Below are 57671 nucleotides of genomic sequence, written 5' to 3' on the forward strand. Positions count from 1 at the left end.
AGATGCCGAATCATGCCATCCAATGGCGGATGATCCAGGATGCGCATGAAATGGGGGCCCACACCTATGATTTCCGCGGAATCAGTCATACGCTGGACGAGTCCAACCCCCTCTACGGTTTGCTCCGCTTCAAGTTGGGCTTTGGAGGGGAAGCCTGCCAATTGATCGGAGAATGGGACTATCCTCTTCAGCCCCTTCTGCAGTGGGCCTTTGACATGTATATGAAGAAGCGATAGAGGTGTTCAACTGTGAGTCTTACCTTATACTTGAACCGTCGGGCGTGGCTTTCTCACATGGAAGAAACTGAAAAGCGGTTCCCCGGGTTTATTCCCGTGATCAAGGGGAATGGATACGGCTTCGGCAACCGTTATCTGGCAGATGAGGTTCTTCAGGCCGGGAAAGAGGACATTGCGGTGGGTACGGTGGATGAGGCGCGTCAATTGGAGAAAACCCACTCCTTCCGGGAAATGATCGTCCTTACTCCCCTCTTGACCGAACTGAATGTGGCCGACTTGGTTCCGGGTCGTGTCTATACGGTGGGGAGCCGGGAACAGCTCCGCCACCTGGCTGCTTCCTTCGAACGCCTGCTGTCGGACGACAGGCGAGCCTGGACCCAAACAGGAGCCCCTTTCCGGTTGAACATTCTCATCAAATGCCGCTCTGCCATGAAACGCTACGGCTTCGATCTGCAGGAGGCCGGAAAGGTTTTGGACTGGATCCGGGAAGTGGAATCCGACCGGGTCCGGATCGAAGTCAAGGGATTGTCCATTCACTTTCCAAAGACGGGCATGGATTTTGCGGCGAAGGAACGGGAGATCGGGAATTGGCTGGAAGCGGCAAGAAAAGTCGGACTCCCCGCCGGGAGGATGTATGTGAGCCATCTTACACCGGATCAATTTCAAAACCTGACCCGGCAATGGCCCGAAGTGGAGTTTTCCATGCGTCTCGGCACCGACCTGTGGCTTTCCGACAAATCCTTCATTGAAACCAAGAGCACCGTATTGGACGTCAAAGAGGTGAAACGGGGGGAACGGTTCGGTTACAAGCAGCTCCGATCCTACCGAAACGGCTGGCTGGTGTGTGTCGCCGGGGGAACGGCCAACGGAGTGGGGCTGGAATCTCCCGCCTCGGCAAGGGGGTTGAAAGAGCGACTCAAACTGACGGTTTTTTGGATCTTTCACCTGTTTAACTTGCACCTCAGTCCTTTCACATACAAGGGAAAGCGTCTCTGGTTTGCCGAGCCTCCCCACATGCAGACCAGTGTGCTGTTCTTTCCCTCCGGTTCCCCCGTTCCGGAGGTGGGCGAAGAATTACCGGTCCAACTCCGGATGACGACGGCGACGTTTGATCGCCTGGTCACCGACCCGGAAGTGGAGGAGCTTTCGGGCCGCGAGGAACAAGAAGAAAAAGGTAAAGCGTTGAACGCCATTCCTTAAAACATCCGAAAACACCCCGCCGGCGCCCGTTTTGGCGTATCGGCGGGGTGTTTGTGTTTTGACTATCCCTCCCGGACAGCGGTCATACTAACACCCAGAATTGGCGGATACCCCTCGGTGCGAAATGAAAGACGGGGAGGAATGGCAGATATGAACTGGACAGTCTTGATCATGATGTTGCAGGTTTTCTTTTCGGTCGTCATCGGCCTGTATTTCTGGAACCTGCTGCGCAACCAACAATCCAACCGGTCGGCGGTGGACCGGGAGTCGCGGAAAGAGATGGACAAATTGCGGAAAATGCGCAGTGTGTCGCTGACAGAACCGCTTTCCGAAAAAACGAGGCCTTCCTCTTTTGGGGAGATCGTGGGTCAAAAAGAAGGATTGCGGTCACTGAAAGCGGCTCTGTGCGGGCCCAATCCGCAGCATGTATTGATTTATGGTCCGCCGGGAGTGGGGAAAACCGCCGCAGCTCGCGTCATCCTGGAGGAAGCCAAGAAAAATCCCCAATCTCCTTTTAACGCGAATTCCACGTTTGTGGAGGTCGACGCCACCACGGCCCGTTTTGACGAGCGAGGGATCGCCGATCCCCTGATCGGGTCCGTTCACGATCCCATCTATCAGGGAGCGGGGGCGATGGGAATGGCGGGAATTCCCCAACCCAAACCGGGGGCCGTCACCAAAGCGCACGGAGGTTTGTTGTTCATCGATGAGATCGGGGAACTGCATCCGATTCAGATGAACAAGCTGTTGAAGGTGCTGGAGGACCGAAAGGTTTACTTTGAAAGCGCCTATTACAGCTCCGAGGATACCAACACCCCCTCTCATATCCACGACATTTTCCAAAACGGCCTCCCGGCGGATTTCCGCATGGTCGGGGCAACCACTCGCACTCCGGAGGAAATTCCTCCCGCGATCCGCTCCCGTTGCATGGAGATTTATTTCCGGCCGCTCCTGTCAACGGAAGTGGAACGAATCACCCGTCAGGCGATCGATCGCATCGGCTTTGACTATGAAGAGAAAGCGGTGGAAGTGATCAAAAAATACGCCACCAACGGCCGGGAAGCGGTCAATATCGTACAGACCGCGGGCGGGATGGCCCTCACCGAAGGCCGCAAGGAGATCAAGGCTTCCGACGTGGAATGGGTGGTTCACAGCAGTCAGCTCTCTCCCCGACCGGACAAAAAAGTTCCCGATCAACCCCAACCGGGATTGGTCAACGGTTTGGCCGTCTATGGGCCCAATATCGGCGCTCTTCTGGAAATCGAAGTCACGGCGACCCCTGCTGCTGAAGGAGAAGAAGGGTCCATTCGGATCACCGGCATGGTGGATGAAGAGGAGCTGGGGGGACGGCAACGAACCCTCCGGAGAAAAAGCATGGCCCGCAGCTCCGTGGAAAATGTGCTCACGGTTCTCCGGCGAACGGATATCGACCCTTATGCCTGTCACTTGCACATCAACTTTCCCGGGGGGGTTCCCCTGGATGGGCCGTCAGCCGGAATTGCGATGGCGTCGGCCATCTACTCGGCTATCAAAGGGATCAAGGTGGACAACCGCCTGGCCATGACAGGAGAACTGAGCATTCACGGAAGGGTGAAGCCCGTCGGCGGGATCGTGGCCAAAGTGGAAGCGGCCATACAAGCCGGCGCCACGAGGGTCCTGATTCCCGAAGAAAATATGCAGACCATCTTCTCGGAGATGGAAGGGATTCGGGTCATTCCGGTCCGGCACATGGATGAGGTATTCAAGCTGTTCCCGCTGGAGGCCGCGGAGGAGCAGCAGGAAAGCGCAGTGACCGCTGCCACGGTGCTGGCGGCAACTCCCTCGCCTGTAACGTGAACCCCCTTCCGGCCGGCGGCACCCCGTCCGTTCCCGGGAGTCGCCGGTTTCCCCCTTGAAGCGTTGTGATTGAATGTTCGTTTCGAGAAAAGGGGGAAGCGTTTACCCAAAAATAGCGACTTTGCTGTCCTGCCCAAGACAGCAGCCGGAGCGGCTTTGGGTAAATGCTGCCGCTCACTTTTTCACAACGCTTCTTGTCCGGGGTCGGGCTGTCATGGACAAAAGAGAATGAATAAGATAAAATCGTACAAAGCTCGAGGTTACACGACACCGCTGGAGATGACATCGGAGGTGCATATATGGCTGTTAAAGAGGAGGGGCGCGTGCTGCCATTGCTTCCCCTTCGCGGCTTATTGGTTTATCCCAGTATGGTTTTGCACCTGGATGTTGGCCGCGAACGTTCCGTAAAGGCACTGGAACAAGCCATGGTGGATGATGATCTGATTGTCCTTGCGACACAGCACGAGATCCAACTCGAGGAGCCGACACCCGAGGATATTTACCGGATGGGTACCATCGCCCGGGTTCGGCAGATGCTCAAACTGCCCAACGGAACCATCCGGGTTCTGGTGGAAGGGCTTTCCCGCGCCAAGATTCTGGAGTATGAGGAAAACGAATCCTTTTACCAAGTGCGCGTCAGCGAGATCATACAGGAAGATGTGGACGACATCAACGTGGAAGCGTTGATGCGGTCGGTACTGGACTACTTCGAGCAATACCTTCGTCTCTCGAAAAAGGTGTCCCCCGAAACCTTGTCGGCGGTGGCGGACATCGACGAACCGGGACGCCTGGCGGATGTGATCGCGTCCCATCTTCCTTTGAAAATCGAAGACAAGCAAACAATCCTGGAAACCTTGGACGTCCGGGAACGTCTGGAAAAGCTGCTCTCCATCCTGAATGACGAAAGAGAAGTGCTGGAGTTGGAACGAAAGATCTCCCAGCGCGTCAAAAAACAGATGGAAAAAACGCAGAAGGAATATTATTTGCGGGAGCAGATGAAGGCAATCCAGCGGGAACTCGGTGAAAAAGAAGGCCGGATGGGCGAAGTGGAAGAACTCCGGGAGCAGCTGGAACAACTGGAAGCTCCCGACGAAGTCAAAGAAAAAGTGGAAAAAGAGCTTCAGCGACTGGAAAAAATACCCACAACTTCCGCCGAAGGGGGAGTCATCCGCACCTATGTGGAATGGTTGCTGGCCTTGCCATGGCAAAAAGAAACGGAAGACGATCTCGATCTGAAAAAAGCGGAAAAGATTTTGGATGAGGACCACTACGGGCTGGAAAAAGCCAAGGAACGTGTTCTGGAGTACCTGGCCGTCCAGCAAATGGTGAAAAAATTGAAGGGCCCCATCCTCTGTCTCGTGGGGCCGCCGGGGGTGGGGAAAACGTCTCTGGGCCGTTCCATCGCACGAGCCTTGGGCCGGAAATTTGTTCGCGTTTCCCTCGGCGGGGTTCGGGATGAAGCGGAAATCCGGGGTCACCGACGGACTTATGTGGGCGCCATGCCGGGACGGATCATCCAGGGGATTAAAAATGCCGGCACGTCCAATCCGGTGTTCCTTCTCGACGAGATCGACAAGATGACCATGGACTTTCGGGGGGACCCCGCCTCCGCTTTGCTGGAAGTGCTGGATCCGGAACAAAACCAGAATTTCAGCGATCACTACATCGAAATTCCCTACGATCTATCCAAGGTGATGTTCATCACGACCGCCAACACCCTTCACACCATTCCCCAGCCTCTTTTGGACCGGATGGAGACCCTCTATATCGCCGGCTACACCGAGATTGAAAAAGAGCAGATCGCCAAAGAGTATCTCATCCCCAAACAACTCGAAGAACACGGGTTGTCGAAGGATAAGTTTCAGATTCACTCCGATGCGGTACTCAAGGTGATCCGCCATTATACGCGGGAAGCCGGGGTCCGGAATTTGGAGCGGACCATCGGCAAGCTGGCCCGTAAAGCCGCCAGGCAACTGGTTTCCCAGGACAGGAAACGGGTGGTGGTCACGACGAAAAACCTGCCCAAGTTTCTGGGGCCTGAGAAGTTCCGTTACGGGAAAGTGGAAGAGACCGATCCGGTGGGGGCGGCCACCGGACTGGCCTGGACCGCGGGTGGCGGGGACACCCTGACCATTGAAGTTTCCGTTTTGCCCGGAAAAGGAAAGCTGACCCTTACCGGGAAACTGGGCGACGTGATGAAAGAGTCGGCCCAAGCGGCCTTCAGTTACATCCGTTCCCGGGCCGGGAAGTTGAACATCGATCCCGAATTCAATGAGAAAAACGATATTCACATCCACGTGCCGGAAGGTGCGATCCCGAAAGACGGCCCCTCTGCGGGGATCACCATGGCGACCGCCCTCGTGTCGGCGCTGACGGAGGTCCCGGTTTCCCGGTATGTGGGTATGACCGGGGAAATCACGCTTCGGGGGAGAGTACTCCCCATCGGGGGTCTGAAGGAAAAATCCCTGGCCGCCCACCGGGCGGGACTGACCCACATCCTGGTTCCCAAGGACAACAAAAAGGATCTGGAAGACATCCCGGAGAGCGTGCGCAAGGATCTGAAGATCACATGGGTAAGCCACATGGATGAAGTATTGAAGCTGGCACTGGTGAGGGATCCCGATGAAGGTCACAAAAGCTGAATGGGTGATCAGCGCCGTCAAACCGGCCCAATATCCTGCAGACGCCCTGCCGGAGATCGCTCTGGCCGGGCGTTCCAATGTGGGGAAATCTTCACTGATCAACCGTCTGATCAACCGGAAAAACCTGGCGCGCACCAGTTCCAAACCGGGAAAGACCCAGACGATCAACTTTTACCGGATCAATGATATCCTTTATTTCGCGGATATGCCCGGTTACGGTTTCGCGAAAGTTCCCAAGTCGGTCAAGGCCGCATGGGGACGGATGATCGAAGGCTATCTCCTTCATCGCCGGGAGCTGTGCGGAGTGATTCAGGTGATCGATCTGAGACATCCGCCCACCCGCGATGACCAAAACATGTATGCCTGGCTCAAGCATTACGGAATTCCGGCGATTGTGGCCGCCACCAAAGCCGACAAGATTTCCAAAGGGCAATGGCCGAAACACCTGAAGAGAATCCGGGAAGGGATCGGTCTGGTTCCGGAAGATCCCTTGATCCTTTTTTCCGCTCAAACCGGACAGGGAAAAGAGGAGCTTTGGAAAGGAATCCGACGACTGACCGGCAACCAAGATCGTTTACAGAAGGGGGGAACCATAAACAAAACGGAAGAATAGGTTACACACAACGGAACCGACAAACCAAAGAGAGCAACGGGTGAAAGGTTGAGAGAGGATGGAGAAGAAGATTCGTGTGGCCGTATTGTTCGGGGGCAAGTCGGGGGAACACGAAGTGTCCCTTTCCTCCGCGGCTTCTGTCATCCAGGCCATGGACCCCGAACAATACGATATTTTCCCTGTACTGATCAACCCGGAAGGGAAATGGGAACCGGGTCTCCGGGCGTTGCCCGCCCTGGAAGGAAAAATAGAACCCCGGCTGCTGGAAGAGCTGGAGCGGGGTGTCCAGGCCAAGGAATCCCTTCCCGCAACCACCAGTCTGCCGGTGTTGAAATGGGAAGAGATCGACGTGGTATTTCCCGTTCTGCACGGCACCTACGGGGAAGACGGGACGGTGCAGGGATTATTGGAAATGGCCGATATTCCCTATGTGGGAGCGGGCGTGCTGGCATCCAGTGTCGGCATGGACAAAGTGATGATGAAGAGAGTGTTCCTTCAGGAAGGACTTCCCCAGGGGGATTTTCAGCCCATCTTACGTTCGGGGATCGAGAAGGATCTCGATTCGGTGGTATCGGAGATTGAGGAGGGGTTTGACTATCCTTGTTTCGTCAAGCCCGCCAACCTTGGATCCAGTGTAGGCATCTCCAAGGTGAAGAACCGGGACGGATTGAAGCAAGCTCTCCGGTTGGCGGCCCTCTATGACCGGAAGGTGATCGTCGAAGAATTCGTGGACGGTCGGGAAGTGGAAGTGGCCGTTCTCGGAAACGATGAACCGGAAGCGTCGGTTCCCGGGGAAATTGTCTCTTCCAACGACTTCTACGATTACCGTGCCAAATACATTGACGGCAAGTCTGAGATGCGGATTCCGGCGGAACTTCCGGAAAAGCAGCTGGAGGAAATCCGAGAGTTGGCGCTCCGGGCATACCGGGCCATTGACTGCAGCGGTCTTGCCCGCGTGGACTTTTTCGTCCGGAACTCCGATGGCAAAGTGTTGATCAACGAGATCAACACCATGCCGGGTTTCACTCCCTACAGTATGTATGCCAACCTGTGGAAGCACTCCGGCATCTCCTACCCCCAATTGGTGGGCCGTCTGATCGACCTGGCCCTGGAGCGGTACCGGGAGAAGAAGAAATCGAAAACCAGCTTTGACGTGGAGTGACTTTTTGAAAAACCCCCGTGTTTTTCCGCGGGGGTTTTCCCATTGGCAGGAGTTTCTAACAAGCAGGCGGAAACAGAACACAGGGGGAGTTGTGTGAATGAAAGGAAAAGCAGCTTTGGTGACGGGGGGCGGGCAGGGGATCGGCCGCGGGACCGCCATTCGCTTGGCCCGTGAGGGCAAGCCGGTTGTCGCGGTGGACCCAAACAGAGGAACACTTGAAGAGACCCTCCGTATGATCCGTGAGGTTGGAGGCGAGGGGGCTTTTTTTGAGGAGGATGTCACCCGTATGGAAAAGGTTCGTTCCATGAAAGGACCCTTCGAAAGATCCCTGTTACTGTTTCGTCAGGACCAGCGGACCGTTTCTCAGGATGGCGACGGTGTGTTCATACTGGGCCGAGAGGCAGCCGTCCGCAGTACGGGCGGTCCATCCGTCGCGATCCAGTTTGAACTCGGAGGATCCGGCAGTCAGTATGGGTTCGATGGTAATAACCATTCCTTCCCGGAGAATTTTTCCGCTCTCCACCGGGCCGGAATGAGGAACAGAGGGAGGTTCGTGGATCCGTTGACCGATCCCGTGCCCGATGAACTGCCGGACCACCGAATATCCCCCGTTTTCCGCGGTTGTTTGAATGGCGTGAGAAATGTGACCGATGCGATTGCCCGGTTTCGCTTGCCGGATCCCGGCCAGAAGCGAAAGAAGAGCGGTCCGCATCAGACGGCGGGTTGAGGGGGGGATGCGGCCCACCCCGTAGCTCCAAGCGGAGTCGGCCAACCATCCGTCCTTATTGACGACGAAATCCACGGTGAGGAGATCTCCTTCTTTGAGTGGATGTTTTCCAGGCATTCCGTGGCAAATGACATCGTTGACGGAGGTGCAGGTGGCGTAGGGGTATCCCATGTATCCTTTCTGTTCCGCAGTCGCTCCGTGGCGGCTCAGATAATCCTCCACAAACCGGTCGATCTCCAAAGTGGTCACTCCGGGTCGGATCCCTTTTCCGATTTCTTGATGGCAGGCGGCCAGGATCTTCGCGGCTCGGTGCATGGCTTCGATCTGTTTCCGGTTTTTGATCAGGCTCATCGATCTTCATTCCTGTATGAGGGTCTCCCCTCCATTTTATGGGTTTTTTGAGGAAACGGAACTGAAAAAGATGTGGATCCATCCGGGAATACCGCAACCCTTCCCGTTTTTTGACCGTTCATGATTTCAGACAACCCGTGGCGGCAGCAAAAAAACCGCCCGAAGGCGGTTTCTCTGTATGGGACGACGATCACCTTCTGAAGGCCATCACCAGTCCCAGGATGATTAAGAGCCCGGGCCAGTAGGTGTTAAGGAACACCGCCGCCTGACCGAGACCGGGGATTTCGGACACCCCGGGCCAGGCAAAGACCCCCAGCAACAACAGAATCGCTCCGACCGTTCCCTGTCTTTGGTTTTTCCTGACCAGACCGCCGAAAATGAGAAAAGAGGCCCCGATGATGGCGGGAACCAGACTCCAGTGGGTGGGCCAGCCTTCCACCCGATTGATTCCCCAGGCATGAATACCGAGCCCCGTCATGATTCCTCCCCAAATCATCAGATGGGGATTCTTCGGCTTTGAAAACGAATAGACAATGATCAGGATTCCGGCCACGATCAGGAGGAATTCCCAGGAAGCCACCTGAGCCGCAACCGGATATCCCAGCTCCCTGAGGAGCAACAGGACGCCGACCAGTGCAATCAGGATTCCGAAGGTTTTTGAGCGCATGTGTTCCCCTCTCTTCGGTGATCAACGATTTTTCCGGGAAGTTCGGCCAGGACCATCCCGAGAAAGATCAAGACGCAACCCAACAGATTCCAACCGGTGAGGGTGACCCCCAGCCACCAGTAGTCCGTACATGCGGCAAAGACCGGTTCCATCGCGAAAATCAGAGCCACCCGGGTCGGGCTGGTGTAGCGTTGAAAATAGGTCTGACCCAAATAGGCCAGAACCGTGGCCAGAAAAGACGTGACCAAAACGGCCCCCCACAGGCCGGGGTTCAGCCACGGTTGGGAGCGGAGGATTTCATTCCAGGGCTCAAATACGATGGACAAGAGAAGGCTGGCGACTGCCACTCCCGTCACCTGAATGGTCACCAGAGGGAGGGCGTCGGCCCGCGGAGCGTATTTGGCGGTGTAGGCCACCTGAAGTCCGAATCCTGCGGCACACAAGATCGCCAGGAGATCCCCGCGATTGATCTGGGAAAAGTCGGCCAGAGCCAAGAGGTACAGGCCGATCACGGCGAGAACCACACCCGACCAAGCGTTGACTTTCGGCCGGATGCCCAGAAGGAAAAAACTGAGGACGGGGATCATGACGACCGACAGGCCGGTAAGAAAACCGGATTTGCCGGAAGTGGTGTATAACAGGCTGAACGTTTGCAATGCGTAGCCCATAAACAGCCACAGTCCGAGAAACGTTCCCGCCTTCAGATACCGGGATTCCAAGGCATCCCTGAGTTGACCCCGCCATCCCAGAACCAGCCACAGGGTGATGCACGCCAGACCGAAACGAATCGCGAGGAAGGCGAAGGGGGGGAGGGTGGCGATGGCCCCCTGTACCAAGACAAAGGTGGATCCCCACACAAAGGCAATGCAGAGGAGCGCCCCGTCCGCCCAGAACGGTTTTGGTTGCATCCGAAACCCCCTCTCCTTAAGTGAAATCAATCGAACTTATACTATCACAATTTGCGGAAGGAAGGTTCAAAAATTCCTCCCGAAGGTGTTGACGGACGACCTGCCGGCTGGGGGCGGGCGGAATTTTAAAAACTTTAATGCCGGAGCGAAGTCTTCGGGGAGAGAGGGGGGCCGTCTTCACAATCCTAGAAGCACCCGGTTTTCGTTGTGGGGAGAGGTCACTCATCATGGTAAAATTATGATAGGATAATATAAGAACATGACATGGTTTCATTCAAATCTTGGAACGATCCCTCTATGGGGAAGCTGTTGGAAACCATTCGATTGGAAAGGAGTGGGTCGTGGCGTTCCTCAGGATGTGGCGGGCCAACCCCGGCAAGGCGGCTCCCCCTTTCTGATGCACTCTTTACATAGTTGACATTGGATTTTAAACAGTAAAAAAGAATGGCGGTATGGATTGTGATGAAATGGCAGAATTGGTTGGAACGGACAAGCCGATGGTCTGTCGTCTTTTTCGCTTGGTTTCTGGCTTTTTACACTCTTTTGGAGAAGCCGGAGGCAGGTTGGAGTCTTCTTCATCTGTTGACCTTGTCCGCTCTCCTGATGTTCACCGAATTTTTTTCCTTCCCCGGTCATGAAGGGAGAGTGACAGTTCATTTCCCTTTTCTCTTCACGCTGAGTTCCATGTTTTCCCCCGGATTGGCCGGGGTGGTTTACACGGTGATCGTCCTGACAGTGACCTGGATCAAGAAACACTCTCTGTACCGTGCAGCCTTTCGGACCGGTTATACGATCATGGGGCTGTACGGGGGAGTCGTCTTCCTGACAACGGTGGGGGAACCTTGGATCAGCCAGGGGGGGATCTCCATGCCGTTTCTCGCATTGGCCGGTTGTGTTCTGGTCTACGAAGGAGTGAGCAAGGGGATTCGCGACGGGATCGAGTATCTCAGACCCCGCCCCCGACGGTCGAGGCTCTGGGTGGCCAACTGGCGGTTGGAAGCCGGTGCGGCGTTATTGTCTCTCGTGTATTGTCTCGCCTACTATGGGATGCTCCACGAAGGGCGTGAGACCGACCCCTTGGCGTTTCTCTTTTTCTATGCTCCCCTGGCGGCCTTTGCCGTCCTTTCCAATGTCATCGTCCGGCTGGCAAGAAAAGAACGCAAGCTGAAGCTGCTGTTTCTGTTGGCCACGGACATCAATAAAAACCTGGATCTGAGAAAAGTGATGGAAAAAACCATCCTTCCGTTGTCCAAGGTGATTCCCTACAGTCACGGGTATTTCTATCTGTTGCGGAATGGACGGTTGTATCCCGCTGTGACGGCGGGGGAAGCCGCCGATCACTTGCGGAGAGGCAAACTCCCCCTCAATCGGGGTATCAGCGGGTGGGTGGCTTCCCACGGCGTCCCCGTCATGATCCACAACGCCAAACTGGACCCCCGGTGTCATCAGGATCTGGAGGATATGGAAGAGGTCCGCTCGGTGTTGTCGGTTCCGTTGAAAATGGACGGGGAGGTTCTGGGTGTCATCACACTGTGGAAAACCGAGGAGCACGCATTTGAAGAGGTCGATCTCACCTTCCTTCAGGTACTGGCCAGCCAGACGGTGGTGGCCATCAAAAACGCCCGTTTGGTGGAAGAACGGGAACGACGGGGGGTGGCCGAGGAACGGAACCGCTTGGCCCGGGAGATCCATGATGGAATCGCCCAGTCCTTTGCCGGGGTTCTGATGAAAGTGGACTCATCCCTCAAAGTATTCGATTCACAGCCGGAGAAGGTCCGCGAATGGCTGGAGGAAAGCCGGACCAAACTTCGGGATGGTCTGAAGGAAGTACGCCATTCCATTACGGCTCTCAGGCCGTCCCCGGCGGCGAAGATCGGTCTGATCCCCGCTTTGCAAAGGCGGGTCGAAGCCTTTGAAAACGAAACGGACGCGGAAGGCATTTTTGAACTGAAGGGGGAGAAGCGCCCTCTGACCACGGATATGGAAGAGACGTTGTACATGGTCTGTCACGAAGCACTTTCCAATGCGGCCAAGCATGCACAGGCAAGCCTTGTGCGGGTGGTTCTCGATTACCGTACGGAGGAAGTGCGCTTGACGGTGGAGGACGACGGGGTGGGTTTTTCCCTGGCCAAAGCCGTTTACAAAGCCGAAGCCCAAAAACGTTACGGGATCGTGGGAATGAACGAACGTGCCCAGAAGTTGGGCGCCGCCCTGCAGTTTGACAGCGAGGAAGGAGAAGGGACCCGGGTGATCCTGACCATACCGATCGGAGATGAGGAGGAGGCGGCTGTCCATGCCCATTAACGTGTTATTGGTGGACGACCATGCGGTGTTGAGGGACGGGTTGTCCAACATTATCAGTCTGGAAGAGGACATGGAAGTCGTCGGGCAGGCGAACAACGGAGCGGAAGCTCTCATCATGATAGAAGAACTGGAGCCCGATGTGGTCCTGATGGATATCAACATGCCGGGAATGAGCGGAGTGGAGGCGATTCGCCGCGTCAGAATGAAAAATCAGAAGGTGGCGGTTTTGGTTCTGACGATGTTTGACCGGGACGAATACCTTTATGAGTCCATCCGGGCGGGGGCAACGGGGTATCTGTTGAAGGATGCTCCTTCCTCCGATGTGATCGAAGCGATCCGTTCCGCTTACAGGGGGGAATCCACCCTCCATCCGGTCATGGCGAGAAAACTGTTGGACAATATCAGCGGCGGCAAAAAAACGGACCGCGGAACCAGCGAGGATTCTCTGACACCGCGGGAACTGGATGTGCTCAATCTGATGGTGAAGGGCCTTTCCAACAAGGAGATCGCGGAACAGTTGTTTATCAGTGACAAGACGGTGAAAATCCATGTGAGCAACATCCTGAAGAAGCTCCGTGTGAAAAGCCGTTCCCAAGCCATCATCTATGCCATCCAACATGAATTGGTCCTGCTCGATTGACAGGTGTCCAGTCCGGACGACATCAAAAAACGGACGGGTTGCATTCCCGTCCGTTTATTTTTCTTCTATTCCAGCTGGCGGTGGCGAAGAAGCCGCTTTTCCAGGTGGAACACCAGCTGGTACATGACGGTGGCCAGGATGGCCACGATCAACAGGCTGAGGAGGACCAGCGTCAGGTTGAACACCTGGAATCCGTATATGATCAGGTGACCCAGTCCGTTTTTGGATACGAGGAACTCGCCGACGATGACCCCCACCCAGGCCAGGCCCACATTCACCTTGAGAGCGGCGATCATATCCGGGATGCAAGCAGGAAAGATAATCCGGCAAAAGAGTTGCCGTCGGTTGGCTCCCAGAGCGCGGGCCAGCTTCAGATAGTTGGGATCGACGCTTTGAAAACTGCTGTGAATCACCAAGGTGGTGATGATGACCGTAATGGCCACTCCCATTGCCAGAACCGAACCGAATCCGGCTCCGATGGTAACGATGAACAGTGGGCCCAGGGCGACTTTGGGCATGCTGTTGAGCACCACCAAATAAGGGTCCAGCACCCGGGACAGAAAAGGAAAGAGCCATATGAGAGTGGCGAGTCCGGTCCCGGCGGCAGTGCCCAGGACAAACCCGATCACGGTCTCCAGGACGGTGATGCCGATATCCTGAAACAAACCGCCGTCGGCGGCCATCCGGAGAAACAAATCCCATATCCGGCCCGGGCTGCTGAAGAGAAAGGGATCGATCCAGCCCTTTTCCGCTCCGATCTCCCATACGGCCACGAACAGAGCGAGGATCCCCAACCGGGTAACGTTCACCCATCCGTCGGTCAGGCGAAGCCGCCGCAGATAACGGGCGTGGGCATCCGATTTCGCCCCCCGGGTGAGCCACGTCTCCAACCATTTTTTCATCAGCGGTCCATCTCCTTCCACAGTTCGTTGAACAGCGGGCGGAAGGAGGGCTTTCCCCGGGCTTTCAGAGGCGTGGCCGAGCGAAGTTCCTCCGGCACTTCCAACGTCCGGCGGATTCGGCCCGGGCGGTTTCCCATGATCAGGATCCGGTCGGAGAGGGCCAAGGCTTCTTCCAGATCGTGCGTCACCAGGAGGGCGGTCACCTTGCTTTTTTTCAGCACGCCGGTCAGAAGTTCTTCGAGATACAATTTGTTCTGGTAATCGACGGCGGAAAAGGGTTCATCCAACAGCAGGATGTCGGGCTGAACTGCCAGCGTCCGGACCAGCGCCACCCTCTGCCGCATTCCCCCGGAGAGCTGGGAGGGAAACTGTTTCAGGGTGTGGGCCAATCCCAGCTCTCCCAGAAGGAAACGGGCATGGCTTTCGGTTTTTTCCGTTTTCAGACCCCGGAATTCCAGTCCGAGCGTAATGTTGTCTTTCACGGTCCGCCAATCCAGCAGGCAATCCTGTTGGAGCATGTAGCCGACCCGGTTGGAAGGGGCGAGCACGTCTTTGCCCATGATCCGGACCACGCCGGTGGTGGGGCGGATCAGACCCGCCGCAAGGGACAGCACCGTGCTCTTGCCGCAGCCGCTGGAACCGACCAAGCTGACAAATTCGCCGGAGTGGATGCGGAAGGAGATCGGTTCCAGCGCTTGCACTTCATCCTCTCTGCTTAAGTAAACCTTGGTGACGTTTTCCAGTTCGATGGCAAAAGAACCGTTCATAATCACCCCGCCTTCCGGTCACGAATCTATTGGGAACCCTTCATCACCTTTTCGGAGATGTCCGTGCGAATCACTTTCTTATAAGGAACTTGGCCGGGGAGTTCTCCCGCCTCATCCATAACCTGAATCATCAAATTGTATTCCTCCCGGTCGATGATCGGGTCGGAGGCCCATGTATTTTGGGATTTGTACCGGTCGATCACCGTCACCAGGATTTCTTGGTCCGTATCCTGGAAGGAAGGCTGGATCGCATCGGCGATTTCTTCGGAGGAGTGGTTCGCCACCCAGCGCTGGGCTTTATACAGAGCACGGGTGAAACGTTCTGCCAGTTCCGGGTTTTCTTTGAGATAATGATCTTTGGTCAGATAAACGGTGTACGGCAGATTGCCGCTGTCTTCCCCGAAGGAGGCGACAATATGTCCTTTGCCTTCCTGCTCCAGTTTGGAAGCGACCGGTTCAAACAATTGAACATAATCTCCGGTGCCGGAAGCAAAAGCGCTCCCCAGATTTTTGAAGTCGATATTTTGGATGATTTTGACGTCTTTGTGGGGTGTCAGACCGTTCTTCCGCTGAACGTGTTCACTCACCATTTGCGGCATGCCGCCTTTGCGCTGACCGAGGAGTTCTTTTCCTTTTAAATCTTTCCACTCAAAATCGTTGACGGGTTTTCTGGATACGAGGAAACTGCCATCTTTCTGCGTGAGCTGGGCAAATCCGATTACCGGATTTTGGGCTCCTCTGGCGGTGACGTAAACCCCGGTTTCCGCACCGACGAGTACGATATCGGCTTCACCTGACAGCAGGGCGGTCATCGTTTTGTCACCGCCGAAGCCGTTGGAAAGTCGGAGATCGATCCCTTCCTCTTTAAAAAACCCCTTGTGGATCGCCACATATTGCGGTGCATAGAAGATGGAATGGGTGACCTCCACCACACGTACGGTGTCCATTTCCGACCTGTCCCCGCCGCTCATGCCGCAGGCAGCGGTCAACCATGCGAGACTGATCACCAACAGCAGGCTCCACCCTTTTTTAACGAAACGCATACCGGTTCCCCCCCGAGAAAAATGGGCTGATGTATCGTATGCCCCGACTTCAAAATCTGTTCACAACCTCCTTTTTTCAAGAAAGAATAGCCTGTGCTATAATGGGGTATGAATACACAAGATCCATAGGGTGTTTCGGCGGGCCGCCTGCAGTGGCCCGCTCCTGTCGGATGTGACCGTCCGTCATCGGGCGGGTAGATCGGGGTGAGGACTATGCACATCATCGTTACAGGATTGAACCATAAAACGGCGCCGGTGGAACTGAGGGAACGCATGGCTTTCACCTCCGAGGGCTTGAGCCGGTCCCTTGAGCGGCTTTCCAACATGAAAAGCATTCTGGAATGCCTGATCGTGAGCACCTGCAACCGGATGGAACTGTACGTGGTCAGTGATCAGCCCCATACAGGACGCTATTATTCCAAGGCGTTCCTGGAAAGCGAGTTCGGAATTCCGAAGGAAGAGTTTGCAGACTGTCTGTATTCGAAAGAGGACTTTGAGGCGGTTCACCATTTGATGCGGGTGGTCTGCGGACTGGATTCCATGGTGGTGGGGGAGACCCAGATCCTCGGGCAGGTCAAGGATGCGTTTCTGGCGGCCCAGAAGCAAAAGGTGACCGGAACGGTTTTCAACCAACTTTTCAAGCAGGCCATCACCCTGGGAAAACGGGTTCATTCGGAAACGGAGATCGGGCAGCATGCGGTTTCCGTCAGTTATGCCGCGGTTGAGCTGGGCAAAAAAATGTTCAGCACCTTCTCCGGAAAAACCGTCCTTCTCCTCGGTGCCGGTGAGGCGGGAGAGTTGACCGCCAAACACCTTCGGGAGGCCGGGGCAGGCCGGGTGATCGTCCTGAACCGGACGGTGGAAAAGGCGGAAGAGGTGGCCAAGCGGTTTTACGGGGAGGCCCGTCCCCTGTCCCGGCTGGTGGAATCTCTTCGGGAGGCCGATATTGTGGTCAGTTCCACGGGGGCGTCCCGTGCCGTCATTGAAAAAAACGCCGTGAAGCAGGCGGTGGACAAACGCGTGACACCGCTGTTTCTGATTGATATTGCTGTTCCGAGGGATATTGATCCCGCCGTTCACGGTCTGAACAATGTATTTCTCTACGATATCGACGACCTTAACGGAATCGTGGAAGCCAACCTGGACCTTCGTCACCGGGAAGCGGAGAAAGCGGAAAAGATGATCGAAGAAGAGACGACCCGCTTTCGGGAATGGCTCAACACCCTGGGTGTCGTTCCCCTGATCACGGCCCTCCGGGAAAAAGCGCTCGGAATCCAACAAGAGACCATGAACAGCATTGAGCGGAAGCTGCCCGAGCTGACGGAGCGGGAAAAAAGGGTGTTGCGCAAACATACGAAAAGCATCGTCAACCAGATGCTTCGCGATCCCCTGACACGCATCAAGGAACTTGCCGCAACCAAAGAACGGGATGAGGCACTGGAAATGTTTGTCCACCTTTTTGCCTTGGAAGAACAGCTCCGGTTGATGGAGGAGGAAAAGGCCAAAGAAAAAAACCAGAAGGCTTCCGGGAGTCTCCGCTTTCAACCGGCTTCCTTGGCCGGCGAGGTTTCCATCCGTTCGTGAAAGAAGGGGGAGGCCGATGTGTTTGCCGAGAGCTGGTTTTATGATTTCATCATCTATGTCTACGCTCTGAGTCTGTTATTCGCTTTTTCCGACTTGATGCAACCCAGTCGGAGCTCGCGTCGGTTGGCGCTTTCCTTTTTGATGGCCGTTTGGTTTTTTCAAACGGTTTTTTTCGCATGGAGGACCACCGAGGAGTTTCCCAGGCTGGCGGGGTTGGACTCCCTTCTTTTTTATTCCTGGGTTTTGGTTACCGGGACGCTGGTCATCAATCGTCTGTACCGGATGGATTTTTTTGTCTTTGCGGCAAATCTGCTGGGCTTCGGTTTCTTGGCGTCCAATCTGTATCTTTCGCCGGAAGCAGCCTCGCCTCTGACGGAGCCGCTCCTTTCCGAATTGGTTTTTGTCCATGTCACCCTGGCATTTTTGGCCTACGCCTTTTTCTCTCTTTCCACCGTCTGTGCGGTTCTGTATCTTGTCGGAGATTACCTGTTGAAACGGAAACAATGGAACCGAACCTTGCGACGCCTGCCCAGCCTGGGGAGTCTTCAGCTTTTTTCCTACCGTCTCAACATGCTCGGCGTCCCCCTTTTGATGTTGGCGATGATTCTGGGGATCGTCTGGGCCTATGAAAAAGTGGGCGGGGATTTCTGGTATGATCCGAAAATTTTCGGCTCCTTCATCGTTTTGGCGGCTTATTCCGTCTACCTGTACCAACGGGTGGCCCGGGGGTGGAACGGCCGACGTCTCGCCTGGTGGGGTGTCATTTCCTTTTTCACGGTCATGGTGAACTATCTGATCTCCAACGCGGGACTCTCCTTTCACCAATGGTTGTGACCGGCCGTGTCGGGAGACGACTTGGGTGGATCGGACCGGCAGGAATCGGAGGCATTTTTTGGATGATCACTTTAGGGTCCGGCCGGATGGGAGCGGACCGATGGCTGAAGGAGGAGGTTCAATGCGAACCGTCATCGTCGGTACGAGACGGAGTGAGCTGGCCGTCACCCAAACCCAATGGGTGCTGAACCGGCTGAAAGGCAACATGCCGGAAGGATGGGAATGCAAGCAGGAAAAAATCATGACCCGGGGAGATCGCATCCTGAACGTCACGCTGTCCAAAGTGGGCGGAAAAGGGCTGTTTGTAAAGGAAATCGAACAGGCCCTTCTGGATGGCCGGATCGACCTCGCGGTGCACAGCATGAAAGATATGCCGGCGGACATGCCGAAAGGCTTGACCATGGGCGCGGTCACTCTCCGGGAAGATCCGCGGGATTGCCTGCTGTCACGGGAAGGGCTCACCCTGAAAGAGCTCCCGGAAAATGCCATCGTGGGAACCAGCAGCCTCCGCCGTCAAGCGCAAATTCTGGCTTTTCGGCCGGATCTCCGCGTCAAACCCGTTCGCGGAAATCTGAACACCCGCTACAAAAAATTGATGGATGGGCAATTTGATGCGATTGTGCTGGCTTATGCCGGGATCGAACGGATGGGTTGGCAAGAGAAAGTGACGGAAATTCTGCCTGAAGACGTGATGCTCCCGGCCGTGGGTCAAGGGGCGCTGGCGGTACAATGCCGGGCCGGGGATCAAGAGATGATGAATGTGTTGCAAGCGATCAATGACCCGGTCACGGAGCAGACCGTCACCGCGGAGCGGGCTTTCCTCCATGCCTATGACGGCGGTTGTCACCTGCCCATTGCGGGCTATGCCACCCTTGAAGGGGACAGGGTGCGGCTCAGAGGGCTGGTGGCCCATCCCTCCGGCCATCCCGTGATCCGGGGCGAAAGGGAAGGAAAAGATCCCGGGGAGACAGGCCGCCGTCTCGCAGAGGAGCTGAGAGACCGGGGGGCCAAAGAGTTGTTGGAGGAAGTGAGGGAAAGGACCGAACCATGACGGACCACAAAGCGAGAGCCTGCCCCGTGTATCTGGTGGGGGCCGGACCGGGTGATCCCGGGCTGATTTCACTCAAAGGGCGCGATGTTCTCCGGCAGGCGGACCGGGTGTTCTGTCATCCGCAGATCTCTCCTGCTCTGATGAGACATCTTAATCCCGGGGCCGAATGGATACCGGCGGAAGTCGGTTCCATGAGCACGGTGGAAGAAATGGTTCAGGCTGTGGTCGACGGAGAGCGGGTCGTCCGTCTGGTGCCAGGGGACGCTTTCCTGAGTTCCTCTGCGGTGGAGGAAGCCAAGCAGCTTGCGGCCAGGGGGGCGGGGGTTGAGCCGGTTCCGGGGGTGCCCCGTGAGTTGGCGGTCCCGGTGTATGCAGGGATTGCACCGGGACCGGAATGGACCGTTCGCCGTTACGGGGAAACGGAAGAGCCGGATTGGGAGGTGTTTGCTTCCTCTCCGGGAACGGGAATTCTTCACGTGGATCGCCGAAGGCTCACCGAAGCTGCCCGGCGGCTGATCGGTGCCGGCGTCCGCCGGGACATGACCGCCGCCTGGGTGGAAGCCGGCACCTGCGTGGAACAACGGGTTTGGACGGGGACCCTCGAACAGGTGCCAAAGGCGTCTCAAGGGGCGGAAGAGGGTTGGCTCATCCTCGGGGAAGCGGTCCAAAACCGGAGCTTCCTCGCCGGGTTTGAACATAAACCGTTGTTCGGGCGACGTGTGCTGATTACCCGTGCCCGGGGGCAGAGTGCATCGATGGTCCGGAAAGTGCGGGAGTTGGGCGGGGAAGCCGTCGAATTTCCGGCGATCGAGATCCGTCCACCCCGCAACCGGGCGCCTCTGGACGCGGCGTTGAAACAGCTGGACCGGTATGATTGGGTGGTGTTCACCAGCGTCAACGGGGTGAAGTACTTTTTCCGCCATCTGAAGCGCCTGAAACTGGATGTGCGTCGGATGCACAGGGCCCGGTTGGCGGCGATCGGCCCGAGAACGGCGGAAGAATTGGAAAAGAGGGGCCTCCGGGTCGAGGTGCAGCCGGAGGAATACCGGGCCGAAGCACTGGCCGAATCCCTCCGTTCCCTGGTGGCGCCGGGAGACCGGGTGTTGCTTCCCAGGGCCGACATCGCCCGGAAGCTTTTGGCCGTGGAATTGGAACGGATCGGGTGTGAAGTGACAGATGTGGATGCCTACGATACGGTTCCCGGGACCCGGGGTGTCCGGGAAGTGGTGGAGCTGTTAAAAAAAGGCGAGCTCCACATTCTGACCTTTACCAGTTCCTCCACCGTGCGAAATTTCGTGGAAGCGCTTCGCAGGGTGGAGGATCATTGGAAGCCCCTTCTCCGGCAAGTGCAGGTCGCCTGCATCGGTCCGATCACCGCTGACACGGCAAAGGAGTCGGGCCTTCGGGTGGATATCGTCGCCCGGGAATACACCATGGACGGATTGATCGAGGCATTGATCCGATTGCCCCGAATGGAGTCAGGAAGAGGACGCAAGGAGGATGGAACATGAAACGATTTGACCGCCACCGCCGTTTGAGACAATCCGGCGGGATCCGCCGGATGGTGCGGGAGAACCACGTCTCCCCGGTCGATTTCATCTATCCGGTGTTTGCCGTCGAGGGGTCCGGAATCCAGGAAGAAGTGCCCTCGATGCCCGGGGTGTTTCACTATTCCCTGGACCGCCTGAATGAAGAGGTGGATGAAGTCGTGGAGCTGGGAATCCAGTCTGTCATTTTGTTCGGAGTTCCCGAAAACAAGGATGCTTGCGGCAGCTCCGCCCATGCGGAAGACGGGATTGTGCAACGGGCGATCCGCCAGGTGAAAGACCGCCATCCCGGCCTGTACGTGATGGCGGACACTTGTCTTTGCCAGTACACGGATCACGGTCATTGCGGCGTGGTCGAAAACGGGGAGATTGTCAACGACGAATCCCTCCGTGTGTTGGCCCAAACGGCGGTCTCCCAGGCCCGTGCGGGAGCGGACATGATCGCTCCTTCCAATATGATGGACGGATTTGTCACCGCGATCCGGGAGCAACTGGACGATGCCGGGTTTGAACAGACACCGATTCTTTCTTACGCGGTGAAGTACGCCTCCGCCTTTTACGGTCCATTCCGGGATGCGGCCCATTCCTCCCCCCGGTTCGGCGATCGCCGGACCTACCAGATGGATCCGGCCAATGCCAGGGAAGCCTTGAGAGAAGCGGCTTCCGATGTGGAAGAAGGGGCGGACATGCTGATGGTGAAACCGGGGATGGCTTATATGGATATCATTCGCCGGGTTCGGGAGCGGTTTGACCTTCCCGTTGCCGCTTACAACGTCAGTGGGGAATACTCGATGGTGAAAGCGGCGGCACAAAGGGGATGGATCGATGAACGGGCGGTCGTTCTGGAGATGTTGACGGGACTCAAACGGGCCGGAGCCGATCTGATTCTGACCTATCATGCGAAAGATGCCGCGCGTTGGTTGATGGATACCCATTGAGTCCGGAACGGTTCGGCCGCGGATCAAACGCAAGGAGGAGAAGGGTGTGTCCGAAACCTATTCCCTTCGTCGATTGAGGGGGACTTTCAAGGAACGCTCCTTTGATATTCCCATCGAAGAGGCCTGGATCAAGCTGGAGATGCCGGGTCCGTACAACCTGAAGAGTTGGTCGGTCGGGTTGAAGGGGGTCGACGCGTCCGCAGCCGGGCTCCTCGACGATTGTTATTATTACGGCAACGGTCGCCTGATACTTGAAATGGAGACCCTGGGAGAAAAAAAGCTCCGCGGGGAGGCGGTCATCCGATCCTTGGCGGTCGGCCCCCGATCCCGGGTGGAGTTTTCGGGGTCGGGTTTCCTGAAAGGCTTTGAGTCCCTGTAACAGCGAATATAGAAGGAGTGATCGCATTGGCCCGCAGGTTTGAACGGTCGGCGGCCCATTTCGAAGAAGCGAAACAATACATTCCCGGGGGAGTCAACAGTCCCGTCCGGGCCTTTAAAAACGTGGACATGACTCCGGTTTTCATCGAACGGGGGGAAGGGTCCCGGGTTTTTGACGAAGACGGCAACGAATACATCGATTACATCTGTTCGTGGGGTCCCCTGATCCTCGGACATGCCCATCCCGCCGTGGTGGAGGCGGTCCGGGAGGCGGCTGTCAAGGGAACCAGTTTTGGCACCCCCACCCGGATCGAAACAAAGATGGCCCGTTTGGTGACGGAGGCCGTTCCTTCCGTGGAAGTGGTTCGCATGGTCAACTCCGGGACGGAAGCGACCATGAGTGCCCTCCGGCTGGCCCGGGCCTACACGAAACGAAACAAAATCCTGAAGTTTGAAGGCTGTTATCACGGCCACTCCGACAGCCTCTTGATCAAAGCCGGTTCCGGCGTGGCGACCCTCGGACTGCCCGACAGCCCCGGCGTCCCGGAAAACACCGGCCGGCACACCTTGACTGTTCCTTACAACGATTTGGACAGTACCCGGGTCGCTTTTCAGAAATTCGGCCACGACATCGCCGCCGTCATCGTGGAACCGGTGGCCGGCAACATGGGAGTGGTTCCGCCCGAACCCGGCTTTTTGGAAGGGCTTCGCCGGCTGACCCGTCATTACGGCTCCCTTCTGATTTTCGACGAGGTGATGACCGGTTTCCGTGTGGATTATCATGGCGCCCAGGGCCGGTACGGAGTGAAACCGGATTTGACCACCATGGGCAAGGTCATCGGAGGTGGCATGCCGGTTGGCGCTTACGGGGGCAGCCGGGAAATCATGGATCTGGTGGCTCCCACGGGCCCGGTTTATCAAGCCGGAACCCTTTCAGGCAATCCCATCGCCATGGCGGCAGGGTACGCCACCCTGACTGAACTGAAGAAACCGGGGACCTATGAGCAGCTGGAAGAGCGGGCCGCCCGGCTGGAAGAAGGGTTGTCACAAAACGCCGAGGAAGCGGGCATTCCGTACCATATCAACCGCGTCGGCTCCATGGTGTGCCTTTTCTTCACCGGAGAAAAAGTGATCCGTTACGAACAGGCGAAGACCGCGGATACCGCCATGTTTGCCCGGTATTTCCGGAGGATGATGGAGCAGGGGATTTCGATCCCCCCGTCCCAGTTTGAAGGAATGTTTGTCTCCACCGCCCACACAGAGGAAGACATCGAGCGTACGATTGAGGCGAACCGAAATGCGCTCAAACAACTTTAGACGAAAGACAAAGCCGTCCGGACCCCTCCGGCGGCTTTTTGTTTTACCCCGGAGGGACAGGGCACAAGTATATCCGCAAGGTTGCCGCATATAGTTACAGTACAGTCGTAAACCTGTGGACTTCCCGAGTACCCCGTTTCACAGGGAGGGAGTCACCGGTTTCTTCGGCGGTACGTCCTAAAGAGGGGGGATTTCTTTTGGCGGACAGCAATCACAGCCAGCTCCGGTTTGACATACTGGAAAAGGTTCGGTTGCATCCCCAACAGCCGGGGATTCGAAGCTTGCTGGATCTGGACCTGTACCCGGATGTCGAGATTGAAGACCAGGACACCCATCTGAAGATTCACGGATATCTCCGTCTGAACGGGGAATATCTGGGGGAACACAACTGGGACCCGGGATCGGGGGAAACGGGGGAAACGGGGGAAACGCGGGATTCGGAAGGGCCGCCGCATGCCGGAGCGTTCTCCGGAAAACGCGAAATCGCGTATGTCATACCGGTGGAGATCACGCTTCCGGCCGACCGGGTGGATATTGACCGGATTTCCGCGGAGATTCAATCCTTTGACTACAAGGTTTTGTCACCCTTTGAACTGCAGATTGAGGCCGTTTTGACGATTGACGGTCTGCGGGAGGAAAAACAGAAAGAAGAGGATCCGCCCATCGAAGTGGTCGACAAGCTCGCCGCCTTCTCCGTCCCCGGGTCCGGTCATATGACGGACGGGGATGAAAAGCCGGAGCCGGTCGAAAGCGACGGAAGTGATTCTCTACAAACGGCGGAAGATCTGGAGACCCGTCAGGACGAGTATCAGTTTGTCCATGTGGCCAGGAGCGATTTGGACGGGGACCGGAAAGCCCGCTCCGTCCCGGAGGAAGAAAATCCGCAGGACGAAGCGTCCGCCGCCGATGCGGAACCGCCCCGGGAGGAAGAACCGCCCCGGGAGGAAGAACCGGATGCGGCGAAGACGGAGGAGAAAACGGAGGAAGAACTCCACGCACCCCTGGAGAAAAAAACGGCGGAAACTTCGCCGGAACCGGAGAAGACACTGGGGAAAGAAGAGCCGGTAAGCGAAGAAAGGGAGAAACTTCACGAAGAAGCGGAGGAACAAGAAAAAACCGTGGCCTTTCATCCCCGGCGCCCGGTCCGGGACCGGGAGGAATTGAACTCATCCGACCGTATGTTAAGACAGCCTCACGACGGGGAGTTTGACTTCCAGAACCTGAATGAGGAAGGGGATCCCTTCGGCGTGGAACCATTCACCCATCCGGACGGATCAGAGGAACCCTCAAGCGCGGAAGGGAATGCGGGGGCGGACGACGATTCAGAGGGAGACTCGGAGGAGCAGACGACGGGTGGCGGCCTCGAGTGGACGAAATGGATGATCCGGGACGAGAAAGAGGAAGATTTTGTCAAGATGCGCATGGTGATCGTCCACCGCGAGGATTCCATCCAATCTCTGGCCGAGCGTTATGAAGTTCCGGCCAGCAAGATTTTGACCATGAACCATTTGGAATCCGACAGCCTGGAAGAGGGTCAAATCGTTTATATTCCCAGCCAAAACTGAGTTTGGCACCAACGGCCGCTGCCGGGCCTTCTCGGGCAGTGGCCCTTTTTTGAACCAAGAGGGAGGGACGGAATTTGAAACTGGAGCCCGAGCGGGATGGTCCCGTATTGTCGCGGGTGTTTGACGCGTATGGATGGTCTCCCCTTCAGGTCCGTTATATCCGGGGAGTCCTCCGCGTGGACACCGGAGACGGGGTGTATTCCCTGAAGAAATCGTCGGCCGAACCGGATCACTTGTCTTTTCTCCACGAAGTGTTCACGAAGTTGAGGGAATCGGGTTATGACCAGGTTCTCCCCCTGGAGAAAACGAAATCCGGCGACCCGTTTGTGAAAGAAGAAGGCGGCTGCTGGTACGCCCATCCCTGGTACGGGGAGGCGGCGGGAAGGGGGGATGAGGTCCCTCCGGAGAAACTGATCCGGGATCTGGCCCGTTTCCACAAACTGTGCGAACCGCTGACCGCGGGAAGGGGAAAGCCGGATTCCCCGGCGGTGACGGCCGGTCTGAGCCGGAAAAAGAAAGCACAGGAGCAGTTGAAACAGTGGCGGAATGCGGTTTCGGAACGGGAGTTTGCCTCTCCTTTTGAAAAAGCGTTTCTTTCCCATGGGGAAGATATTGAGAAAACGGCTTCCTTTGCCATTCAGGGACTGGAGAAGGTGGGTCGGTCAAACGGAGGGAAAGTTCCCCGAATCACGCTGATCCACGGTCATTTGCACCCTCAAAATCTGTTGGTGGGGAAGGAAGGGTGGCGCTGGATCGATTTCGACCATGCCGAAGCGGGAAGTCCCGTCGTCGACGTGGCGATGTTTTTACGGCGATTTGTGCCTTTTGACGGAGATGAAGTCGTCGACCCGTTTGCATTGCTGGAAGAGTATCAAACGGAAAATCCCCTGAAGGAGAAGGAACGGAAACTTTTGGCGTTGCACCTGGCTTATCCGGAACCGGTGATCCGGACGGTATCCGCCTACTACAACCACCCGACGGGAATGGAAGAATCCTCCGCTGTCCAACGACTGGAGGAAGAGCTGGATCGACTGCGTCTGTTTAAAGGTTGGGTCCGCACGGTGTGGAACACCGGGAAAACCAGCGGAAGGAAGAAGATGGCTTCCCGGGAGGCGGCCGCCGCTGTCCGGTCCCGTTCGAAGAAAAACTGAAAAGCCGAAGCAGATCCCGCGCCGGTTTTCCCCGGCGTGGTTTTTTGGGGTTGAAAGCCGGAGCGGCTGGCATCTTACCGTTTGCGTCGCCTTCTTTGCATCCGGGATTGGAGGCACCTGACAGGCAGGTACAGAGCAAGGGAGCAGCAAAGCCCCCAGAAATAGGGCATGAGTCTCACCTTCTTTGAGGTATGGGGAAAGAATGTTTACCTAATGCAAATATATTCCCCGGGATCTGTCTGGTTCGGGCTCCTTTCCCGGGAAAACCGGTGGCAGGGGAAGGAAGGACGTTTGATTTGCAAGGGAAGCGGGAAAAAACGGGCTGTCCGTTGAAAAATACACGGAAAAGGGTGGACAATCCAGCGGGAAAGACGCAAAATAAACGTTAGAAAACGGTGGACAAAGGGGGTTTTTGTCTTGGCCGTGGTGAAATCGACGGTACGCAGTATGTACCGCGGATTTCTGATCCTGTTCGCTCTCAGTTTCATGCTTCTCAGCACGGTGCTGTTGCTGGCTTTTCTCGCCAATCCGCAGTTGATGTGGGAAAGCGTGCAACAGGCTTTCGGTATGGGGAGATAAACGCCTGATTCTTACAGACCACAGAGTTGGAAACCACCCCCTCAACGGGAAAGGGTCGCGTTTTTGGCATTATTATACGATCGAAAGCAAATCGCCCGTCGGAATTTGGAAGGAAGGAGTGGTTCGCATGGATCCACTCCGTTTTTCTTGTAAAAAACGGCCTTTGATTTGACTCGTTCAGTCGAAGAGGGGTAGAATGTAGTAACAAGATGAACATCGGCGATGACGGGGAGAGTAGGCGGCATGAAACCTTCCAGAGAGAAGGCTCCAGGCTGCAAGGCCTTCAGGTGGAAACCGCTGAACGTCACCCCCGAGCCGCCTGCCTGAATCACGGTCAGTAAGGCAGGCCGTTCGCCCGCGTTACGGGTGACGAGCGCACCGGCGGTTTGTGCCGGTGAATAAAGGTGGTACCGCGGAACTCCTTCCGTCCTTTGGGATAAAGGAGTTTTTTTATTTTGGAAGAAACGAGGGGGTTCATATGGTGGAGCAACAATCCAACCTGCCCACCGCCTACGATCCGAAAGAGGCGGAAGGCAAATGGTACGATTACTGGTTGAAGGGAGGCTTTTTTCGGGCTGGAGACCAACCGGATAAGAAACCTTTCACCATCGTGATCCCGCCGCCCAACGTGACGGGAAACCTTCACATCGGCCATGCACTCAACATGACCTTACAGGATATTTTGATCCGGTCCAAACGAATGCAGGGGTACGATGCTCTGTGGTTACCGGGGATGGATCACGCCGGAATCGCCACCCAGGCCCGGGTGGAAGCGCGTCTTCGGGAAGAGGGCGTCAGCCGTCATGAGCTGGGGCGTGAAAAATTCCTGGAGAAGGTGTGGGACTGGAAAGAGCATTACGCGGGAATCATCCGCGACCAGTGGCGTAAGATGGGCCTGTCCCTGGATTATTCCCGGGAGCGTTTCACCATGGACGAAGGTCTGTCCCGTGCGGTCCGGGAAGTGTTTGTGCGACTGTACAAGAAAGGCCTCATCTACCGGGGCAAATACATCATTAACTGGGATCCCGCCACGCGGACAGCCCTTTCGGACATCGAGGTGATCCACAAAGAGGTTCAGGGTCATCTGTATCACATGAATTATCCCCTGAAAGACGGCAGCGGTCACATCCGCGTGGCGACGACCCGTCCGGAAACCATGCTCGGGGACACCGGCGTGGCCGTTCATCCCGATGACGAACGGTATCGGGATCTGGTCGGAAAAACCGTCATTCTGCCGGTGATCAACCGCGAGATTCCGATCGTGGCCGACCCTCATGTCGATCCCGAATTCGGAAGCGGAGCCGTGAAGATCACCCCGGCCCACGATCCCAACGACTTTGAAATCGGCTTGCGCCACGACCTCCCCCAGATTCTGGTGATGGATGAGACCGGCACCATGAATGAACAGGCCGGCCCGTATCAAGGACTGGACCGGTTTGAATGCCGCAAAAGGATTGTGGAGGATCTCCGGGAAGCGGGGGTGCTGACGGAAATCGAGGAGCATGTCCATTCCGTCGGACACAGCGAGCGTTCCGGCGCGGTGGTGGAGCCTTATCTTTCCACTCAGTGGTTTGTGCGGATGAAACCCCTCGCCGAACAGGCCATCCGGGATACCCGGTCCGGGGAAGGGGTTCGCTTTGTCCCGGAACGGTTCGAAAAAATTTATCTTCACTGGATCGAAAACATCCGGGACTGGTGCATTTCCCGTCAGCTGTGGTGGGGTCACCGCATCCCGGCCTGGTATTGCGGCGATTGTGGCGAAACCATCGTGGAGATGGAGGATCCCACCCGGTGCCCGAAATGTGGAAGCGAAAAGCTGGAGCAGGACGAGGATGTGCTGGACACTTGGTTCAGTTCCGGTCTATGGCCCTTCTCCACTCTGGGTTGGCCCGCGGATACGGAGGACCTGAAGCGCTACTACCCGACGGACGTGCTGGTCACCGGCTACGACATCATCTACTTCTGGGTGGCCCGGATGATCTTCACGGCTCTCGAATTCACCGGGGAGAAACCCTTCAAGGATGTCCTGATCACCGGTCTTGTACGGGATGCCGAAGGTCGCAAAATGTCCAAATCCTTGGGGAACGGCGTCGATCCGATGGACGTGATCGAAAAGTACGGGGCCGATGCGATGCGGTTCATGCTGTCGACCGGCTACACACCCGGAAACGATCAGCGTTTCCGCTGGGAGCGGGTGGAAGCGGCCCGCAACTTCGCCAACAAAATCTGGAACGCTTCCCGGTTTGCACTGATGCACCTGCAGAATGTGAAAGCGGAAGATCTCTCCCTTAAAGGCCCTCTCTCCACGGCAGACCGTTGGATTCTGCACCGTCTGAACGAGACGGTGGAACGGGTGAGTGAGAGTCTTGAGCGGTATGACTTGGGGGACGCGGGGCAGACCCTTTACCGTTTCATCTGGGATGAACTGTGCGATTGGTACATCGAATTCGCCAAACTTCCCCTCTACGGCGATGATGAATCAGCCAAGCGTTCCACCCGCTCGGTGCTGTCCCATGTACTGGACCACTCTCTCCGGCTGCTGCATCCCTTCATGCCCTTTATCACCGAAGAGATCTGGCAGCATCTTCCGGTGGAAGGAGACAGCATCACCGTGGCGGACTGGCCCCGGAAGCGGCCCGGCTTTGAAGCACCGGAAGCGGTCCGTGAGATGGAGATCTTGATTGAAACCATCCGTTCGGTCCGAAACATTCGTGCCGAAATGGACCTTTCGCCCAAAAAACAGGTGGATCTGTTGATTCGGGCCGAGGGGGAGACCCTTTCCGTATTCCGGAACAATGAAGCGGCGATCCGTCGGCTGTGCGGCGTCGGCCGCCTGCAGGCGGACCGTGCGGTCAGCCGGCCCCAACGTGCCATGACCGCCGTGGTCACCGGAGCGGAGATTTTCCTTCCCCTGGAAGGTCTGATCGATATTGATCAGACCCTCGCCAGACTGGAAGGAGAGAAGAAAAAGCTGGATAAAGAAGTGGAGCGGGTGGAGAAAAAATTGGCCAACGAAGGGTTCGTCAACAAGGCCCCCGCCCATGTCGTGGAAGAAGAGCGCGAGAAAGGAAGGGAATATCGGGAAAAACGGGAAAAGGTGCTTCAACGGTTGAAGGAATTGAAAGGGGAGTGACCGTCCCCTTTCGACCTTTTCCCCTGACAAGGATTTGAAGACAGGAAAGGACGAAACAAAAATGGCAGAGGGTTCGTTGTTCTCCACAGCGGAAGAGGTTTTTGACTGGATGGAAACGGGGTGTGCCCGGGGGATTCGTCCGGGACTGGAACGGATGGAATGGATCCTGGATCGCCTGGACCATCCGGAACGCAGACTGAAAACCATCCATATCGCCGGAACCAACGGGAAGGGGTCCACGGGGGCCATGGTGGCATCCGTGTTGCAAAAGGCGGGATATCCCACGGGGATGTTTACGTCTCCCTATCTTCTCGACTGGAACGAGCGGATCACCATGGACGGGGAACCCATTTTCGAAGAATCATTTGTGCGGTGGGCGGGCCGGTTGGCTCCTCTGGTGGATGAAATGGAGACGGAAGGTTACGGCCGGGTGACGCCTTTTGAATTTTGGACCCTGGTGGCCATCCTGTATTTCGCCAAGGAGGCGGTTCCCTGGTTCGTCGTATGGGAAACGGGGCTGGGTGGCCGCCTGGATTCCACCAATGTGGTCTATCCCTTGGTTTCGGTCATCACCAATGTGGGCCATGACCATACTCATATATTAGGGGAGCGTCTCTCCCAAATCGCGGCTGAGAAAGCGGGAATCCTTAAACCGGGAGTGCCGGCGGTGACCGGTTGTGAAGCGATTGAGGCGCTTACGGTCATCGAAGCCGGCGCCAAGGAGAAGAATTGCAAGCTCTACCGTATCGGCCATGAGTTTGATTCCAAACTCCTCTCTTCGGGAGAGGAGGGAATTTCCTTTGCCTTTAACGGTCCTTTTCGGCGCTTGGATCGGGTGAACCTTCCACTGCGGGGAGCCCATCAGATGAAAAACGGGGCGGTCGCTCTGATGACCCTGGAGGTCCTTCGCCAGTATTATGCCACCGTCCTCGATGAGGAAGAGATTCGGGAGGGGATGGAGGGTGTGATCTGGCCCGGACGTCTGGAACAGGTTTCAGGACGTCCGAAAATCGTTCTGGACGGAGCCCATAATGCGGAAGGGGCGAAGGCGCTGGCCTGTGCCCTTCAGGATCTCCGTTATGAGCGCCTTCATCTGTTGGTGGGGGTTTTGGAGGACAAGGATGCCGAATCGATTTTGGCTCCCCTTCTCCCTTTGGCGGATCGGGTGACGGTGACGGGCGTTTCCAATCCGAGGGGGCTGGATCCCCACCGCCTTCAGAAAAAGGCGGCCGGCCTCCAACCCGATCTTGAGATCGAATGCGTGCCCCGCGCGGAAGAAGCATTGGCGAAAGCCCGGAACGAAGCGGGGGATCACGATTGTATCCTGGTGACCGGTACTTTGTTCCTGGTTTCCGAAATCAGAAAGATTATAGAGTCGGAATAAGTTTTTGAGGGTGGGTGAGTGGGTTGAATCCGAAGGAACATGTTCACTTTATCGGAATCGGCGGCTACGGAATGAGCGCGATCGCCCGTGTTCTCCTGGAATCGGGGTACCGGGTGACGGGTTCCGACGTGGCAGAAAACAAATTGACGCAACGGTTGGCAGCCTTGGGGGCGGAAATCCATATCGGCCACCAGTCCGTTCTGGTCGAAGGAGCGGACCGCGTGGTTTATTCCTCCAGCATTCCCGATGACAATGTGGAGCTGGTGGCCGCCCGGGCAAAGGGAATTCCGGTCTTCCACCGCTCCCGGATGCTGGCTGACCTCTTGAATCACAAACAAGGGATCGCAGTGGCGGGTGCCCACGGCAAGACCACCACTTCCTCCATGATCGCCCAAACGATGGAGGAAAGCGGTGCGGATCCCACCTATGTCATCGGGGGGGAAGTGGTCAGCCTGGGCAGCAACGCCAAGGCGGGGAGCAGCCCTTTTGTCGTGGCGGAAGCGGACGAGAGCGACGGTACTTTCCTGGAGTACTTTCCCCATATCGCCGTGGTCACCAATGTGGAGCCGGACCACCTGGAAAATTATGACGGGAGCTTTGAGAAGCTGAAAGGCGCTTACCGTCAGTTCCTCAGCCAGGTCAAGAAAGACGGAGTGGCCGTCCTGGGGTGGGACGATCCCTATCTGCGGGAAATTGGCGAGGAAAGCGAAGCACGGGTGATCACGTATGCTCTCGAATCCGAAGCGGACTACACCGCCACGGACATCCGTCAGGTCCTGAACCGTACCCGGTTTACGGTCAATCATCACGGCACCCCCCTCGGAGAAGTGACGATTCATGTTCCGGGCCGCCATAACGTAGCCAATGCCCTGGCGGCGGTTGTCGTTTGTATGGAGGCGGGCCTTACCTTCGAACAGGTGGCGGAGGGCCTTTCCCGTTTCCGGGGGGCCAAGCGCCGGTTTCAGGTAATCGGGGAAGTGGAAGAGATTCTGGTGGTGGACGATTACGCCCATCACCCCACGGAGATCCGGACGACCGTGGAGGGGCTGAAAGCGATGAACCGCCGGATTCTGGCCGTTTTTCAACCCCAGCGCTATTCAAGAACTCATCTGCTGATGGAAGAGTTCAGCCGCGCCTTCGGGGGAGTGGATGAATTGATCCTTACCGATATTTATTCCCCGCCGGGAGAAGCTCCCATCGATGGGGTCACATCGGAACGACTCGCCCGGATGGTTCGGGAAAACAGCAACCCGAATACCGTCTACCGTGCCACCAAAGAGGATGTGGAAACATATCTCCTGGAAAGGGCATGCCCCGGAGATCTGGTTCTCACCATGGGAGCGGGAGACATCTGGCGCGTAGCACACAATCTGGTACCGGCTCTGAAAGCCCGGCAAAAAGAAAAAATGAAATAATGGATCTGTCCTGCGAACAAACGCCTCCCGCAGCCGGGGGTGTTTGTTTTTTCCATTGACATTTTTTTGACTTTCCACTAATCTGCTTAACCGTGGTGTCCACGGTGAAAGGTTCGGGGATGAATGAAGCATACTAATCCATGTATCAGGTTGGGTTGACACGACAGGTTTACTTTTATGGGGAACGGGAATGAAATTAATGCTGAAATCCAAGTCAAAGGTGGGTTAATGTGAAAAAGGTTTCCAAAGCGGTATTTGGAATATCTGTCCTAATCGCGATATTGTTTATCCTTTGGGGGTCGGTGATGCCGGAACAGGCGGCCACCGCCACCGGGAATGTACAGGCGCTGATTCAGGATAAGTTCGGTTGGTTCTATCTCTTATCGGCCACCGGTTTCTTGGTGTTTGTTCTTAGCCTGATTTTTACCCGCCTCGGGAATATCCGGCTGGGTAAAGACAACGAGGAACCCGAATACAGTTACATCACTTGGTTTGCCATGTTGTTCAGCGCCGGGATGGGGATCGGCCTCGTTTTCTGGGGCGTGGCCGAGCCCCTGAGCCACTTTTCCGCCCCTCCCACCGGGGATGCCGGCACACGGGAAGCCGCCAAAAACGCCATGCAATATTCCCTGTTCCACTGGGGTTTGCATCCTTGGGCCATTTACACGCTGATCGCGCTCGCTCTGGCCTACTTTAAATTCCGGAAGGAAGCCCCCGGGGTGATCAGTGCCACCTTCTACCCGCTGTTGGGAGATAAAGTCAAGGGACCGATCGGAAAAACGATTGACATTCTCGCGGTCTTCGCCACCATTTTCGGTGTGGCCACCTCTCTCGGCTTCGGGGCGGCCCAGATTTCCGGCGGGCTCTCCTTTCTGATGGAAGGGATCCAAAACAATTTCACGACGCAACTGATCATCATCATCGTGGTGACCGTTCTCTTCATGGCTTCAGCTTGGTCCGGACTGAACAAAGGAATTAAATATCTGAGTAACATCAATATCACCCTGGCGGTCGCCCTGATGTTTTTCCTCCTGTTTTCCGGGCCGACCAAATTTATCATGGATTTCTTCACCACCACATTGGGCAATTATGTGCAGGAACTGCCCCGTATGAGCCTCAATCTCAACCCCTTCGAAAGCTCCAAGCAAGCCGAGTGGACTCAAAGCTGGACCGTTTTCTACTGGGCTTGGTGGATCTCCTGGGCACCCTTTGTCGGAACTTTCATCGCCCGCGTTTCCCGCGGTCGCACCATCCGTGAATTCGTACTGGGCGTTCTGGCCGTTCCCACCATCTTCAGCGCTCTCTGGTTCTCGGTTCTGGGAGGTTCCGGTATTTACGCGGAGATGTTCGACAAGGCCGGAATCGTGGATGTGATAAACAACCAGGGTGCGGAAATCGCGCTCTTCAAACTGCTTGAGTCGGTTCCTCTCGGAACGGTTCTTTCCGTGATCGCCATCCTTCTGATCAGCACCTTCTTCATCACTTCCGCTGATTCGGCCACCTTCGTGCTGGGAATGCAGACGACCAACGGCAGCCTTAACCCGCCCCAGTCTGTCAAGCTGACCTGGGGGGTCATCCAGGCGGCCTCCGCGGCGGTGTTGCTCTGGGCCGGCGGTTTGCAAGGACTTCAGACCGCATCGATCATCGCCGCTTTCCCCTTTACCTTCGTCCTGATCGGGATGGCCGTCTCCCTGATGAAATCCCTGAGGGAAGAAAAGCCCATCACCAAAACGAAAGGGTTCGGTTCCGCAGAAACGAAATAAACGGGAAAGAAGACAACCGCCGACCGGAAGGTCGGCGGTTTTTCTTGTCAATCGCAATCCACGCCGCTATAATCATTTTAATTCTCCAAAAGGAGGGCAAGGGAATGGGAGTTCGCCGGCTGACCGAAGCGGACAGGGAACGGACGCTTTCGTTTCTGGAAAGAGAGAGCAGTCTCAACTTGTTTATCATCGGGGATATTTACAATTTTGGCTTCAAAACGGATTTTCAGGAGTTGTGGGGAGACTTTGACGGAACAGAGCGTCTAAGGGCGGTGCTGCTTCGGTACCACGGCAACTGGATCCCCTGCGCGGCGGGAGATTTCGATGTGGAAGGGTTCGCTTCGGTGATCCGGGAGGGAAAGAAGGTCGAAATGATCCACGGGATCGACCGGGTGATTGAACGCTTTCGAAAGGTATCGGGACTGCCGTTTCGGTGGGACCGCATGCGACACACCCATTTTGCCGAACTGACCGATCCAAAAAAACTGACCGAGCCTGCACAGAGCGGAACTCTCTCCATCCGGCGAATGGAATTGCCGGATGTTTCCGCCCTGGTTGCGTTATCCCGTGCGATCGGGGAATTTACCCGGCCGTACCGGGAGGAAGAATTGAGACAATGGCTCCAATCCGGAGACTCCCGGGGATATTGGGTGGAAGAAGCGGGCCGGGCGGTGGCGATGGCCCGCACCACGGCCGAAAACCCCGCTTCCGCGATGGTGGTGGGAGTCGGCACCCTCCCGTCCCACCGGAGGAGGGGATTGGCCACCCGCCTGATGGGGAGGCTGTGCCGGGAAGTTCTGGCGGAAGGGAAAACCCTGTGCCTCTTTTACGATAACCCCCGGGCGGGGGCCATTTACCGGCGGTTGGGATTCCGGGAGATCGGATTCTGGAACATGGTTCCCGTCTGAATCTGTATCGATCTTGTGACGTCTTTTCGACAAGACGGACGGGACCCTGATCACTGGACTAAACCAAGATAAGGAAAATCCGGCAATTCGTCCGGAAAGGATTCAAAGGGGTCGTCCGGAAACGGGAGCCAAAATCCAAAGAGTATCCCCTCACCATCAATCACCCCGTTTCTGTTTTCCTAGAAGCGTTGTGTTTTCATGGTCGTTTCGAGAAAAGGGGAAGCGTTGACCCAAACCAGCGACTTGTGCTCTGTGAGTGCAGCCGGAGCGGCTTTGGGTAAATGCAGCCGCTCACTTTTTCACAACGCTGCTAGTGAACCGCAAAGGAGAGGTTTATCAGTGGTACGACGGAATGAACCCGGATGTGTGGAAATAAAAAAGTTCCCTCTCTCACCGGAGGGAACTTCGTTTGTGGAGACGGCGGGGAAGATAGATCCAACTCAGGAACCAGGCGGCTCCCCATCCGAGCAAGAGTATGGGGAGAAGGAACGGAAGGGGGCTGTTCCACGCCCAGTATTGGGGCAACAACGCCAGGCTGGACTGGGCACCAAGCAACCAAAAGGCCAGCCGGGAGCAGTCGGTCCGCTTCTGCTTCTCCGGCAGGGGATAGAGGCGGAACCAAGGCTGGTACCGGTGGATTCGGCGGATCCAAGGGAGCTGGATCCCCGTCACGTAAAGGCCGGTCAACAGAATGAACGCCGAGAACCACCCTGCAGCGGGCAGACATGCGAGCAGAACGGCGGTCACCAGAGTCAACCGGACAAAGACCCCAAAGGGTTCCCGGTATCGGAAAAAGGTCCTGAGATAAAGAAAAAGGTAAGTGTTTTCCGGGCGGGAAGGAAGACGGCGGAACAAGAGGGAAAAGACCGGGCGCGGTGTCACGTCGTTCCCGATATGGGGGACGTCGATGAACTGGTTGGCCAAACGGTAGTAAGCGGATACGGTCCGCTCTTCCCATCTCATGAGGGTCTCCCAGGGAATGAGGTGCCGGGGAGAGCGGAACCGAATGTGGTGGAGGGTAAGCCAACCCAGCCAGATTCCCCCGATCACCAGCGGCCAGCCGAACCACTGCCCGGAAAAGAGCCACCATGTGATCAACCCGTTGGTCCCCCACCGCAGAAAGGCGTGGACGCCCCGCCGGTCCTCCCGGTGGATTTCCAGCCACACGATCCCGATGTTCCAGATTTTCAGGAGGGTCAGGAGAGCCCAGGCGGACCCAAGACCGGCAACCTCCCCCACCCTTGTGAGGTAGAGCGGGGAGAGAAACACCGTCACCAACCAAATTTTCAACGACTGCATGGCGGCGCTGTAGATCAGACTGCGCCGAAAATAGCCTTTGAGACCGTCAAGGTCGGGGAAAAGGAAGACGGGATCAGCTTTTTGGACATAGGTGCGGATCCGGGTGGAAGAAAGGGTCCAAGTGAACAGGACGGTCAACAGCAGAGAGACGGGAAAATCTTCCGGCAACTCAGCCAGAAGCCACTTGTATCCGAAGTAAAGCGAGATCAACAAGAAAATCGGAAGGAAGTGGAGGCCTTTCGCGATCAGGGCCGCATACCGGCCTCCTTTTTTCCAGGCGTGCTTCATTCGCTCAAGAAAAAGGGATTCGATCGGCCTCATGTCCCTTCCTCCCCGGCGGCGTGGATGAAGATGTCATTGAGGGAGGCGTCGGACAGTCCGGCTTGTCTCCGCATTTCTTCCAATGTTCCCTTCAGGGCGATACGCCCTTCCTTCAGAAGAACAAAGGTGTCGCAGTATTTTTCCGCCGTGGCCAGCACATGGGTGGACAAGAGGATGCCCGTTCCCCGATGTTTCAGCTTCACCAGTCTCTCCAGCAGATGGTGGATCGCCAAGGGGTCCAGACCGACGAAAGGTTCGTCCACGATCAAGAGAGAAGGCTCCAACAGAAAGGCGGAAAGCACCATCACCTTCTGGCGCATGCCTTTGGAAAATGTATCGGGATACCAGTCGATCCTCTTTTTCATATGGAAACGTTCCAACAGCGGCTCCATCCGTTCCCGTTGGACTTCCTCGGGGATGCCGTAAGCCATCGCCGTCAGTTCGAGGTGTTCCCGCAAGGTCAACTCGGGATACAGGTAGGGGGTTTCCGGTATGTATGCCAACTGTTTGCGAAAACCAGTCGGATCATTCTCCAGCGTCCGGCCGTTGAAGCGAATTTCCCCGCTTGTGGGACGAAGGAAGCCGAGAATCTGTTTGATGGTCGTGCTCTTACCGGCTCCGTTGAGCCCGATCAACCCCACCATTTCCCCGGGTTTGACGGTGAACGAGAGGTCGTGAATCACCGGCTGACGGTTGGAATAGCCGCCTGTCAATCCTTTCACTTCCAGCAGAGAGACCCTCACCTTTCCGATGGAATGTTCCTCACATACATGAAATCTTATCCCAGGGGGGCTTCGGTGTCCAGATCACCCGGAGAGATCATAAGCAACGGTCCTTCCCTCCGGAAGCGTTGTGAAAATGTGAGTGGCAGTATTTACCCAAAGCCGCTCCGGCTGCATTCACAGAGCACAAGTCTCGCCGGGGTCGCTTCACTCCCGGTCTCGCTATGCACTCACAGAGCACAAGTCTCGCCGGGGTCGCTTGCGCTCCCCGGTCTCGCTATGCACTCACAGAGCACAAGTCGCTGGTTTGGGTAAACGCTTCCCCTTTTCTCGAAACGAACATGAAATCAATACTTCTGGGTTGCAGGGGAGGGAAGAGAAGGATGCGTGCCCCCGGAGTACCTGCATGTCCTCCACCGGGGAATCCGATGTCAACAGACGGACGGCCGGTGGACTTCGCTTTGAAAGTGGCCCCATAACGGACTCTTATATACTTTTGTTATATCAAATTTTCGGCTCGAATAAAAAAGGAGATCCGGTACGACTGTACCGTCTTGTCCAACCTTTGATGGCCCTTTCCATTACCGTAATCTCAATCGATGATGCTTTCTTTTTGTCGAAAAATGGGATATGATGAGGCATGTAAACCATATTTTTACACAGGAGAGGGGTTATGGACTGGTTGGCATTGATTGCAGGGGGGTGGGCCGGGTCAAGAACACCCGAATGGGCCGGCCGTTGGTTTCTCAAAAGCGGGGTTGGCTGTCGGGGCGCATCGGTTTACCGCTGGTTGGTGGCGGGGTACGCGGGGGCGGGTTTTTTTCTGGTCACAACTTCCCCTTTCACCGGAGCGGAGCGGGTGCTCGGATATCTCCTCACCCTCTTTCTGGGCGGGGCTGCCTTTCTGGATCTCAGCTGCCGGCGGATCCCGAACAGGCTCAATGTGACCGCGGCAGTGTTGTTCCTGGTGTTCCGGGCGGCGACGGTGGGGGAGTGGCTTTCGTTTCCGGTGGCCGCTCTGGCGGGAGGGATTTTTCTGCTGGCGGTCTCCCGGATCTTCCGCGGGGGAGTGGGGGGAGGGGACATTAAACTGGTGGCCGCCTCCGGCCTTGCTCTGGGCGGGGCCGGTCTGACCGCGGGGTTGGCCGTCGCCTTTTGCACCGGGGGGCTCTGGGCGCTTTTCCTGCTGTTTTCGGGCAGAGCTCGTGGACGAACCCCCCTTCCCTTCGCCCCCCATCTGGCGATCGGTCTGCTTTCCGGCTACCTGTGGGGCCGGGAGTGGGTTGTCTGGTATTTTTCCCTCCTCGGTGTAAGGGTTTAGAAGCGTGGTGATTCAGCGACTTTGCTGTCCTGCCCGGCGGAGAATCAGCCAGCATGGAACGGATTTGCCCCTGCCTGACTGAGATTCACAGCGGACCCATTTCATTTCCTTGCCGGATGGCCAAGGGCCGGGTGGCAAAGCACGATCCGCCAAACCGAACCAACACGCCTGTCGGACCTGTCGTTTTTCCCGGGTTCTATCTCAATCTATCAAAACATAGATTGGTAGTACCCGTTGCAAGAAGGAGACGATGGCCCGATGGAAAAACTTCGGATCAATGTACGGACCAAGAATGAGACGATACCGCTCTCCTCCCCCGAGCCGAAAAGACCTTTGCCTTCAGCGGATGCCGGAAAAGAAAAAGGCTTCCCCCACGGAAATCCGCCCGGGGACCCGGGAATCCGGAGGCCCCTTTTCGCCTGGTGGGTCCGGGAAGAGAGCGATGAGGAGCTGATCGGGTGGGGCAGTCCCTACTCCGGGAGAAAGCGGGGAAGGAAAAAAGAAGGCCGTATCCGGTCTGTGATCACGGCCGTTGCGGGGGCGGTCCTTCTGGGGGGATTGATGGGTCTGGTGACCATGACACTTTTCTTTTCCGATGACGCGGACTTCTCCAACCGGACGATAGACTCCCATCTGCGGGAGATGCCCAGTGACGTGGAAAAGTCGGGGATCGGAAAGGAAGGGCAAGAAAAGAGCGAAGAGAAAGCCGGCGAGGAAAAAGGGTACCGGCTCCCCGAGCTTACGGCCGTCTTGATCCAGGGCGGCACTTTTGAAAAGCGGTCCGGGGCTTTGGAAACCGTAAGAAAAAAACGTTCGGAAGGAAGAGCGGCAGTCTCCACGGAAGAGTCCCCCTTCCGCATTTACCGCGGCATCGCCATGGAAGAAAAAGAGGCGCGGACGGTGGCCGCTCTTTTAAAGGAAAAAGGAGAAGAGATCCAGCTGAAGAAAGTGGCGATCGCGGACAAGCCTCTTTCCCTTTCCGGTGTCTCCCGGGAGAAGAGCCGTCAAGACATCTCCGGGCTGATCAAAAAAGGGCATCACGTGTTTCGGCTGATGGGTGAAAAAAGCGCCGAAGGGCTGCGGAATCAAGGTTCGGTTTCCTTGGAGCCGGTGTGGCAGGAAGTGTTCCAAAACTACAGTGACGTTGCCCAAACCGCACCGGAATTGGAAAAGGTGATTCCTCACCGGGCCAAACCCCACCTCGTGCAGATGGTCAGGGGATTGGACCAGGTGGTCCAAAACAGCCGGGGTTATCAGAAGGAGCCGGGGACCGCGACGTTTTGGCAAATTCAGGAGGGTTTGGTCCGGTATGCCCTGGCCTACGAAAAATTTGTGGATGCCCTTCGGTGAAGGGGGAATTTTCTTGTTCCACCCTGTCGATTTTGCTAAACTGAATTTGTATCTCATGAATTTTTCCGATCCTGTCCGTCCGGGTTCGGGGCGGCTGTCCGGGTGGGCCCGGGCCAGGGTCGATTCTTTCGTTTTGAAGCTTTTTCCGGTCTGACCCGACTGGATATAAAACAGAGGAAATATGACAAAAATCGTGCACAGATTGAAGGAGGTCGGGCTCCCATGCAGCCGGAACTCGTGCTTGCTTCCGGGTCCCCCCGTCGAAAGCAAATGCTTCAGAATCTGGGTCTCTCCTTTTCCGTTCATCCCAGTTCGGTGACGGAAGATGTTCCCGGGGATCCTTCTCCGGGGGAATGGGTGGAGATTTTGGCCGCCAAGAAAGCATTGGCGGTGGCTCATACAAAAAAACAGGCACTGGTGATCGGTTCCGACACCGTGGTGGCACTGGGAGATGAAATTATCGGGAAGCCGGGGGACGAACGGGAAGCCATCCGAATACTCGAACGGCTGCAGGGGAATGCCCACCAGGTTTGTACGGGGATCGCCCTCGTGGAAGTGAAGGAGGGCAAGGTGAACCGCCGACTGATCGACCATCGCGTCACGGAAGTGATGATCCGTAACATGAACCGGGAAGAGATCGAGTGGTACGTCTCCACGGGAGAGCCGATGGACAAGGCGGGAGCCTACGGGCTTCAGGGAATCGGCTCTTTGTGGGTGGATTGGATTGACGGCTGTTACACCAACGTGGTGGGAATGTCGCTTCCCCTTCTGTACGATATGATGAATGAGATGGGGTACCCGGTCCTGAAACCATCATTTGCCCCGGAAAATAAGGGATAGCATCCAGGAGGGACATCACGCGGATCCTTATTGGCCGGTCATCTGGGAGGTCATAAGGGTGTTGACTCAACCGGAACAGTTGATGCTTCGCGATGTGCCGGAAGAAGAACGTCCGAGGGAACGGATGTGCAAAGAAGGCCCTTCTTCCCTTTCCAATGCCGAACTGGTCGCCATTCTTCTTCGGACCGGCACATCGTCGGAGTCCGTGCTCCAACTGGCCGGCCGCGTCCTGGCACAAACGGAAAGCCTGAAGGGGTTGGCCGAATCCACCTTGAATGAGCTCATCCAAATCAAGGGGATCGGACCTGCGAAGGCGGTGCAACTTCTGGCGGGTATTGAGCTGGGCCGCCGTGTAAGCCGTGCGCTTCCGGCGGAGCGGGCCGTGATTCGCTCTCCCGGGGATGCCGCGGGTTATGTCATGGATGAGATGAGATTTCAGTCACAGGAACACTTTCTTTGTCTGTTTTTGAATACCAAGAACCGGGTAATCGATAAAAAATGCATCTTTGTCGGGAGTCTCAATTCTTCGGTGGTGCATCCCCGGGAGGTCTTCCGGGAAGCGATTCGACGGAGCTCCGCCGGCGTGGTCTGCGTACATAATCACCCGAGCGGGGACCCCACTCCCAGCAGGGAAGACGTTCACGTGACCGAACGTCTGTATGAGGCAGGGCGCATTGTCGGCATCGAGCTCCTGGATCACATCATCATCGGAGATAACCGATTTTACAGTATGAAAGAAAAAGGAATCTTACCGGTGTGACCCAACGATATGCAGGAATCTTAAGCAAAGGGCTGAGTTGTCACCATGCGATTCTGGTTTGGGAGTAAAGGAAACAACGGGGGAACGGAGACGGTCTTTCAGAAATTCGGCGGTTTCACCCGGGACATGGGCATCGACCTGGGTACTGCCAACACCCTTGTTTATTTGAAAGGACAGGGGATCGTGGTGCGGGAGCCCTCCGTCGTCGCGTTGGAAACGGGGAGCCAGGAGATTAAAGCGGTGGGAAGTGAGGCAAAACGCATGATCGGACGGACGCCCGGCAACATCGTGGCCATCCGGCCCATGAAAGACGGAGTGATCGCCGACTACAATACGACGGCCACCATGTTGGAATATTTCATCAAAAAAGCGCAAACCCAGCGGGTGTACCTCCCCCGCCGCCCCAATGTGATGGTCTGTGTTCCTTCGGGAGTCACGGCCGTGGAAAAACGGGCAGTGGAGGAGGCGACCCGTGCAGCGGGAGCGAAGGAAGCCTACACCATTGAAGAGCCTTTTGCCGCCGCGATCGGAGCCGGTCTTCCCGTCTGGGAACCCACCGGAAGTATGGTGGTGGACATCGGGGGTGGTACGACGGAGGTGGCTGTGATTTCCCTCGGGGGAATCGTCACCGCCAAATCCCTTCGCGTAGCTGGGGACGAAATGGACGAAGCCATTATTCAATACATCAAGCGGAAGTACAATCTGATGATCGGGGAACGCACGGCGGAGTCGCTGAAGTTGGAGATCGGTGCCGCAACGTCATCGGCGGAGGACAGCAACCGGGACATCCGGGGGCGCGATCTTATTTCCGGACTCCCCAAAACGATTCAGATCACGTCCCGGGAGGTCGCGGAAGCCCTCGATGATACGATCAACTCCATTATCGACGCAGTCAAACTCACCCTGGAACAGACCCCTCCGGAGCTGGCGGCGGATATTATGGACCGGGGGATCGTACTGACGGGAGGCGGAGCTCTTCTGAAGAACCTCGACCAGCGATTGTCCGACGAGACGGAGATGCCCGTGGTGATCGCCGAAAACGCCCTGGATTGCGTCGCGATCGGCACGGGACAGTCCCTGGAAAACATCCACCTTTTCACTTCCGGAGCCGGAATCACCTCTTCCCGGTTTGGGAGCCGGCCATAAAGGGTGGGGCCGTTGATTTCCCGATTGTTTGCCAACCGTCGTCTTTTTGTGATCTTGTTGTCGGTCATCCTGCTGACGGTCTCCGTCGGGATGACCCGCGGGGAGCGGGAAGAGGTGACATGGGTGGAAGCCGGAGTGAAAAACACCCATGCATGGTTGAGCGGCTGGATCCAGGGTCCCACCCGCTTGGTGGCGGGCTGGTTTGACGGGGATACGGCGGCAGTGAACGGGAGTGATGCCGGCCCCGAAAACGTTCTCCGGCTGAAAGCGGAAGTGAAACGCCTGAAACAGGAAAACCGCCGTCTGAAAGAAGCCGCCGGTTACATCGAGCGGGACAAAAAGAACGTGATCACGGCCCGGACCGTCTCACGGAGCCCCGACCGGTGGAATGACCGCGTGGTGATCGACCGGGGCAAAGTGGACGGGATCCGGACGGATATGCCGGTGGTAACGGACGAGGGTCTGATCGGCCGCATCTCGGCGGCAACGGATCATATGGCGGATGTACAGCTCCTGACCGATTCAGGGAGTGCTCCGGGAATCGCCGCCCATGTCCGGACGGGTGACGAAGAAATTTTTGGCCTTTTGGAAGGGTATGATGCAAAGAAAAAACGGCTGTTGTTGAAAAAAATTCCTTCCGGAGCCAAATTGAAAAAGGGACAGTTGGTGGTGACCTCGGGCTTGTCCGATATTTTCCCGGGCGATCTTCTCATCGGAACCGTGGATGAAGTGAAGCGGGGGGATTTCGGGGTGGACCGCATGGTCTATGTGAAACCGGCGGCCCGTTTTGAACGACTGCATTATGTGATGGTGGTCCGCGATCCTGCAAAAATCAAGCTGAAGGAACACCGGAAGAAATTGAATTCAGAAGGTGAAGGAAACGGAGTGGATTAAGTGGCGGTCTGGTTGCTTACCGGTTTCCTCTCCTTTCTTTTTTTGTTGGAAGGAACCGTGTTGCAGGAACTGGCTCCCCAGGCCTGGGGGCTTCCGGTGGTTTGGATCCCCCAGCTGGTGGCCAGCGGAGTCATTATTCTTTCTCTCTACCGTGGACGGAAATCCGGGTTGAGGTTCGGTCTTTGTTTCGGTTTGCTCCATGATGTGGTATATGGGCAGGCTGTGGGGATCTATGCCTTCAGCACGGCGGCGACTGGATACACGGCGGGACTGATCTCCCGTCAGTTTTTTTCCGGACCGGGCGTCGCCCTCCTCGCGACCGGTCTTTGCCAGGCGTTTCACCTCTTGCTGAGCTTCGGTTGGTTCCGTTTGTTCAATATTACGGAATTGCCCTGGATGGAAGCCTTGATCTTTCACATTCTCCCTTCTGTCCTGATCAACATCGTGGTGGCTTATCCGGTCTACCGGGGCGTTCGGTGGATGATTCGACGTACTCACCCCCGTTCGGTGCAACTCTTTGACTGAAGGGAAAACTCGTGTCGGAAGGGGGGATCTCCGACATGGAGGAAGGATTTCCGGGGCGTGTGCCGAAAACCTAGAGTGAGGCGGGGTGACTGATTATGGGAAAAGTGTTGAGACCGGGTGTGACCATTAAAGGAACCAAAGACGGCCTCCTGTTCCTCTTGGATGAATCCCGTCCCTTTTCAGCCATTCTCTCCGAGCTGAAGTACAAGTTGGAAAATGCTTCCAACCTCTGGGACGGACCCGATACCCGCGTGTGGATCAAGCTGGGAAACCGGCAGATCACCCGGGAAGAGGAAAAGGAAATGCGCGAACTGTTTTCTGCGCGGAAAAATCTGATCATCCATTCCATTGAAGCGGCCAACGGCAAACCGTACCTGGTGGACAACCGGGGAATCCAGATGCTTGCCGGCACCGTCCGCTCGGGGCAGGTGTTGGAGCACCGGGGCGATCTGCTCCTTCTCGGAGATGTCAACCCTGGCGGAAACGTTCGTTCCACCGGCAGTATCTTTGTACTGGGAGCGCTCCGGGGTTTGGCTCACGCGGGGGGAGAAGGGGATGAATCGGCGATCATCGCCGCCTCCAGCTTGCATCCGACCCAACTGAGGATTGCCGAAGTCGTCTCCCGCCCGCCCGATGAATGGGATGAATCCGAAACCTCCGGCATGAACTTCGCTTATCTTGTCAACGGGCAGATTGCTGTGGACAAGATGCATCAAATCAGTCGGATTCGTCCGGATATTCACGAGTGGAAAGACCACCGTTTTAAGGCATAAATGAAGATTTGTAACGGGGAGGAGGGTAAAGAGTGGGGGAAGCCATCGTCGTAACTTCGGGAAAAGGCGGCGTCGGCAAATCGACGACTTCAGCCAACATCGGCACGGCACTGGCGATGGCCGGGAAAAAGGTGTGTCTGTTGGACACCGATATTGGCCTTCGGAACCTGGATGTCCTGATGGGGCTGGAGAATCGAATTATTTACGATATTGTGGACGTTATCGAGAAGAACTGCAAAATCGAACAGGCGCTGATCAAAGATAAACGTTGCGAAGCTCTTTACCTGTTGCCTGCAGCCCAGACGAAGGACAAGTCGGCGATCAACTCCAAGCAGCTCCGATGGTTGATCGCGGAGTTGAAGGAAAAATTCGACTGCGTGGTCATCGATTGTCCAGCCGGCATTGAAATGGGGTTTAAGAATGCGGTTTCCGGGGCCGACCGGGCGATCGTTGTCACCACTCCCGAGAACGCCTCCATCCGTGATGCGGATCGGGTGGTGGGTTTGTTGGAGAAGGAAAAAGTATCCCGGCCCAAACTGGTGGTCAACCGGTTACGCCCCCACCTGGTCAGAGAGGGCGGCATGATGGACGTGGACGAAGTGGTCTCGGTGCTGGCCATTGATCTTTTGGGCGTCGTACCGGATGATGAGGAAGTGATTCGTTCCGGGAATCAGGGGGAACCCATCGTTTTACATAAAAAATCGTTGGCGGCCCAAGCTTACCGAAACATCGCCCGAAGAATCCAGGGAGAAGTGGTTCCTCTCCTGGTGTTGGAAAAGGAACGGAAATTCCTGGGACGAATGAAACGGTGGCTGGGCTTTGCCTGAACCAAGCATCCCTTTTGGGGGATGCTTTTTTGGATATGGGATCCCCGGAAACTGGGATTGGGGGATCGTGTTTTTCCATCTTTCCGGGAAGGAAACAATATAGTGAAAACGAACGGAGATCGGAGGCGGAAACATGGAATATCATCAAATTTTCATCGAATTGGACGTGAAGGAAAAAAGCCTGTCCGAAGGATTGGAAGCCGTGATCCGACAGGTGGAGAAGAAAAAAGAGGCCGAGTATACGTTTATCCAACAAGTGATCCCGCATGATGAGAGGAATTTCACTGTGGTTGTCAATTACCGCTGACGCGCCGCGGAATGTTTTCCCAAACCGTGGGAACCGGTTGACGAAGTGAAAGCCGGGGGTTACAATACTGACAAAAATATAGTAACTATACTTCATTTAGTATTGTTGGTTTGAGAAAGGAGATTCCCATGAGAAAAGAGACCGGCGGCATTCACCATATTACGGCGATTGTCGGTCAACCGCAGGAAAATGTGGATTTCTATGCAGGTGTGTTGGGTCTCCGGTTGGTAAAACGTACGGTCAACTTTGACGACCCGGGGACATACCATCTGTATTTCGGAAACGAATCGGGGCATCCCGGGACGATTATGACGTTTTTCCCCTGGCCCGACGCCAGAAAAGGACGGATCGGTGCCGGTCAGATGGGGGTGACCACCTTTGCCGTCCCGGAGGGAAGTCTCGACTTTTGGCAGGACCGCTTGAAAGCCTTCGGTGTTTCGGTGATGAAAGCGACCCGATTCGGTGAAGAGTTTTTGCAGTTTGACGACCCCCACGGCTTAAAATTGGAACTCGTGGCCCGCCGGAAAGGGGCCAACAGCCGTTGGTCCGGCGGGGGGATTCCGGAAGAAATGGCGATTAAAGGGTTCGGGGGCGGAATCCTGTATTCCGGACTTCCGGAGAAGACGATGGATTTTCTGGAGAACGGATTGGGGTTGTCCCGAGTCGGTGAAGAGAGCGGTTATGTCCGGTTCCGGTCGAAGGATACGCTCGGCAACATCGTCGATGTGTTGAAAACACCTCCCCAAGATGGCTATATGGGGGCCGGTACGGTACATCACATCGCCTGGCGGGCAAAGGATGATGAAGACCAACTCGAGTGGAGGACCCATGTGGCCCAATACGGTTTTCAACCGACTCCTGTCAAGGACCGTCAATATTTCAAATCGATCTATTTCAGAGAACAAGGCGGTATCCTGTTTGAAATTGCCACAGATCCGCCGGGGTTCGAGCGGGATGAGCCGAAAGAAGCCCTGGGAAGCAGCCTGAAGTTGCCTCCGTGGCTGGAACCCCACCGGGATAAAATTGAGAACCTCCTTCCGGCCGTCGACGTGCGGAAGCGGGAGGGGGACGGAGAATGAAGCACCTTTTCCGGGAAGGAAAAGACGGCCATCCGACGCTGCTTTTGCTCCACGGCACGGGAGGCAACGAGAAAGATCTCCTGCCCCTGGCACAGATGATTTCTCCTGATTCCCCGGTTTTGAGCGTACGGGGAAACGTTCTGGAAAACGGGATGCCCCGGTTCTTCCGGCGGTTGGCGGAAGGGGTTTTCGACGAGGAGGACCTTCTGAAGCGAACTCAGGAGCTGAAGGATTTTCTGGATGACGCCGCACGGCAATACGGTTTCGACAGGCGCCGGTTAGTGGCCGTCGGCTATTCCAATGGCGCCAACATGGCCGGAAGTCTCCTTTTCCATTACCCTCAGTCACTGGCCGGGGCCGCTCTTCATCACCCGATGGTTCCCCGGCGGGGGATCCAATTACCCGATTTGACCGGGATTCCCGTCTGGATCGGAGCCGGACGGAACGATCCCATCTGTGCGCCGGAGGAGACAGTGGAGCTGAAGGGACTGCTGGAAAAAGCCGGTGCGGAAGTGGAGGTTTCATGGCAAAACGGCGGCCACCAGCTTACCCGGGCCGAAGTGACGCAGGCGGCCGATTGGTTTCAAAAACATTTTCTTTGATGATGACCCGGCTTAAATGCCGGGTTTTTGCTTGGGCATATCCCGATGAGACAAGTCATAGGATGTACCAATCCATGGCGGAACAAAAAGGCGGTGGAAGTCTCATGCGGGAATGGTCCAGGGGAGTGAGCAAAAGACGGGAGAAGCGGGTCCGGGAGATCAAAGAAGGAAAGAGGTTTGCGCATCCGGGGGATCCGGGAAGCGGGTTTCGTCTTCCGTCAACAAAAAAGCAAAGCCACCCGGCGGGCAAATGGGACGAGCTGCCCTGGAACCGGTCGGGGGACTGGATGGGGGAAGGAATGAGAAAAAAGAAGGAGAGCCGTCTGCTCATCCAGGTATTTTTATCATTTTTTCTCCTGACCGGCACTTACTTGGTGTTTCAAACCCAGACACCTTCAGCAAGAGTTGCCCAGGCTTTCATAGCGGAAGTGATGGAAAGGGATTACAACTTTGAGGGAGTGGCCCGATGGTACGAACGGAACATCGGGAGTGCCCCGGCCTTTCTCCCTGCTTTCGAGGGAAAGAACAGTCCATCAGGGGATCGGAAACCGGTCGCTTGGGTTGCTCCTCTGAAAGGAGAGGTGGTCCGTCCGTACCGGGAGGGAGAAAAGGGGGTGGTGATCCGCGCCACGTCCAATGCCCCCGTGGTCTCCGCGGCGGAAGGCTGGGTCGTGGAAGCGGGCCCCGAGAAGGGGCTGGGACAGACGGTGGTCATCCGTCACGCCGACGGACAGGAGAGCTGGTACGGGTGGTTGGGGAAGATCCGGGTGAAGGAAAAAGATTGGGTCAAAGCCCGCGAACTTCTCGGGGAAGTGGGAGGGAGAGACGGTGAGCCCCTGCTGTTCTTCGCCCTGAAACAGGGAGGAGAATTCGTCGACCCGACAGGGGTGGTGCCCATTGAATGAATTCTTTCCCTGGAAAGAAATCCGCATTCGCATTCACGGACTGTTTTGGGTGGTGATCCTGTCTTCTGTATGGACGGGGCAATTCATGGAAGTAACCACCCTTTTTGTTTTGGTGTTCATCCATGAGCTGGGACATGTGACGGCGGCCCGGTCCTTCGGATGGCGGATGAGAAGCATTGAACTTCTTCCCTTTGGAGGAGTGGCACACAGCGATGAGTGGGGAACCGTCTCTTCCAGGGAAGAGATCGCTGTCGCTTTGGCGGGCCCGTTTCACAATGTGCTGATGGTTTTGTTCGGGTATGTCTTTTTCCGGTTGGGATGGTGGTCCCAGGAGTGGATGGAATACTTTGTCCGTGGGAATGCCCTGATGGCGGGTTTCAACCTGCTTCCGATCTATCCCCTCGACGGGGGAAGGGTGCTGCAGGCGATTCTGAGTTACCGTTTGCCTTACCGGACCACTCTGGAGTGGAGCTTGGCCGGAAGTCTGGCCGGCGGTGTTTCTCTTCTGATGTACAGCATTTCGGGGAAAGGATGGGACCTGAATCTGGCCATTATCGCTCTGTTCCTGATATACTCCAATGTGACGGCGTTCAGACAACGGGATTATCAGTACATGCGCTTCCTGATTCGCCGAAGGGAAGGATACGTTCCCGCCCATGCCCGAATTGTCCGCCTTCCCGTCACCCGGGAGGATGCCCTGCTGTCCGTTTTGAAAAAACTGCGGAAGGAAGCGTATCACATCCTGATGGTGAAAGACCGGCGGGGCCAGTGGCGGCCGTTACCGGAGGAAGCGGTGTTTCGGCACTTCTTCGATGACCGGAAAACCGACGGTCGGATCGGGGATCTGATCGCCTGACATCCGACCCCCTGGAAGCGTGTGATTTAATATTCATTTCGAGAAAAGGGGGAAGCGTTTTACCCAAAATAGCGACTTTGCTGTCCTGCCCAGCGGAGAATCAGCCTGCAAGGGCGTTCAGGGGCAAAAGCTTCTCTGTGTTGCATCCGAAGGCGTTTTGCCCCTGCCCGCAGCAGGATGATTCGGAGCGGACAGTTCCTGCATCCCTGAAGGACAGCACAGCGAGACCGGGGAGCGTAAGCGACCCAGGCGAGACTTGTGCTCTGTGCGGAGCGGCTTTGGGTAAATGCTGCCGCTCACTTTTTCACAACGCTTCTAGGTTGACAAGTGAGGGGGTCTGTGGTACGATTTCTTTTGTGTAATCTGCGCTTGCTCTCCCGGAGTAAGCTGATACCGCTCAGGCTGGGTATGGAAAAAGGGGGCCCACTCCCACCCAGGCTTGGCGAGTCTTCACAAGAAGGAGGTTCCGGGATGTACGCACTGATCGAAACCGGCGGCAAACAGTACCGCGTCGAAGAGGGACAAGCGGTCTTTGTTGAAAAACTGCCCGCAGACGTGGGGGAAACGGTCACTTTTGATAAAGTGCTGCTCGTCGGCAAAGAAGACGGCACCGTGATCGGCACCCCCGTGGTGGAAGGCGCCAAAGTGACCGGGAAAGTGGAAAAGCACGGCAAAGGGAAAAAGTTGACTGTCTTTAAATTTAAGCCGAAGAAGAACTACAAACGGAAACAAGGGCATCGTCAACCCTTCACCAAAGTGATGATCGATAAGATCGAAGCCTGACGGGCGGCAGAATTCCATGATACGGATTTCGCTCTTCCATGACGGTGAAGGACGGTTGGAGCGAGTGGTCCTTCAAGGGCATGCCGGTTATGCCGAAGCGGGAAAAGACATCGTCTGCGCGGCGGTCACCGGCATTGCGATCGGCCTGACCAATGCGTCGGAAACCCTGTTGGGGGTGCGCATCCATCAGGAAGACGTGGATGAGGAAGAAGGCGGCTATCTCGACTGCCGGCTTCCGGAAGATCTCGATCCCGAAAAAAGGGAACGGGTCCGCTTCCTGCTGGAAGCGATGGCAGCCTCTCTCCAATCGGTGGCGAAGGAGTACCCTTCATATGTTCGTATGATCCGAAAGTGAATCACCATCTTTTTTGAAGGAGGTGGACACCATGCTGAAAATGAACCTTCAGTTCTTCGCCCAGAAGAAAGGGGTCGGCTCCACCAAGAACGGTCGGGACAGCATCGCCAAACGCCTCGGCGTGAAGCGCGGTGACGGCCAACTGGTGAACGCCGGCAGCATCCTGGTACGTCAACGAGGGACCAAGATCTATCCGGGGATCGGCGTGGGCCGCGGCGGCGATGACACCCTCTTCGCCAAAGTGGACGGCGTCGTGAAATTCGAACGGATGGGGCGTGACCGCAAACGGGTCAGCGTCTACCCGGGAGAAGAAGTCCAGATTCAAGCTTAAGGGTGCAACCCCGGCAAATAGGCCGGGGTTTTTTTATGGACAAATATCCATTAAAATGAAGGGGCCTCCGAGCACATTAAAAGATGGGAGAGGTTGGATGGCGTACGGATGGTCCGTTTGGTTGAAGCGAGCCGTGCCTCTGGGCGGGGGGCTCCTGCTGCTTTCCGTGCAACCCTGGGGATGGCCCGTCGGAATTCCGATGGGTTTGTCTCTTTTTGCGGTCATCCTCTGGGGATTGCGTCATCAAGAGAGAGAATGGGAGGAGCGTACCCGGCGGGATCGAATTCGCTCCCAGCTGCGGCTTATCAGCCGGCAACGTCATGATTGCATGAACCATATCCAGGTATTGCTCGGGTATGTTTCCCTGGGGAGAACCGAACGGATCGCTCCCTACCTTCAGGAGTTGTCGGAACGGTTGACGATGGAACGGGAGGCCTCGAGGGTGGGTTCCCCTTCCCTGGCCTTGGCCCTGATCACTCTCAACCAGCGTTTCCCGGAGTGGCGGTGGGTGACGGATATTGACGAAGAGGCCGCCCGGTTGCCGCAAGGGTTGGGGGAGTGTGCCCGGCTTTCCCTGATGGAAACGGCCGGCTGGCTGCAAGAATATGCCGAATCCGATACGGAACCGGCGGACGTCTATCTGAAGCTGATACGGAAAAACGGCGACCTTCGGTTGACGTTGCAGCCGGAGTGGGAACCGGCGTCGGTGAAAACGGGTGATTGGGAAGGGCTTCGGGAAAAACTAAGTTCGGAGGGAATAATTCTGGAAAGCTCCGGACCGGAAGAAGGCATCCGGATCCGAATCCGATCAGAAGGTCATACATAGAACAGGCGGTGTCACGATATGTTTGTCGACAAAGTAAGGGTCTTTGTTAAGGGAGGCGACGGGGGGAACGGCATGGTCGCTTTCCGAAGGGAGAAATACGAACCGCGGGGAGGCCCGGCGGGCGGTGACGGCGGCCGGGGAGGCGATGTGATTTTCCGTGTGGATGAAGGACTGCGGACACTCATGGATTTTCGATACCAAAAGCATTTCAAGGCAAAGAAAGGTGAAAATGGACGTTCCAAGAGTCAACACGGAAAAAACGCGGACCCGCTGGTGGTCCGAGTGCCTCCCGGCACGGTGGTGAAAGTGGCGGACACGGATGAAGTGATCTGTGATCTGACACGTCACGGCCAGGAAGCGGTGATCGCGAGGGGAGGTCGGGGCGGGCGGGGAAACATCCGGTTTTCCAGCCCGAAAAACCCGGCCCCCCATGTGGCGGAAAACGGAGAGCCCGGAGAAGAACTCTGGGTGGACCTGGAGCTGAAACTTCTGGCCGACGTCGGTTTAATCGGTTATCCCAGCGTGGGGAAATCCACCCTGCTGTCCACCGTCTCTCACGCCAAGCCCAAAACCGGCGCTTATCCTTTCACCACGATCCACCCCAATCTGGGGGTGGTGGAAGTGGAGGAGGGTCGGAGTTTCGTCATGGCCGATCTTCCGGGTCTGATTGAAGGAGCTCATGAGGGTGTCGGTCTGGGACATCAGTTCCTGCGGCATGTGGAACGGACTCGGGTGCTGGTTCATGTGGTGGACATGTCGGGTTCCGAAGGCCGGGATCCCTACCAGGATTGGGTGAACATCAACAAAGAACTCACCATGTACCGGGAAAGCCTGTCCCGGCGTCCCCAGGTGGTGGCCGCCAATAAAATGGACCTTCCCGGTGCGAAGGAAAACCTGAAGCAATTCAAAGAATCCGTGGGGGAGGAGATTCCTGTTTACCCCGTATCCGCGGCCACCCGGGAGGGGCTGAGGGAACTTCTGTTCGCGGTGGCCGATCTTCTCGATTCGATTCCGGATGAGGTTTTCGCCGAAGAAACGGAAGAGGAGCGAAAAGTGTACCGAAGCCGTGAACCGGAAGAAGCCTTTACCATCCGCAAAGAAAACGAAAAGTTTGTGGTCGAAGGAGACCGGGTGGAGAAACTGGTCAAGATGACAAATTTTCAATATGATGAGTCGGTGGCGCGTTTTTCCCACATACTGAAGGAAATGGGAGTTGAGGATGCTCTTCGCGCCAAGGGGGCCAAAGTCGGCGACACGGTTCGCATCGGGGACATGGAATTCGATTTCCAAGAATGATGTCGGAAAAGGTGATGATGATGAAGGTCTTGTGGGGGATCGGCGGAATGGCTGTCGTCCTGTTGATTGCCTGGCTGTTGTCCGTCAACCGGAAGGCCATTCAATACCGGACCATTCTGGGAGGATTGGCCATCCAGCTGGGGTTTGCTCTGATCGTGTTGAAGTGGGAGACGGGAAAAAGCGCCCTGCGCTGGCTGAGCGGAAAGGTGCAGGCCCTGGTCAACTTTGCCAACGAAGGGATTCAATTTCTGTTCGGGGATCTGTTAAAAGGCAATGAGGGTCCCATCTTTGCGTTGCAGGTTTTGCCCATCATTATTTTTATCTCGTCGCTGATCTCCGTTCTCTATTACCTGGGGATCATGCAGTGGATCATCCGCTTGCTCGGCGGGGCGGTCTCCAAGCTCCTCGGTACGAGCAAAGCGGAATCCCTTTCCGCCACGGCCAACATCTTTATGGGGCAGACGGAAGCTCCGCTGATGGTACGGCCGTATATTTCCCGGATGACCTCTTCGGAACTGTTTGCCGTGATGACAGGAGGCTTCGCCTCTGTGGCGGGGTCGGTGATGGTGGGCTACTCCCTTTTGGGAATTCCCCTGAAGTATCTGCTGGCAGCCAGTTTCATGGCGGCACCGGCGGGGCTGGTCATCGCCAAGCTGATGGTGCCCGAGACGGAACGTCCCCAAACCATGGACAAGGTCAAGGTGGAACGGAACACGGACCACACCAACGTGATCGATGCAGCGGCCTCCGGGGCGCTGGACGGTCTCCGTCTGGCAGCCAACATCGCGGCTTTGCTCCTCGCGTTCATTGCGTTGATCGCTCTGTTCAACGGGATCTTGAGTTACCTGGGGGTGCTCATCGGTTACCCGCAACTGACGTTGGAAAAAGTGTTGGGATGGGTGTTTTCGCCCCTCGCTTTTATCATCGGAGTTCCCTGGTCGGAAGCGATGACGGCGGGCAACTTTATCGGTCAGAAAATCGTGTTGAACGAATTTGTTGCCTATACGAACTTTGCCCCGGAGATCGACACGTTGACTCCGAAAACCGTGGCAGTGGTCACCTTTGCCCTGTGCGGCTTTGCCAACTTATCCAGCATTGCCATCCAGCTGGGGGGGTTGGGCGGAATGGCCCCCGAGCGCCGGGGTGAAATCGCCCGATTCGGCCTGAAAGCGGTTCTGGCCGGAACCCTGGCTTCTCTTCTGAGCGCGTCGATCGCCGGGATGCTCGTTTGATCTCTGCCCAGCCTTCTCTTTTATGAGAAGGCTTTTTTGTATTATAGGATTCCAAATAAAATATAAACGAAATCTTAACATCCAAGTGTTTCAATATTACTGCTCCATTTTAAACCTAAAAGTGGCTTTATTTTTCGGGAGATGTGAAAAGGGATGTTCTTGATTCCTGTTTTGGCCGGCTTGGTTTTTTTTCTGGGAGTGTGGGAGTGGAGGCGGCATCGAAAAGCGATCGACTCCATTCCTTTGCGAATCAACATCAACGGGATCAGAGGAAAATCAACGGTGACCCGGTTGGTCACCGGGATTATGATGGAAGCGGGACTCCGAACCGTGGGGAAAACAACGGGAACCCAGGCCCGGATGATTTATTGGAACCGTGAAAAGGAGGAACCCATCATCCGGCGGCCCGAAGGGCCCAATATCCGCGAACAGAAGGAGGTGGTGGCCAAGGCCGCCCGTCTGAAGGCGGAATGCCTGGTGAGTGAATGCATGGCGGTCCATCCCGATTACCAGATCGTGTTTCAGGAACGGATGCTCTGTGCCAACGTGGGCGTGATTGTAAACGTCCTGGAAGACCATATGGATGTGATGGGCCCCACGCTGGACGAAGTGGCTGAGGCATTCACGGCCACCATCCCATACAACGGGCACTTGGTGGTGAATGAAAGCCCTTACGTTCCTTATTTTGAAGAAATCGCACGGAAACGGGGAACCAAGCTCCATGTTTGCGACACGTCACGGATCCCCGAAGAGTATCTGCGCCGATTCGGTTACATGGTGTTTCCCGAAAATGCGGCCTTGGCTTTGGCCGTGGCCGAGGCGGTGGGAATCGACGCAGAGACGGCTTTCCGCGGCATGTTAAACGCGCCCCCGGATCCCGGGGCGATGAGTATTATTCCCGTCGGTGACCCCGTTCGGCCCGCCTGGTTCGCCAACGGGTTTGCCGCCAATGATGCTTCATCCACCCTGAATATTTGGCACCGGATTGTGGAGCTGGGCTATCCCACGGAACGGAAACCCGTGGTGATCATGAATTGCCGTCCGGACCGGGTGGATCGGACCGAGCAGTTCGCAGTGGACGTGCTGCCGAAAATCGAAATGGACACGCTGGTGGTGATCGGACAGTCCGTGCGTCCGGTGGTGGAAGCTTACCGGCGCGGCCGGGTCCCTGCCGATGGCCTTCTGGATCTGGAAGGGGCATCCACCCGGGAGATCATGCGCCGCCTTCATCCCCTCCTCCGGGACCGCGTCGTATACGGAGTGGGAAACATCCACGGTGCCGCCGAACCGCTGTGTGAACAACTGGAGCAAATGAGAAACCATGCGATCGACAGTGCAAGTTGAACGAGTGGGGGGAACCGGGTTTGTTTGGTTCGGACTTATATATCTCATTGGTGATCGGGGTCGTTTTCAGTTTGCTTTACGCTGAAAAAACCGGGGTGGTTCCGGCCGGGCTGGTGGTGCCGGGATATCTGGGTCTGGTCTTTGACCAGCCCCTGTTTCTTTTGGTCGTTCTCTCTTTAAGTTTTTTGACGTATCTGATCGTCACCCAGGGGATCGGTCGAATCACCATTCTGTACGGCCGCAGGAAATTTGCGGCGATGTTGATGACGGGCATTCTTCTGAAGTTGGCTTTTGACTATTTTTATCCCATGGTCCCGTTTGAAGTGCTTGAATTTCGCGGGATCGGCGTGATCGTTCCCGGACTGATCGCCAATACGATTCAAAAACAGGGATTGATCCCCACTGTGGGAAGCACGATGATTCTTTCGGGGCTGACCTTTCTGACGATGTTTGCTTACTATCTGTTTTGAGGGGAGGGACCGGGATGAAGAAGCTGCATTTCAAACAACGGATGCTTCGTTGGACGAAGAAGCAAAAAAAGAAAGCTCCCCTTCACACCGCCGTCGCCTTCTTTCTGACACTGGGCGTGCTTGTGTCGGTCCCGTTCCTGTCCGGGGAGGACGAGGTTTCCGCCGGCACCGGCGGAACCGGAAATCCGAAAGAAGTCCTCAGCATGACCATGGTGGGAGACATGATGATGGGTCGTCACGTGGGGAAGGTCGTGCAAAGGAGCGGATATGATTCCCTCTTTGACGGCGTTCGCTCTCACCTTCGATCTTCCGATCTGGTAACAGGAAACTTCAACCAGCCCCTCCTGTTGCAAGATCCGGAGCAATATCCGAAACTGCAGGACAAAATCCTGCTTCACACCGGTCCTGGAGCGGCAAAGGCTCTTAAGAAGGCAGGTTTCACCTCGGTCAATCTGGCCAACACCCACATGATGGACTATGGCGGACCCGGCATGGCCGATACCCAAAAGGCACTTCGGGATGCGGACCTGCCCGGCGTGGGGGCCGGACGGGACCGCTATGACGCCGAAAGGATTGTTTACCAGGACGTCAACGGGATCCGGGTGGCCACGCTGGGAATGACCGATGTGGTGGAGAAAGGGACATCGGTGAGGCAGAATCGGCCGGGAGTCCGTTCCGCCAATCTGAAATCGGTGTTGCCCCTCGTCCGGAGTGCGGAGAAGAATGCCGATCTGGTTGTCGTCCATATCCATTGGGGAGTGGAGTACGACAGCAATGTCCACCCGCGTCAGCGGGCGATCGGGAGAGCCTTGGCGGACGCCGGGGCAGACATTGTGGTGGGTCATCATCCCCATGTGCTGGAACCCGTTGAATTTTACAAAGGGGCGATGATCCTGTACAGCACGGGAAACTTCATTTCCGATCAGGGGTGGTCCCGGACCAAGGAATCGGCCCTGTTCCAA

The 57671-nt window shown here is 56.3% G+C and carries 54 protein-coding genes, 1 pseudogene and 1 other annotated feature (2 of these 56 cut by a window edge); of the genes and pseudogenes, 47 read left to right on the forward strand and 8 right to left on the reverse strand.

Annotated features, from left to right (window positions below; all coding sequences use genetic code 11):
- The 7 genes and pseudogenes from C8P63_RS09755 to C8P63_RS20045 form a co-directional block, all read left to right on the forward strand.
- Nucleotides 1–236 carry the end of a lipid II:glycine glycyltransferase FemX gene (locus C8P63_RS09755; RefSeq protein ID WP_108023650.1) on the forward strand. Its footprint begins 892 nt before the window's first position, so the window shows 236 of its 1128 coding nt (coding positions 893–1128); the start codon falls outside the window, past its left edge; the stop codon is at nt 234–236.
- A gap of 57 nt (nt 237–293) precedes the next feature.
- The gene (locus C8P63_RS09760; RefSeq protein WP_146172158.1) at nt 294–1436 is read left to right on the forward strand and encodes an alanine racemase; all 1143 of its coding nucleotides are present in this window, start codon (nt 294–296) and stop codon (nt 1434–1436) included.
- A gap of 150 nt (nt 1437–1586) precedes the next feature.
- The gene (gene lonB / locus C8P63_RS09765; protein ID WP_108023652.1) at nt 1587–3272 is read left to right on the forward strand and encodes an ATP-dependent protease LonB; all 1686 of its coding nucleotides are present in this window, start codon (nt 1587–1589) and stop codon (nt 3270–3272) included.
- Nucleotides 3273–3571: 299 nt separating this feature from the next.
- Nucleotides 3572–5914 carry an endopeptidase La gene (gene lon / locus C8P63_RS09770; RefSeq protein WP_108023653.1) on the forward strand — a complete coding sequence of 781 codons (2343 nt, stop codon included), beginning with the start codon at nt 3572–3574 and terminating at the stop codon, nt 5912–5914.
- On the forward strand, nt 5895–6527 hold the full coding sequence (yihA, locus tag C8P63_RS09775) for a ribosome biogenesis GTP-binding protein YihA/YsxC (protein ID WP_108023654.1): 633 nt from the start codon (nt 5895–5897) through the stop codon (nt 6525–6527). Before lon ends, yihA begins: the two co-directional genes overlap by 20 nt.
- 58 nt (nt 6528–6585) lie before the next feature.
- A complete protein-coding gene (locus C8P63_RS09780; protein WP_108023655.1) occupies nt 6586–7689 on the forward strand; it encodes a D-alanine--D-alanine ligase in 1104 nt (367 codons plus the stop codon).
- A gap of 97 nt (nt 7690–7786) precedes the next feature.
- Nucleotides 7787–7981, forward strand: a pseudogene (locus C8P63_RS20045) (SDR family NAD(P)-dependent oxidoreductase); the annotation flags it as partial.
- Nucleotides 7982–8020: 39 nt separating this feature from the next.
- On the opposite strand, the gene map reads toward C8P63_RS20045, so the two are convergent.
- From map to C8P63_RS09800, 3 genes are all read right to left on the reverse strand, one after another.
- On the reverse strand, nt 8021–8767 hold the full coding sequence (map, locus tag C8P63_RS09790) for a type I methionyl aminopeptidase (RefSeq protein ID WP_108023657.1): 747 nt from the start codon (nt 8765–8767) through the stop codon (nt 8021–8023).
- 190 nt (nt 8768–8957) lie between these two features.
- The gene (locus C8P63_RS09795; RefSeq protein ID WP_108023659.1) at nt 8958–9434 is read right to left on the reverse strand and encodes a LiaF transmembrane domain-containing protein; all 477 of its coding nucleotides are present in this window, start codon (nt 9432–9434) and stop codon (nt 8958–8960) included.
- The gene (locus C8P63_RS09800) at nt 9407–10342 is read right to left on the reverse strand and encodes a DMT family transporter (protein ID WP_108023661.1); all 936 of its coding nucleotides are present in this window, start codon (nt 10340–10342) and stop codon (nt 9407–9409) included. Before C8P63_RS09800 ends, C8P63_RS09795 begins: the two co-directional genes overlap by 28 nt.
- Before the next feature lie 444 nt (nt 10343–10786).
- Between C8P63_RS09800 and C8P63_RS09805 the strand changes: the two genes are divergently transcribed.
- Both C8P63_RS09805 and C8P63_RS09810 read left to right on the forward strand, forming a co-directional pair.
- Complete coding sequence (locus C8P63_RS09805) at nt 10787–12646, forward strand: GAF domain-containing sensor histidine kinase (protein ID WP_108023663.1); 1860 nt, start codon at nt 10787–10789, stop codon at nt 12644–12646.
- Nucleotides 12636–13286: a response regulator gene (locus C8P63_RS09810; RefSeq protein ID WP_108023664.1), complete on the forward strand. Its 651-nt coding sequence runs from the start codon at nt 12636–12638 to the stop codon at nt 13284–13286. The genes C8P63_RS09805 and C8P63_RS09810 overlap by 11 nt, the downstream gene beginning before the upstream one ends.
- Nucleotides 13287–13351: 65 nt before the next feature.
- On the opposite strand, the gene C8P63_RS09815 is transcribed toward C8P63_RS09810, so the two are convergent.
- The 3 genes from C8P63_RS09815 to C8P63_RS09825 are packed head-to-tail and all read right to left on the reverse strand — an operon-like array spanning nt 13352 to nt 15998.
- Nucleotides 13352–14188 carry an ABC transporter permease gene (locus C8P63_RS09815; protein WP_108023666.1) on the reverse strand — a complete coding sequence of 279 codons (837 nt, stop codon included), beginning with the start codon at nt 14186–14188 and terminating at the stop codon, nt 13352–13354.
- Nucleotides 14188–14955, reverse strand: coding sequence for an ABC transporter ATP-binding protein (locus C8P63_RS09820; RefSeq protein WP_108023669.1), 768 nt, complete (start codon nt 14953–14955; stop codon nt 14188–14190). The genes C8P63_RS09815 and C8P63_RS09820 overlap by 1 nt, the downstream gene beginning before the upstream one ends.
- Before the next feature lie 26 nt (nt 14956–14981).
- The gene (locus C8P63_RS09825; RefSeq protein WP_108023671.1) at nt 14982–15998 is read right to left on the reverse strand and encodes an ABC transporter substrate-binding protein; all 1017 of its coding nucleotides are present in this window, start codon (nt 15996–15998) and stop codon (nt 14982–14984) included.
- Between the two features lie 213 nt (nt 15999–16211).
- On the opposite strand from C8P63_RS09825, the gene hemA reads away from it, so the two are divergent.
- The 15 genes from hemA to C8P63_RS09895 all read left to right on the forward strand — a co-directional run bounded on the left by hemA (nt 16212) and on the right by C8P63_RS09895 (nt 35545).
- Nucleotides 16212–17582, forward strand: a complete 1371-nt coding sequence (gene hemA / locus C8P63_RS09830; RefSeq protein ID WP_108023673.1) for a glutamyl-tRNA reductase — start codon at nt 16212–16214, stop codon at nt 17580–17582.
- An 18-nt stretch (nt 17583–17600) separates the two neighbouring features.
- Complete coding sequence (locus C8P63_RS09835; RefSeq protein WP_108023675.1) at nt 17601–18416, forward strand: cytochrome C assembly family protein; 816 nt, start codon at nt 17601–17603, stop codon at nt 18414–18416.
- Nucleotides 18417–18537: 121 nt separating this feature from the next.
- Entirely contained in the window at nt 18538–19467 is a 930-nt protein-coding gene (hemC, locus tag C8P63_RS09840; protein WP_108023676.1) for a hydroxymethylbilane synthase, read from the forward strand.
- Nucleotides 19464–20978 carry a uroporphyrinogen-III synthase gene (locus C8P63_RS09845; RefSeq protein ID WP_108023678.1) on the forward strand — a complete coding sequence of 505 codons (1515 nt, stop codon included), beginning with the start codon at nt 19464–19466 and terminating at the stop codon, nt 20976–20978. Before hemC ends, C8P63_RS09845 begins: the two co-directional genes overlap by 4 nt.
- The gene (hemB, locus tag C8P63_RS09850) at nt 20975–21952 is read left to right on the forward strand and encodes a porphobilinogen synthase (protein WP_108023680.1); all 978 of its coding nucleotides are present in this window, start codon (nt 20975–20977) and stop codon (nt 21950–21952) included. Before C8P63_RS09845 ends, hemB begins: the two co-directional genes overlap by 4 nt.
- Nucleotides 21953–21998: 46 nt before the next feature.
- Nucleotides 21999–22331: a hypothetical protein gene (locus C8P63_RS09855; RefSeq protein ID WP_108023683.1), complete on the forward strand. Its 333-nt coding sequence runs from the start codon at nt 21999–22001 to the stop codon at nt 22329–22331.
- A 26-nt stretch (nt 22332–22357) separates the two neighbouring features.
- Entirely contained in the window at nt 22358–23647 is a 1290-nt protein-coding gene (gene hemL, locus C8P63_RS09860) for a glutamate-1-semialdehyde 2,1-aminomutase (RefSeq protein WP_108023685.1), read from the forward strand.
- A 197-nt stretch (nt 23648–23844) separates the two neighbouring features.
- Nucleotides 23845–25212: a LysM peptidoglycan-binding domain-containing protein gene (locus tag C8P63_RS09865; RefSeq protein ID WP_108023687.1), complete on the forward strand. Its 1368-nt coding sequence runs from the start codon at nt 23845–23847 to the stop codon at nt 25210–25212.
- A 74-nt stretch (nt 25213–25286) separates the two neighbouring features.
- Entirely contained in the window at nt 25287–26363 is a 1077-nt protein-coding gene (locus C8P63_RS09870) for a phosphotransferase (RefSeq protein WP_108023689.1), read from the forward strand.
- A gap of 417 nt (nt 26364–26780) precedes the next feature.
- Nucleotides 26781–26942, forward strand: a complete 162-nt coding sequence (locus C8P63_RS19105) for a hypothetical protein (RefSeq protein WP_170109594.1) — start codon at nt 26781–26783, stop codon at nt 26940–26942.
- Between the two features lie 213 nt (nt 26943–27155).
- Nucleotides 27156–27377: a binding site (T-box leader), on the forward strand.
- Between the two features lie 43 nt (nt 27378–27420).
- Nucleotides 27421–30075: a valine--tRNA ligase gene (locus C8P63_RS09875; RefSeq protein WP_108023691.1), complete on the forward strand. Its 2655-nt coding sequence runs from the start codon at nt 27421–27423 to the stop codon at nt 30073–30075.
- Nucleotides 30076–30136: 61 nt separating this feature from the next.
- Nucleotides 30137–31459, forward strand: coding sequence for a bifunctional folylpolyglutamate synthase/dihydrofolate synthase (locus C8P63_RS09880; RefSeq protein ID WP_108023693.1), 1323 nt, complete (start codon nt 30137–30139; stop codon nt 31457–31459).
- A gap of 23 nt (nt 31460–31482) precedes the next feature.
- Entirely contained in the window at nt 31483–32874 is a 1392-nt protein-coding gene (murC, locus tag C8P63_RS09885) for a UDP-N-acetylmuramate--L-alanine ligase (protein WP_108023695.1), read from the forward strand.
- Between the two features lie 230 nt (nt 32875–33104).
- A complete protein-coding gene (locus C8P63_RS09890; RefSeq protein WP_108023697.1) occupies nt 33105–34637 on the forward strand; it encodes a glycine betaine uptake BCCT transporter in 1533 nt (510 codons plus the stop codon).
- 104 nt (nt 34638–34741) lie between these two features.
- Nucleotides 34742–35545, forward strand: a complete 804-nt coding sequence (locus C8P63_RS09895) for a GNAT family N-acetyltransferase (RefSeq protein WP_108023699.1) — start codon at nt 34742–34744, stop codon at nt 35543–35545.
- Between the two features lie 390 nt (nt 35546–35935).
- Here the strand turns inward: C8P63_RS09895 and C8P63_RS09900 are convergent, their stop codons facing one another.
- Both C8P63_RS09900 and C8P63_RS09905 read right to left on the reverse strand, forming a co-directional pair.
- Nucleotides 35936–37165 (reverse strand): ABC transporter permease, encoded by a 1230-nt coding sequence (locus tag C8P63_RS09900; RefSeq protein ID WP_108023701.1) that lies wholly within the window; start codon nt 37163–37165, stop codon nt 35936–35938.
- The gene (locus C8P63_RS09905) at nt 37162–37908 is read right to left on the reverse strand and encodes an ABC transporter ATP-binding protein (RefSeq protein ID WP_108023704.1); all 747 of its coding nucleotides are present in this window, start codon (nt 37906–37908) and stop codon (nt 37162–37164) included. The genes C8P63_RS09900 and C8P63_RS09905 overlap by 4 nt, the downstream gene beginning before the upstream one ends.
- Before the next feature lie 652 nt (nt 37909–38560).
- On the opposite strand from C8P63_RS09905, the gene C8P63_RS09915 reads away from it, so the two are divergent.
- From C8P63_RS09915 to C8P63_RS10020, 23 genes are all read left to right on the forward strand, one after another.
- Nucleotides 38561–39208, forward strand: a complete 648-nt coding sequence (locus C8P63_RS09915; protein ID WP_108023708.1) for a prepilin peptidase — start codon at nt 38561–38563, stop codon at nt 39206–39208.
- Nucleotides 39209–39466: 258 nt separating this feature from the next.
- The gene (locus tag C8P63_RS09920) at nt 39467–40558 is read left to right on the forward strand and encodes a hypothetical protein (RefSeq protein WP_108023709.1); all 1092 of its coding nucleotides are present in this window, start codon (nt 39467–39469) and stop codon (nt 40556–40558) included.
- A 222-nt stretch (nt 40559–40780) separates the two neighbouring features.
- The gene (locus C8P63_RS09925; RefSeq protein ID WP_108023711.1) at nt 40781–41398 is read left to right on the forward strand and encodes a Maf family protein; all 618 of its coding nucleotides are present in this window, start codon (nt 40781–40783) and stop codon (nt 41396–41398) included.
- 82 nt (nt 41399–41480) lie between these two features.
- A complete protein-coding gene (gene radC, locus C8P63_RS09930; RefSeq protein WP_108023750.1) occupies nt 41481–42158 on the forward strand; it encodes a RadC family protein in 678 nt (225 codons plus the stop codon).
- A gap of 45 nt (nt 42159–42203) precedes the next feature.
- Nucleotides 42204–43304: a rod shape-determining protein gene (locus C8P63_RS09935; protein WP_108023714.1), complete on the forward strand. Its 1101-nt coding sequence runs from the start codon at nt 42204–42206 to the stop codon at nt 43302–43304.
- A gap of 12 nt (nt 43305–43316) precedes the next feature.
- On the forward strand, nt 43317–44198 hold the full coding sequence (mreC, locus tag C8P63_RS09940) for a rod shape-determining protein MreC (RefSeq protein WP_108023716.1): 882 nt from the start codon (nt 43317–43319) through the stop codon (nt 44196–44198).
- Complete coding sequence (gene mreD / locus C8P63_RS09945) at nt 44199–44723, forward strand: rod shape-determining protein MreD (protein WP_108023718.1); 525 nt, start codon at nt 44199–44201, stop codon at nt 44721–44723.
- 95 nt (nt 44724–44818) lie between these two features.
- Nucleotides 44819–45496, forward strand: coding sequence for a septum site-determining protein MinC (locus C8P63_RS09950; protein ID WP_108023720.1), 678 nt, complete (start codon nt 44819–44821; stop codon nt 45494–45496).
- Nucleotides 45497–45528: 32 nt separating this feature from the next.
- On the forward strand, nt 45529–46323 hold the full coding sequence (gene minD, locus C8P63_RS09955; protein ID WP_108023722.1) for a septum site-determining protein MinD: 795 nt from the start codon (nt 45529–45531) through the stop codon (nt 46321–46323).
- A 133-nt stretch (nt 46324–46456) separates the two neighbouring features.
- Nucleotides 46457–46630: a hypothetical protein gene (locus C8P63_RS19110; protein WP_170109595.1), complete on the forward strand. Its 174-nt coding sequence runs from the start codon at nt 46457–46459 to the stop codon at nt 46628–46630.
- A 128-nt stretch (nt 46631–46758) separates the two neighbouring features.
- Nucleotides 46759–47709 carry a ring-cleaving dioxygenase gene (locus C8P63_RS09960; protein ID WP_108023724.1) on the forward strand — a complete coding sequence of 317 codons (951 nt, stop codon included), beginning with the start codon at nt 46759–46761 and terminating at the stop codon, nt 47707–47709.
- Nucleotides 47706–48311, forward strand: coding sequence for an alpha/beta hydrolase (locus tag C8P63_RS09965; RefSeq protein WP_108023725.1), 606 nt, complete (start codon nt 47706–47708; stop codon nt 48309–48311). Before C8P63_RS09960 ends, C8P63_RS09965 begins: the two co-directional genes overlap by 4 nt.
- A gap of 74 nt (nt 48312–48385) precedes the next feature.
- A complete protein-coding gene (locus tag C8P63_RS09970; protein WP_170109596.1) occupies nt 48386–49216 on the forward strand; it encodes a M23 family metallopeptidase in 831 nt (276 codons plus the stop codon).
- Nucleotides 49209–50072 (forward strand): M50 family metallopeptidase, encoded by an 864-nt coding sequence (locus C8P63_RS09975; RefSeq protein ID WP_108023728.1) that lies wholly within the window; start codon nt 49209–49211, stop codon nt 50070–50072. The genes C8P63_RS09970 and C8P63_RS09975 overlap by 8 nt, the downstream gene beginning before the upstream one ends.
- A 471-nt stretch (nt 50073–50543) precedes the next feature.
- On the forward strand, nt 50544–50855 hold the full coding sequence (gene rplU / locus C8P63_RS09980; RefSeq protein WP_108023730.1) for a 50S ribosomal protein L21: 312 nt from the start codon (nt 50544–50546) through the stop codon (nt 50853–50855).
- A gap of 16 nt (nt 50856–50871) precedes the next feature.
- Complete coding sequence (locus C8P63_RS09985) at nt 50872–51210, forward strand: ribosomal-processing cysteine protease Prp (RefSeq protein WP_108023732.1); 339 nt, start codon at nt 50872–50874, stop codon at nt 51208–51210.
- 31 nt (nt 51211–51241) lie between these two features.
- Nucleotides 51242–51541, forward strand: a complete 300-nt coding sequence (gene rpmA / locus C8P63_RS09990; protein ID WP_108023734.1) for a 50S ribosomal protein L27 — start codon at nt 51242–51244, stop codon at nt 51539–51541.
- A 97-nt stretch (nt 51542–51638) separates the two neighbouring features.
- Nucleotides 51639–52367 carry a Spo0B domain-containing protein gene (locus C8P63_RS09995; protein ID WP_170109597.1) on the forward strand — a complete coding sequence of 243 codons (729 nt, stop codon included), beginning with the start codon at nt 51639–51641 and terminating at the stop codon, nt 52365–52367.
- Between the two features lie 18 nt (nt 52368–52385).
- Nucleotides 52386–53663, forward strand: coding sequence for a GTPase ObgE (obgE, locus tag C8P63_RS10000; protein WP_108023738.1), 1278 nt, complete (start codon nt 52386–52388; stop codon nt 53661–53663).
- Nucleotides 53664–53683: 20 nt separating this feature from the next.
- Complete coding sequence (locus tag C8P63_RS10005; protein WP_108023752.1) at nt 53684–54895, forward strand: NupC/NupG family nucleoside CNT transporter; 1212 nt, start codon at nt 53684–53686, stop codon at nt 54893–54895.
- A 153-nt stretch (nt 54896–55048) separates the two neighbouring features.
- Complete coding sequence (pgsB, locus tag C8P63_RS10010; RefSeq protein WP_108023740.1) at nt 55049–56239, forward strand: poly-gamma-glutamate synthase PgsB; 1191 nt, start codon at nt 55049–55051, stop codon at nt 56237–56239.
- Nucleotides 56240–56259: 20 nt separating this feature from the next.
- Nucleotides 56260–56709 (forward strand): poly-gamma-glutamate biosynthesis protein PgsC, encoded by a 450-nt coding sequence (gene pgsC / locus C8P63_RS10015; protein WP_108023742.1) that lies wholly within the window; start codon nt 56260–56262, stop codon nt 56707–56709.
- A gap of 14 nt (nt 56710–56723) precedes the next feature.
- On the forward strand, nt 56724–57671 hold the 5' portion of the coding sequence (locus tag C8P63_RS10020) for a CapA family protein (RefSeq protein WP_108023744.1). 255 nt of this gene lie beyond the right edge of the window; the window shows 948 of its 1203 coding nt (coding positions 1–948); it begins with the start codon at nt 56724–56726; its stop codon lies off the right edge, out of view.

Origin of the sequence: Melghirimyces profundicolus, assembly GCF_003054245.1 — a bacterium.
In the GTDB taxonomy this organism is placed as follows: Bacteria; Bacillota; Bacilli; order Thermoactinomycetales; family DSM-45169; genus Melghirimyces; species Melghirimyces profundicolus.

Coding starts and splice junctions, on each gene's coding strand:
- C8P63_RS09880 (WP_108023693.1), top strand. CDS start 30,137: ATGGCAGAGGGTTCGTTGTTCTCCACAGCGGAAGAGGTTTTTGACTGG.
- radC (WP_108023750.1), top strand. CDS start 41,481: ATGCTTCGCGATGTGCCGGAAGAAGAACGTCCGAGGGAACGGATGTGC.
- C8P63_RS09900 (WP_108023701.1), bottom strand. CDS start 37,165: ATGAGGCCGATCGAATCCCTTTTTCTTGAGCGAATGAAGCACGCCTGG.
- C8P63_RS09875 (WP_108023691.1), top strand. CDS start 27,421: ATGGTGGAGCAACAATCCAACCTGCCCACCGCCTACGATCCGAAAGAG.
- rpmA (WP_108023734.1), top strand. CDS start 51,242: ATGCTGAAAATGAACCTTCAGTTCTTCGCCCAGAAGAAAGGGGTCGGC.
- pgsB (WP_108023740.1), top strand. CDS start 55,049: ATGTTCTTGATTCCTGTTTTGGCCGGCTTGGTTTTTTTTCTGGGAGTG.
- C8P63_RS09915 (WP_108023708.1), top strand. CDS start 38,561: ATGGACTGGTTGGCATTGATTGCAGGGGGGTGGGCCGGGTCAAGAACA.
- C8P63_RS09800 (WP_108023661.1), bottom strand. CDS start 10,342: ATGCAACCAAAACCGTTCTGGGCGGACGGGGCGCTCCTCTGCATTGCC.
- C8P63_RS09820 (WP_108023669.1), bottom strand. CDS start 14,955: ATGAACGGTTCTTTTGCCATCGAACTGGAAAACGTCACCAAGGTTTAC.
- C8P63_RS09780 (WP_108023655.1), top strand. CDS start 6,586: ATGGAGAAGAAGATTCGTGTGGCCGTATTGTTCGGGGGCAAGTCGGGG.
- C8P63_RS09995 (WP_170109597.1), top strand. CDS start 51,639: ATGGCGTACGGATGGTCCGTTTGGTTGAAGCGAGCCGTGCCTCTGGGC.
- C8P63_RS10005 (WP_108023752.1), top strand. CDS start 53,684: ATGAAGGTCTTGTGGGGGATCGGCGGAATGGCTGTCGTCCTGTTGATT.
- C8P63_RS19110 (WP_170109595.1), top strand. CDS start 46,457: ATGGAATATCATCAAATTTTCATCGAATTGGACGTGAAGGAAAAAAGC.
- C8P63_RS09965 (WP_108023725.1), top strand. CDS start 47,706: ATGAAGCACCTTTTCCGGGAAGGAAAAGACGGCCATCCGACGCTGCTT.
- C8P63_RS09925 (WP_108023711.1), top strand. CDS start 40,781: ATGCAGCCGGAACTCGTGCTTGCTTCCGGGTCCCCCCGTCGAAAGCAA.
- C8P63_RS09950 (WP_108023720.1), top strand. CDS start 44,819: ATGGGAAAAGTGTTGAGACCGGGTGTGACCATTAAAGGAACCAAAGAC.
- C8P63_RS09810 (WP_108023664.1), top strand. CDS start 12,636: ATGCCCATTAACGTGTTATTGGTGGACGACCATGCGGTGTTGAGGGAC.
- yihA (WP_108023654.1), top strand. CDS start 5,895: ATGAAGGTCACAAAAGCTGAATGGGTGATCAGCGCCGTCAAACCGGCC.
- C8P63_RS09845 (WP_108023678.1), top strand. CDS start 19,464: ATGACGGACCACAAAGCGAGAGCCTGCCCCGTGTATCTGGTGGGGGCC.
- C8P63_RS09795 (WP_108023659.1), bottom strand. CDS start 9,434: ATGCGCTCAAAAACCTTCGGAATCCTGATTGCACTGGTCGGCGTCCTG.
- map (WP_108023657.1), bottom strand. CDS start 8,767: ATGAGCCTGATCAAAAACCGGAAACAGATCGAAGCCATGCACCGAGCC.
- lon (WP_108023653.1), top strand. CDS start 3,572: ATGGCTGTTAAAGAGGAGGGGCGCGTGCTGCCATTGCTTCCCCTTCGC.
- C8P63_RS09895 (WP_108023699.1), top strand. CDS start 34,742: ATGGGAGTTCGCCGGCTGACCGAAGCGGACAGGGAACGGACGCTTTCG.
- C8P63_RS09985 (WP_108023732.1), top strand. CDS start 50,872: ATGATACGGATTTCGCTCTTCCATGACGGTGAAGGACGGTTGGAGCGA.
- lonB (WP_108023652.1), top strand. CDS start 1,587: ATGAACTGGACAGTCTTGATCATGATGTTGCAGGTTTTCTTTTCGGTC.
- obgE (WP_108023738.1), top strand. CDS start 52,386: ATGTTTGTCGACAAAGTAAGGGTCTTTGTTAAGGGAGGCGACGGGGGG.
- hemC (WP_108023676.1), top strand. CDS start 18,538: ATGCGAACCGTCATCGTCGGTACGAGACGGAGTGAGCTGGCCGTCACC.
- C8P63_RS09960 (WP_108023724.1), top strand. CDS start 46,759: ATGAGAAAAGAGACCGGCGGCATTCACCATATTACGGCGATTGTCGGT.
- C8P63_RS09935 (WP_108023714.1), top strand. CDS start 42,204: ATGCGATTCTGGTTTGGGAGTAAAGGAAACAACGGGGGAACGGAGACG.
- C8P63_RS09760 (WP_146172158.1), top strand. CDS start 294: ATGGAAGAAACTGAAAAGCGGTTCCCCGGGTTTATTCCCGTGATCAAG.
- C8P63_RS09920 (WP_108023709.1), top strand. CDS start 39,467: ATGGAAAAACTTCGGATCAATGTACGGACCAAGAATGAGACGATACCG.
- C8P63_RS09825 (WP_108023671.1), bottom strand. CDS start 15,998: ATGCGTTTCGTTAAAAAAGGGTGGAGCCTGCTGTTGGTGATCAGTCTC.
- hemB (WP_108023680.1), top strand. CDS start 20,975: ATGAAACGATTTGACCGCCACCGCCGTTTGAGACAATCCGGCGGGATC.
- hemA (WP_108023673.1), top strand. CDS start 16,212: ATGCACATCATCGTTACAGGATTGAACCATAAAACGGCGCCGGTGGAA.
- rplU (WP_108023730.1), top strand. CDS start 50,544: ATGTACGCACTGATCGAAACCGGCGGCAAACAGTACCGCGTCGAAGAG.
- C8P63_RS09815 (WP_108023666.1), bottom strand. CDS start 14,188: ATGAAAAAATGGTTGGAGACGTGGCTCACCCGGGGGGCGAAATCGGAT.
- C8P63_RS09805 (WP_108023663.1), top strand. CDS start 10,787: ATGGCGGTATGGATTGTGATGAAATGGCAGAATTGGTTGGAACGGACA.
- C8P63_RS09970 (WP_170109596.1), top strand. CDS start 48,386: ATGGCGGAACAAAAAGGCGGTGGAAGTCTCATGCGGGAATGGTCCAGG.